The following is a 42,197-nucleotide window of genomic DNA, read 5'->3' on the forward strand; positions in this document are numbered from 1 at the left end:
GTCAGCCACAATAGTTGTGGCGTTGTTAGCCCGTCTGTCACAAGCCTTGTTATTAGCATGCTTTGCTCGGTAACCTCGTAGGCTTTTATTGCGTCTAAGCTCTCTTGATATGGTACTGGGACTTCTGTTTAACGCCCTCGCTATAAAATTAATACTATGTTTTGCCCCTTTAAGGGCATAAATCTGGTATCGTTCACCTAGGCTTAGATGTGTATAGCTCATGGTTGCAATCTCACTTTGGTCGGTGGATAAAAACTTTGATGCTAGCGCATCTAGGTCTTTTTTTCACCTTGCATTTGGTATTGCACTTCATGTGTTAATCTAAGAAAACATACAATGAAATTGAGTGATAAAAACCGTCTAACGCTTATAAATTAGCGTTTAATCTTAAGGCACAGCCGCGTAAACGACCAATTCGACCAGCATTTCTTCTCGTGCCAAGCCTGAGATGACTAAAGCTGCGCGGTTGGGGTAAGGCGCCTTGAAATATTCTGCATAGACTTGGTTAACGGTTTTTAGATAGTCGCGGTCAGTGACATAAATGAGCACTTGTAATACCGCATCCATACTACTGTTAGCACATTCTAAGGTGTGCTTTAAATTATCAAGGGTTTGACGGGTTTGCGCTTCGATACCACCTGCGACTACCTCACCGTTTCCATCAATAGGAATTTGCGCGGTGTATAACGTGCCATTATTGGTGATTGCCCACTCAAGTGGCGATTTTGAGGCATAAAGTGCGGTATGAACCGCTTGTTTGGTTGAGTGAGTGCTCATTTTTTCAATCCTTTTCTTAGATGGCTTTATCAATCCTTTATTTCTAATCCTTATGCTACCCATTTACATACGATAAATCTAACTAATTAAATATTAGATATGATAGATTTAATCTATCACTTAGATTTGTATTAATTTAACGGTTCATGACGTTATGAAAGTGCATAAAATTAAACAGTCAGCAGCGCTTATAAAGGTAGCCAACATTATGAAATTACAACAATTACGTCATTTTTTAATCGTGGTAGAAGAAGGCGGTTTTCGTGCAGCTGCCAGTCGCGCCAATCGCTCGCAAGCGGCTATATCTGCATCGATAAAAGAGCTAGAAAAGACATTGAACCAAAGCTTATTTGAAGTTGGCAATAAAGCGACATTGACGCCGTTTGGCGAAAGCTGTGTGCCCAAAATTCAGCAGTTCCTGAGCATTTATCAAAAGTTGGAAGATGATTTGCAAGCGATTGCAGCTGGAGAAAAAGGTAAGATTAGGATTGCAAGCGTACCATCACTGGTCACAAAGCTGCTGCCAAGCGTTTTGGTTGCTTATTCTAAAAAATATCCTGATATCGAAATTGTCTTGATAGACGATAATGCGGTGGGGGTGGCGAATCGCTTACTGACGGGTGAAGTAGATTTGGCATTGGGCAATTGCACCAGTATCGACCAAACTGACATTGATTTTACGCCGCTTATATCAGACCCTATTGGCGTGGTTTGCTTAAAAAGTAATGAGTTAAACCATATAAACAAAAACGGCGAGTCAAACCAAACGTCAGGATTACATTGGCAACAACTGATGTCGCAGCCCTTTATTTATAATGGCACTTGTAGATTACTTGAAAACACGCCTGCTGAAGCCCTAAATCGTAAAGCGCGCTATACAGTAGAAAATATTACCTCCTTGTTTTCCTTATTAAGGAATGATTTGGGCATCACTACCCTACCAAAACTGGCTTTCCCAGCTAATGAGCCCGAGCTGGTCTGGATAAAGTTGCTGGAGCCGTCTTTAGACAGACAAATTGGTATTTTTAAACGTGCGGACAAAACCATCTCTGTGGCTGCTCAAGCTTTTTATGAGCTATGCATTGACTATGTGCAAAATCATTATCTGATGTAGTCTATAGAAAATAATCGGTGTTATATTTTATAAATAAGAATGCAAAATTACTGCTACCCGCCATTTAATAACCTTATAATTGCCTAGAGCAAAAGCTAAAAACTGAGCGTTTAAGCCGCTGCTCTAAGCAATTCAACCCTGCCAATTAAACCATCACTATTAAATTATTGTCATGAAACCATCTGATTAACTCACAAAAAGTTTATGACTAACGCAACTCATCAACGACCGCTAGCATAGCGACCAATGAAGCTTCTCCTAATTTAATAGAGCGCTCAGGTGACCAACCTGTATCTTCAAAAGGTAAATTGGCATTCTCTTTAAATGGCATCTCTAAGGTATTGGCAAGGCAATCAAAACGCTCGGCTACCCAGTGGGTGGCAATCGTCATGTTTGCTGTGCCCGGCGCATCAATGTCATAACCAAATTCAGACTGAAAATCGGCACTGGCCAATGTTAAGACTTCTGAGAATTTATCACGTAGATGGGCAAGGCGGTCGTTATAGCTTGGCGTGCCCTGCGAGCCGGCAAGGAACACATAAGGCAGCGCTTCATCGCCATGCACGTCATAAAACAAGTCCACACCCGTTTCTTGCATTTTATTGATGACATGAAATACTTCAGGGCTTTTTTCTAAGCTTGGGTTTGCCCATTCACGGTTTAGATTCGTCCCTACCGCATTGGTACGCAGGTGCCCGCGTACACTACCATCAGGATTCATATTCGGTACAATATAAAAATTGGCTTTTTCCAATAACAACTTAGCCGTGGCATTATCCTCGTCTAACAAACTGTTCAATAGCCCCTCAACCAGCCATTCAGCCATTGTCTCGCCCGGATGCTGGCGCGCCGTAATCCAGATACTGCGCTTCTTGCTATCACCATCACCTACTTTTACTAAGGTTAAGTCGCGTTTATCAAGCGTTTCGCCCAAATGCTCTAAACATGCGAGCGGATGCACTTGCACCGCCGCTAACAAGTCTTGATGACGCTCATAACTGTACGGGGCGAAATACGCAATTTGAATACTTTCGCACGCAAGCTCTGCCGTTATCGTCAACTTACCATCCTTATAAGAGGTTGGCAGACGGAACCAATACTCGCGATCATAGGAAGCCGCCGCTTGATAATCCTCCCAGCCTGCAAGGTAGGACGCCTTCCCTGCATTCGTAATGTTGAGTACGTACTGCTCGCCAACTTCGCCTGATAGACGAAAGTTAAACCACTGAAAAAACTCTCCGCCCACGTCTGGACGAATCGCCAATTGAATGTTGGTTTGATCTTCTGCATTGATAACCTCAATATTACCGGCATCGAAATTTGCGCTGATATGCATAATCTTTTCCTAATGGTTTTTGTAAATTAAAAGACAGATACTAAAAAAACTTATACTAAATACCATATTTTGTCCATCGTAGTAGGATGGACTTTATGGCAAACTTATGAGGAAGCTTAATTACTAAGCTTCGTTAATAATTTTTATTTACTTAACTTTAATGACTTAGCCTTAATTGCTTAACTTCGATTAAAAGATACCCGTTTTAGAGCATCATATAACTGACACGTTAAAATAAGGATAACATGTGACTTCAGGAAGAAGCGTCCCAGCAAATAGCGCCCTTATCAGATGTCCTATATACGTTGCGCCAAATCACTTCGCTGATTATCTCTCTCATCAGCAGCGCTACTGCTTGTTTTTAGATATCGACGGCACGCTTGCTGATTTCACCTTGAACCCGAAAGACAGCTTTATCCCCGCTACCACTTTAACACTTTTACAAAACATACAAGATTATGGCGTCAAAATCGCTGCTGTTACTGGGCGCAGTCTAGCCGAAGCAAAGCAAATGCTGGCGCCGCTAAGCTTACCCATCGCCGCAACGCATGGACTAGAAATAGACTTTGAAGATAACGAATCTAATAATAATATGAGCGTTTCATCCGTCGACAGCGTTAAGCTTGCTGCTATAAAACAAGCGCTTATCCGCTCTTGCTTGCGCTATGACGATTTTATCATAGAAGACAAGCCCTACTCCGTTGCCCTACATTATCGTCAAAATCCCGCCTTAGCCGATATCGCTTATCGCATTATAACCACAATCGTAAAAAACCATGGCGATTGGATAGTAAAACAAGGTAAATATGTCTGGGAAATCGCGCCCAAAAGTGCTGATAAAGGCAGTGCGATTTTGACCTTACTAAAAAAATTTCAGGCTAACAATAGGCTTTGTCCTATCTTTATTGGCGACGACATCACCGATGAAACAGGATTTATGGCAGTACAAGGCGACAAGCACATGACAGAAAGAAGTCGCTTTATACAAAATAACGAACCACGAGAGGATTCTAAACCACCCATAAAAGGTATGGGTATGAAAGTAGGTTATGACGGCACTGAGCCAACGTCTGCGCATTACTATGTCAATAATATTTTTGAGGTCACGGTATTGCTTGAGAGCTTTTTGAAGTTTTGCCAACAGCGCCCAACCTTATCTCCCAAGTTACCTGGTTTAACAGAGCGAGTTTCGCTACTAACAGACACTGACCGACACCCATCAAAAAATACCACGAGACCACTGACATGAGCCGCTTAATTGTCTTATCTAACCGCGTAAAGATGCCCGATAACCACCCTATGGCGGGCGGGCTTGCTGTCGCATTGCAAGACGTCTTAATCGGCAAATCAGTCATCTGGATGGGCTGGAATGGCGAAGTCGTCAATGACAACAACGCCAATAACACCGACGCCGCCAATACATTTAGCAGTATTCAACAACGCTTTATGGCGAGCAGCAAGGCAAAAACCCGTGCCACACAAATCACTTATATGACCACCGCTTTTACCACCCAGCAGTATCAGCATTTTTATTGCGGTTTTGCCAATAATGTATTGTGGCCTCTACTGCATGAGCAAACAGCGCTTATCAGCCAAGCTGCAGATGATTATGCGGGCTATCAGGCGGTCAACCGTTTATTTGCGCGCCAATTAAAAAGTATCATCCAGCCTGACGATGTCATCTGGGTCCATGATTATCACTTTTTAAGTGTGGCGTATCATTGCCGAAAGCTTGGTATAAACAATCGCATTGGGCTTTTTTTACACATTCCCTTTGTGGCGCTGGATTTTTGGCAACAGCTTGAGCAAAGCGCTGAGCTCATTCATCATCTGGCGCATTATGATGTGCTCGGTACCCAAACCCAGCAAGGATGCACCAATTGCGTTGATGTTTTCCAGCATTATTTAAAAGACAGTCTAATAAAAGCAAGCTTAGGCGAAGACAGTTTGGTAAAAGAAAATGTAAGGGAAGATACATTAGCAGAAAACAGCGATGTCGGACTTACCCCCATCAATGTCTTACAAAAAAACCAATCTTTTGCTCATGCTTACCGCTCATCTGGGACAGCATTAACGCTTAATTTAGACTTTAAACCTCATCATTCTTTATTGATTAATGCCTATCCTATCGGTATTAATGTCGCAAGGATCCAGCAGCAGGTCAGTCAGTTAGCCTCGTCTTTACCTGCACATTTGACTCAGCATAATGTATATAAAAAAACTGACAAGACGACGACACAACAAATTATCGCGGTAGATAGAATTGATTATTCAAAAGGCTTATTAAGACGTTTTTCAGCCTATCGTGACTTTTTAGAGCATTATCCAAGCTATCAAAAACAGCTGCAATTATTACAAATCGCTTGTCCTAGTCGCTTAGATTTGCCAACTTATCAACGGCTTTATCAGGAAGTTAAACAAACAGTCAGTGATATAAATCAGCAATTTTCAACTAACAACGGTGCTTGGCAAGCGATTAAATATAGCGAAAACGTCTTAAACCATGAGCCCTTGATGGCCGCATTTTGGCAAAGTGATATCGGCTGGGTCAACTCCTTAAAAGACGGTATGAATCTGGTTGCTAAAGAATATATCGCCGCGCAAAATCCTGATGATCCGGGCGTGCTCATGCTCTCGCGTTACGCAGGAGCCGCTGAGCAAATGCAAGCGGCGGTCATTGTCGATCCGCATCAGCCCACGAGTATGATAGAAGGACTAAGGACGGCTTTGACGATGCCATTAAAAGAGCGGCAGTTGCGTCATCAAGCATTGCTACAAGGGCTACATCAAGATGATTTATACGCTTGGCAGCAACGCTTTTTAGACGATTTATATTTAGAAGGCCGATATGATAATAAAAAACGGTCAGCAGATGATGGCACTTTTGATGCCATTCAAATGTCTGATTCATAATAATTAGGAGACTGTATGCAAGTGCCCGATGCCAAAAACGCTGTATTAATAAATATAAAATCTGCTATAGACGACGCTATACGCGCAGAAAACCAAACGATCGGCAGTTTTGCTATGACCGATAAATTGCGCCGTGAGATATTAACGATTCTAGTCGGCTATAGCGACCAAATCCCCCACCCTGCTAGTGGCGCTGGGGCTATTTCCGGTGCCGGTGCTGAAAATGTTATAAGCGAAGGCGATACGACGAACGCTCAAAACAATAAACAAGCAAGCAAGCCAAATCAGTCTAACACCTTGATTCGATGGCAAGTCTTGGCATACGTGTCGAGCCTAGATTTAACGCTTGCGAAATGGTTTGAATCGCATTTAGATGCGTTAAGTATTTTGCATGAAGTCGGCTACGATAAAGCGCCTCAAGGCTTATGGGCGGTTTGGGCAGCAGAAGGACATCCGAATCCTATACGCTATAAAGAGGACAAAATCAGTGGTAGCAAAGCATGGTGCTCAGGCGCCAACCTCGTGGATTATGGGCTGATGACTTATCGCGATGAGCAGGGACAAGCGCAACTATTGATGGTGGATATGCACCAATCAGGCATTGATATTGATAACAATGCTTGGCAAGCGATTGGCATGCAAGCCACTGATACGGCAACCATACAGTTCCATGAGGTAGACGCCATTAATGTAGGTGCGCCAAATGCGTATTTAGAAAGGGTAGGATTTTGGCATGGCGCGGCAGGCGTTGCCGCTTGCTGGTACGGTGCGGCCGCGTGCATTGCCAATTATTTAATAACTGCTTATCAACATAAACCCAATGACTATAAAGCCATGTATTTGGGTCAAATCAGCACAGCATTGGCCGTTACTCAGCAGTATTTTTATCATGTTGCTAACTTAATAGAGAGTGAGCCACAACAAAACCATGAACTTGCTATCCGTCAATTACGCGCCAATGTTGAGCAAGTAGCGCGCCAAGTGATGGAAACAGTCGGACAAGCATTAGGGGCCGCGCCATTTTGTGGCAATGCCCATTTTGCGAGGTTAACCGCAGATTTGGCGGTATTTATTCGTCAAAGTCATGGTGCCTTTGATTTACAAAAAATCGGCGAGTTATCTAGCGCTTTAGACCGCGCCACAAACAGTGATTTGACAGGCAGGACAATATATGGCAACTGTAAACCCCAAAGTAAGTATGGCAAGAGACTTTATTGACCATCATGTGCATCAGGCAGAAAATAATACGCAAGCCTTAACAGACCATAATGTGATGTCGGCGCACTCAGCACCCTTAGCGCACTTAGTCAAGCCTGAGCATCCGATTGTCGGTGACCGTATCATTGAAGGCGATGGTACTAGCGCCGATGCTTGGCAAAACTGGCAGGGACTGCGCGACTTACCTCGACTAGATATAGCAAAAAGCTTCCCGCCACAGCAGCGCGTTTGCGTATTTGCGCCGCATCCTGACGATGAGATATTGGGCTGCGGCGGACTGCTGCAACGATTGGCAGCCAACGGCAATCCTATCGTCCTTGTGCACGTGACCAACGGCACGCAAAGTCACCCTGACTCGCAGATTTATCCGCCGCGCCTGCTTGATACTATCCGTCCGCAAGAAAGCTTAGCGGCATTAGAAGTGTTAGGCATTGCGCAGCAGGTGACGTGTATGTCTTTAGCGCTAACCGATGGCGACGTCTTTAACCAAAAGTATCAATTTTATAAAAAATTGGCCGCTCTTATTCAGACGGGCGATATTTTAATCACGCCTTTTGTACATGATGGTCATCCCGATCATGAAGCAACAGGACAAGTAGTCGCCGCTTTCGCTAAGCAGCATCAGCTCGCCTGTTATCAAGTGTTGATTTGGGCGTGGCATTGGGCAAAACCTGCCGATAGTCGTATTCCTTGGCACTGCGCGCTCAGAGTGGATTTGACACCGGAGCAATTACAGCGCAAAACTGAGGCTATCGCCTGCTTCAAAAGCCAAATAACCGTTGATGAAAGCACAGGCAACCCGCCTATTTTATCGGCTCAAACCATCGCTAGAATTAGCCAACCTTGGGAAGTTTATTTATATGAGCCACAATCTTAAATTGACACCGCCAATGCATGAGGTCGGTAATTTTCAGGTGTCTAAAACCGACTTACGTACTGTTCATACTGATTTGCCAAATGGTGAAAAAGAGACGACAGCCACTGCTTACTCAGAAAGCTATTTTGACGCGTTATACAACGACAATAGCGACCCGTGGCAGTATCAGACCCGCTGGTATGAAAAGCGCAAACGCGATATGTGTCTAGCGGCGTTGCCACAAGCAAAATATACCAATGCCATCGAGTTAGGCTGCGGTAACGGTGTGTTTAGCGCCCTACTTGCCAGCCGTTGTCAGACCTTGGTAAGCATCGACGGTAATAAACAGGCCGTGCAACTGGCTAAGCAGCGTTTGGCAGATGTCAGGCATGTAAAGGTCATACAGGGTATCATTCCTAAAATATTACCAACTGCGAAATCGCATTTTGATTTAATTGTGATTAGTGAAATTTTATATTATTTATCGGCAAATGATATTGATACCGTCATCGCTTGGATTCAGCAAAATATTGCGGTAGGCGGCACGTTACTATGCTGTCATTGGCGCTATGACATTGATGGCTTTACCATGACGGGTGAAACGGTACACCAACGTCTGCACCGCGCATTTAATACAATAAGTCACGACGTAAACTCTGCGCAAATACAGCAAGTTGATAGTCAAAACCCTACCTTTACCCATCAAAGTAAAGTCGTCGATAGCGATTTTTTATTGGATGTGTGGCAACGTTCGGTAGAAACGGTGGCTATGCAAGAAAACTTGGTTTAACGTTAAATCCGCCGAATAAAATGCATGAATACTACAAATATCGCTATCGTCATTCCTGCTCATAACGAAGCGCTGACCATCTCTAAATGCTTGGCATCGGTGCAGACTGCCATTGAGCAGCTGCCCTCTACCATTACCGCCACTGTGCTCGTGGTGCTCGACAGTTGTAGCGATGACACACTCACATTGGTCAAGCACGCTGGTGTGGATTATTTATGCTGTGATTACCGGTGCGTGGGGCAAGTGCGAGATTTGGGCATTCGTCATGCGATTGCCTCTGGCGCGACTTGGCTTGCCTGTACCGACGCTGATTCGCTTGTCACAGCAGATTGGCTAACGCAGCAAATCGCTCATATTAACCATCAGCCGACTGCTATGATATGCGGCGTTGTGAGCGTTGATGACTGGGCGCATTTAACGCCCCAAACCCGCAAAGACTATATCGCTCACTATCAAGATAAGATGGGACATCGCCATATTCATGGGGCAAATTTGAGCTTTAGTAGTGCAGCGTATCTCGCTGTTGGCGGTTTTGCTGCCCTGCCTTGCCATGAAGATGTCGATTTGGTTAAAAAATTTGAGAAGCAAAATTTTGCTATCACTTGGAGCAATCGCGTTCGGGTCATTACTAGCAGCCGCTTACAAGCGCGAGCGGCAGAAGGGTTTGCCGCATTTTTAGCAAACTTAGAAACCAGCCATTCACAGTAATTTGCTTTAAAAAGTGTGACAAATTTTATGAAAATAGTGCATTTATGACACCGCGTATACCTTGCTAACACAATGAATCTATCGCTAAGATTTGGGTAACACTCTACACATCGGGGCTACAGACAACGCAATTATCCATGTTTATATTAGATTTGTCAGCTAAGGACTTGTGCCTGCTGATAACCCATAAGTGAGAAATATAACAAAGCAAATTAATGGGTTCTAAAAAAATTAATGTAATCTAATAATAGGAAAAGGAATACCACTATGAATGAACATACGCTAAAAGGTGATTGGAACCAACTTAAAGGCTCAGTAAAACAGAAATGGGCCGACTTGACCGATGACGATCTCACGCACATCGAAGGCAGCCGCGATAAATTGGTTGGCCGCGTCCAAGAACGTTATGGCCATAGTAAAGAAGATGCCGAACGTGAAGTTGACGATTGGCGCAGCAGTAATAACTACTAGTCTTAGATTTTAAGATTAATTTTAAGATGTAAATATCATTTAAGACTTATTAGTTATTGATGATAAAGCGTATTAGGCATGGTGGGTTTTTACCTATAAGTGTCTAATGCGCTTTTATCGTTTATAAAGTTCATTATATTTTAAAAAATTCATAACCGATTATGATTTAACACTACCCTCTTCGTCACATTTCCCTTACTTCTCTTTTCCTTTTCTTAAACCCTTGTCATTTTTTCCTAAAAATTTTTTGAGGTTATTAAGTCACTATATTTCGGAAATTTTGCTACTCGTCCAGTAACACAAACCTCTTCTAAATCGTGTTTTACGTACTGACAGCCATAAAATCGGCTGTATAAATTACGTAGTATTACACTATTAAATATTTACCAACACTTAACAGTCTTAAGGTTACTGAGTTTTATATTACTATTTAACGGGTAATCAAAAAGACAATAATAACTACTACATTATAACTATTAATACATTCGTTTTTCGCATGTGTCTTTCATTCATGCTTTTTCACTATTCTCGTCCGTCGTATGTGCCTAAGGATAAGCCATGACAATTCATAAAAAAAATCTTTTAGCTTCTGCGTCTCTTAGCTTTCAGTTAATGACACGGTCTGAGCCACCAGAACTGGTGATTGCGACTATCCAGTCTTTGCTGGCTGTTAAAGAGGCGACTGATGAGATACTTATTATTGATAACAACAACACAGACACCTCGCTATATCAGCCTTTGGCCGCTTTTTGCGCCAGTCTAGATCCAGCACTCAATGTGCGTTTTTATCATATCGACGCGGTAGCAGGTTTTAAGGCAGGCGCGTTAAATTTGGCGTTGGGTCTTATGAACCCAGACTGCTCACACATTGTGGTGGTCGATAGTGATTATCAAGCACTTCCGCATGCAAGAATATCTATTGCCAATGCTATTAAGCAATATCCAAACCATACGCTTTTGCAGTTTCCACAGTTTTACCGCAGTGCTGGGCAATTGGACACGCACAGCGAGCTTAACCATTATTTTAATCATCATTTATACCGTCCCTTTAATCGTAAGCGTGCACTATCAACAGGCACTTATGCGGTGATACGTCGCTCCGATCTTTTGAGCTTAGGCGGTTGGTCAGGTGCCTCGATTACCGAAGATGCACAAATGGGTGTATTGATGCATAAAAGAGGGTTTCGCAGTCAGTTCATACCAGAAGTCATTGCGACTGGCCTATTACCTACCTCGTTAAATGATCTGATGTGTCAACGTCGGCGCTGGATCTATGGCAATATGCAGGTGTTAAGCAACTATTTTTCGATAGCATGGCCAACCAACCCCCAAGAGACCGTAAACACTCAATCATTAAGTACGCGACAAACGGTTGAACAAATAAGCCACCCAATTATTTCTTTTAACTCATCCGCTATCAGTAGCCAATACATAAAAAATAAGGGTGAACGTTTAGGATATGCGCGTGCGCATTTATCTCAGCTAAGCGCTTGGATAAACTTCACCGGTTTATTTATTTTTTTGCAGATAGCGACCTTATTTATCCTTGGCTATGCACTTCTAAAAGCTAAACTTTCGGACGCCACGCCTGATATATCCCTACTCACGCCCTTGTACTTAGTCTATGCCAGCTATGGCGTTTTTATCATAAGGCGATTATGGGCATATTTACAGGATAAAGCGCCACTGAATAAACAGCTCAGTCAAAACCATGAGTCTAGTATCAAAATGCGTGTCAGGGCATGGTTCATGCATCTGAACTTTTGGGAGCTTGGAGCACTATCGTGGTTGCCCGTGTTATGGGGTAGCGAAAAGCCCTTTGTCTGCACGCCAAAGCAAGAATACATTCGTACTCAAAGCTCATTACGTCGTGCAAATGTAGTGGCGTTACCCAAGCTTATTTTGCTACTCAACATCATCACTGCCGTTATAGTGGCACCGTTTTCGCCGCTTTATTCTCCGCTATTATTTATCTGTGCTTTGATCATTTGTACATTAAAAATCGGCGCAGCGAAAGTGGCATTTGATAACTTTAGGGTTCTTGAGAAAAATCCGTCCACCATTAGCATTAAGTCTAAACCTACGGTTGCCTTGGCTACTAGTCAGCCTCGCAAACCCACCAAAAAGCTAAAACCACTGCAACCTGAAATGCATACGACATTTGAAGAAAAAAAAGATTATCAATTCTTAATGGTTAGCTTTAGGCATTGATTTTATTAAAACTGCTTTTTTTACTTATTTACCATAATCGCTCGTTTTACTTTGAGGTACTTATGCCCGTTGCTGACCCTGTTAATTTTATAGATGCTATTGATAATACTGCTGAACGCCCTGCCCTGTTAGTGGAGAAACCTTTACGCATTGCGATGATTGCTCATTGTTTATATCCTATTGCGCAGCCCTTTGCTGGCGGGCTTGAGATGATTACCCAGCTTGTATGTGATGAGCTTGTCGCCCAAGGTCACGAGGTTTTGCTTTATGCGCATCAAGACAGTCAAACGCAGGCCCGCCTCGTCCCGATGCTAACCCGAGAAGCATTTGATAAGATGGTCTATCGGAATGAGCATGAGACTTTAGGTATGAGCCGCGAGGAGATGTATCAGTATTTGGTCTATCAGGATGTGCTACGCGATATTATCGAGCGCGATGAACATGGTGAGATTGACATCGTGCATAATCACAGCCTGCATCATATCCCGATGATGACCGGTCAAGCGTTTGGCTCGCGGTTCTTTACTACCTTTCATACGCCTATTTTCCCGCAGTTGCGTTTGGCGCTATTGACCTTGCGTCACGGTACAACCACCCAGTTTACCGCTATTAGTAAACACCAACAGCAGCTATTTTCTGAGTTTGTGCCATCAGAAGTGGTTTATAACGGCATTGATGTAAAATCCTTTGACGCCAATATTAAATCTGCAAATGATTTTACCCGTGAAAATGGTGAAATTTATTTTTGGTTCGGACGTATTTGCCCTGAAAAAGGCACGCATTTGGCCATGCAATACTGTATGGAAGCTGGGAAAAAACTCATCATTGCTGGTCCCAAAAGCAGCGAAGCGTATTTTGATGAGCAAGTCGCACCACTATTGGCTAAAGATGGTGAAAATGGCGCGCAAAGACTGTTTGATTATGTCGGTCATGTCACTAAAGACGAGGTAAATCGCTACCTTTGTCAAGCGACTGCCATGCTATTTACCAGCACATGGGATGAGCCGTATGGTTTGACACTGGCTGAGAGCCTAGCCTGCGGTACGCCAGTGATTGGCTTTGATGTCGGTGCTAGCGCTGAGATTGTTACACCAAACACTGGCGTTATCGTCGCTAAGGAAAATAAAGACGCTTTTATCAAAGGCTTTACTAAGATTAAGAGCATCTCACGCCAAGCCTGCCGAGAACGCGCCTTACAGTTTTGTTCCGTAGCAGCCATGGTAGCAGGCTATTTAGACTTGTATAAAGCAGCAGTAGCAGAAAGCGAGCAGAAAAAGATTCAGCAGAAAAAAGGCGTTGAGGCTCCAACAGATGCACATTTAAAACCGAATTCATTTAACCACAGAAATGGCAAAAACAAAAAAGCAGAGTCAATAATCGGTTCAAGCAGTCGCTTAAATAACATAATGGAGCGAGGTTAATGCGGCTTGGTTATTACGCTCATCATCACGGCTCAGGGCATTGCCGCCAAATCGATAAGCTTGCTGCCTTATTACCCACTGAAGCAAGACAGCAATTAACGGTATTTACTAGCGTAACCTCTGAGGCCTATACGTTTGCGGCTATAGATGAAGCGCAAGTTGTACGACTACCCGCCGAAGATGAACGTGCAGATGATGTACTCGCTGGGCGCGCAGGACAAAATTGGCAACCAGCCAGCCTGCATTATTCGCCCGTGGGTAATAGCGATATTCGGCAGCGCAGCCATAAAATACTCGATACGATTTATCAGCGCCGCATTGATTTGATGATTATTGATGTCAGTGTTGAAGTCGCCATGCTATGCCGCGCCGCCAGCGTTCCTTACCTTTATGTCAGACTGCCAGGTATTCGCGATGATGTGCCGCATCTAAACGCTTTCGCTGGTGCGCTTGCTTTGCTTGCCCCCTATCCTCGCACATTAGAATCTACTAAAACTCCTGAATGGATAAGTCAAAAAACCCTCTATCTTGATTTTATCAACACTCAGCAAAAAAATGCGCAAACTTACCAAGATTTTATAAAAGACTTAATGCAGCTGATCACTGATAAAAAAGCACTCTCTTTGATGTTAAGTGATAAAGATAAAAATACGTCAACTACCGTTACCGTCATTAAAGGCTATGGTGGGCATCAAGCTATTGATGCAAAACTGCCCGAGCTGCGGCAGCTTTTACCACATGCTTTTATTATATCGCTTGGTCCTATCGACGATGATAAACGGCATTATGTTGACATCGCAGCCGACGTAAATGATGTGACGCCATTTATCGAACATAGCAATTATCTACTGATGGCTTGCGGTCTAAATGCCGTCGCCCAAGCCTATGATTATGCGACGCCGCTGGTCGTCCTACCTGACGACCGCCCGCACCAAGAGCAAGAGGTAATGGCAGAGGTGTTGATAGCCCAAGGACGGGCATTAAGTTGGCAGCAATTTAAAGCGTTAATAAATGCAAGCGGCAAACATAAGCTAAGTGGAGAAACGGCTAACCAATCCACTCAAACCCATTCCTTATCAAAGCGTGTTAGTGCAACGCTTAAGCAAAAATCTATACCTACAGCCCAAGCGTTTATGCAGAGTACGGCCAAGTATCGAACGACTAAATCTTGGTTTGAACAATGGTTGCTGCCACAGCTTGCCTTAGAGCCTGAACGTTAAAAGCAATGACTATCAATAACGTCACAGCAAAAATATAAAAGCCAAATTAATACGAGAGGCACTGACAAACAATGACCGTAAAACCCATCACAAATCCCAATGAGGTTTCTGAGCATGTGCCGGTAACGGTGATTACGACTTGTTATGGACGTAATCGCCACCTATATAATATGCTCAGTAGCCTTGCGAATGGTAGCGTTCAGCCCGATGAAGTTATTATTGTCAATGATGATGCCGACCCTAAGCGTCTGGCTGATTTTGCTTTAAACATTGTCAAGATTCCGACGAGCGCAGGTTTAGTGGACAGCGCAGACCATCAAACGTTAGAAAAATCGGACAAAACGGAATTTGATATCGGTCATAATCGCAATATTGGCGCCGCGCGTGCCAGCCATGACACGCTGATATTTTTGGACGTTGACTGCATCGTAGCGCCGAGCTTTATTGAACAACTAAGCGCAAAGTTAAGCCAGTATCCAAATGCTCTACTGATGGGACAACCGCGCTATTTGACGCGACCTTTATCAAACGAGGAAAGCTTGGCGTTGCAAAAGGGCGCGCTGACTAATGATTACTTAAATCATCTGTCGGTTTATAATCCTTATCGCGATAACTTCGATGCGAAACAATCGATGTCTACTGAGGCAGTACCGACAGCTATTAAAAAAACGGATGATTACGGCGCTTTTTGGAGTTTATGCTTTGCGATTAAACGTGAACAGTTTGAGCAAATAGGGGGTTTTGATACGCAGTACACCGGTTATGGCGCAGAAGATACCGACTTTGCCTTTACTGCCCGTCAGTTAGATATTGCTTTTTATCTGACCGCCGACCTTGTTTATCATCAGCAGCACGCTGTCTATCGCCCGCCTCTCAATCATTTGGAAAGCATTATCGTCAATGCCAATCGTTTTTATCAAAAATGGCAATGCTGGCCGATGGACGGCTGGCTTGAGCAGTTCTGCAAAATGGGATTGATTGATTGGACGCACGAGCAATCAAATTCAATTACGCTGTTACGCCAGCCTAGCAGTAAAGAGATAGAGCTGGCTTATTGTGCCGATGCCGCTTATGTTTAAATTACCAATCTTTCCTTGCTTAATACTGGCGTATGATCTCTACCTCTGGCGGCGGAGAACTCATTTCACGGCGCTCAAATTCCCAATTATGCCCTTGCCAAAAAAGCGCGGTTTTATCGTTGTCATTAAAACCTATCATTAATAATTGCAGCGGTAGCGGTGCTTTTTGCAGCAGCTGCACATACTCTCGCGCCGCTAATAACAAACGATACAACAAAAATCCTGACGAAGGGGCTGAAGAGTGAATATCTGTAAAGTAAGGATAGTCCTCAACGACCGGATGGCGCTCCGATAACACGCTATGATGCGCCGTATCCTGCAATAACACTTGCACTACTGGCGGCAACGTCAGTATGCGATCATCATCAATCGGGTCATCATCGGGACTTGGGTCATCACTGGGCAAAGGAAATTGATAAGACTGATTGCTCAGTAAAATACCTAATGGTGCCGCTTTTGCCATGCGCTTCATCACCGCGACATTGTTGCTCCTTGGTGGCAAACCAAAATGCAGTTTACTATCGCCAATTTGGCGAAAAAATAACAATTTAGGCAGGCTACTGGCAAGCGGGTGGTTGGCAAAAAAATCAGCATTAATAAAATGGTTAAATAACACCAAAACATCGTCAGGGCGTAATAACTGCTCAAGTTTATCAGTGCAAATAGAAGGGTTATTGGCGATAAAGACGATGCGTTTATTTTGCTTTAACGCGGTTTGGATGTTGAGTGGCAGGGCTGTAAATGCAGCGGCTTCTTTGCTTATTTTATTCAAATTATCCTCATAATTAGGGGCTGGTTATTGCGATATTAATAATTTGTTATCGAACAAATTTTCAAAAACTCAAGTCTGTATAAATGACTTATCTTTCTACCTTAATATACCTCACTTTTTCATAGATAAAAGCCTATTCAAAAATAATATTCATTGTATTGATTGCATTGACTATTTACCTTAAAACTCATTTTCTAAAACCCTTAACTACCCTTATATAAAAAACACTTATCTTCAATCCATCAAATCAACATTTTTATTTATATATTGATAATAATTATCATTTGTAATATTATTCGCATCCATAGTTACACCCATTTTACGCTATGTTGCTATTTCCTATATTTAAACACCTATTCTTTTATTGATCATTTATTGAGGTTTTTATGCGCTTATCCCGTCTTAGCCAAGTAGTGGCACTTATCAGCGCGACTTTGATGCTAACTGCTTGTGGCAATGATTCTGATGACACCACAATCATTGATGGGACGCCGCCACTTTTGACCACTGATAGCAACTTTACCGATGGCTATAGCGCGGTGGCGGCAATATTTGTTTCTGGGCAAGTGCAAGATAGCAGTGGCATCAAATCACTGACTTATAAGCGCAACGAAGAGCCAGTGGAAACGTTAAACGTCGATACAAATGGAGATTTTAACGCACGTATTTTATTGGCATTAGGTAGCAATAAAATCACCTTAGAAGCTACAGATAATGCTGGCAACATTATGCGCTCAATCAAAACTGTGTATTTGGGCGATACTGTCGCCGCAGGTGGCTCACATACAGCTGCTCTGCGCGATGGACAGCTGTATGGCTGGGGGCGCAATAATTATGGGCAAACCGGTCTGGGAATGACCACAAAAATTGCTGACGTCATGGGTCATCCAGATACTCCCATGCTGATGCACAGTGCACCAAAAGACCTTGTGTCTATTAAATTTAACCAAAATCATTCGCTGGCGCTAGATGCTAAAGGTCAGGTTTATAGTTGGGGCGAAGATATTTCTGGGCAATTAGGACGCGGCAACACCGGTCGCAATGACTGTAGTAAAACAGAAGATTGCCGCCTAGATATCGGTGCCATTGATGGTATTGACAATGCGGTGATGGTAGCGGCAGGATATAAGCATAACTTAGTACTTACCAAAGACGGCAGCGTGTGGGCGTTTGGCGCCAATACCCAAGGTCAGCTTGGTAATGCTACAACGATAAATAGCAGCACACCGGTTAAGGTTGATTTTTCAGCAGCCGCTGACATCGGTCATATTGTGCAAGTGGTGGCCAGTGCCAATAGCTCGTACGCGTTAGATGATAAAGGTCAAGTTTGGGGTTGGGGCAGCGACGCCTATGCCAATCTAGGTCGCGGTCAAGAATGTAATAAAGCCAATAATTGCGTCAATATCAACGCAACGCCGATTCGCATTAATGTCCTCATAGCCGACGCTAACCTTGTTAACTCTATCACCCCTACTCCTCAGCTTGCCTCTGACCCAAACATTGGCCTTGAAAAAGTAACCCAACTTACCGCTGGCCGTGACCATGTATTGGCGCTAACCAATAAGGAAGCGGTCTACGCTTGGGGGCTCAATGCCAGTAGCCAAATAGGTTATAACGGTAAGCATTTCAAAGGCACTCAAAGCGCTTGGAAAAGCACCATTGTTAAGCCAACCAAACTGCCATGGTTTACTGATAAAAATATTCGTCGTATCTATGCCAATGGCAATGCCAGCTATGCGCTGCTGGACGATGTGCCATCGAACAATGGCACAACAGAAAATGGCTCAGCGACAGACGGTATCCTTTATGCGTGGGGTATGTTTGGGGAAACAAATAGCGCAGGCAAAACTGTCTATAAGGATTTAGATGAGCCGACCAATAAATTACCTAACTTAAAAAATATCGACAATATGGCGATGGGCGTCATGCACTTGATCGCCCATGAAAAACCTCTGCAGCAAAATACCAATACTAATACCAATACCTCGCATAGAGACGGTCAACTCTTTACATGGGGTTGGAGCTTTGAGGGCTCACTCGGTAATAAAGACACTACCCACGTTTGGATGTATAACACCCCGATGCCAGTCAATTTACCAAGCCAGCTATAAACGCGACTTATCTTTAACATGAGTATGTAATAGCAAATGTAGTGAACAAGGGCAGCCAAATTCATGTTGCCCTTGTTAAATTACGGTTTTGTTAATTTCCATTTACTCATCTTTGGTGTTTTTTTCATAATTTAATAAATGATATTTTTAGCCATTTTAGGTCTTACCATGCCTCTACTACCTCACTCACCAAACTGCTACTCACTAAACCATTCAAATGCTCCCTCTCCTCTTTTATTCCCCGTCATACGCCGTGCGCTATTTTGTTTAACGGCAACTTTATTACTAAGTGCATGTGGCGGCTCAGACGCTTCAGATAACTCAAACAATGACAGCTCTAACACCCCGAATTTACCTAGCCAGCCTACGCCGCCAACTTCACCTGACAACCCAGACAGCCCGAACAATCCTGCAACTGATAGCAACTGGCTACCAGCCGGTGGCAACGCGACCATCGCTGCCGATATCTCAAGGCCATTTTTACAGATTATGCCCAATCTGCCAAGCAGTGCCTTGGGCGGCGTATCGCCAGGTCGTGAGCTCTTTATCACCGAATGGACGCCAGCCAACCAGGGTCGCGTGCTCTTTGATGGCGTTGGCCCCTTATTTAACGCCAATGCCTGCACCCAGTGCCATAGTGCTGAAGGACGCAAACCCATTTATGCGGCAGATGGCGAGCTAAGTGACGCTATATTATTTAGGCTCGGCAATAAACAAGGGCTTGCGCACACTTATTACGGCGAGCAAATGCAACATCAAAGTATCGATGCCAGCATCGCAGCCGAAGGTAAAATGCGCTACACCATCACAGCGAGTAATGGCAACCAACCTACCGGTATCCAGTTTAACTTTAGCGCAACCGACCCCAATCAGCCGCTGGGAGATACCGCTATCAGTGGGCGTATCTCACCGCAATTGGTCGGCATGGGTTTGCTCGACTTGATTCCTGAGGCGGATATCATTGCGGCAGCTGACCCTGACGATAACAATAACGACGGCATCAGTGGGCGCGTACATTGGGTACAGGATGGCAAACAGCGGCGCATTGGCCGCTTTGGTTGGAAGGCGATTAACTCAAGCCTGCGTACCCAAAACGCCAATGCCATGTCACAAGATATGGGTTTGACCACTTCCGTATTTATGGATCCCAATTGCACAGCCAATCAGCCGATTTGTTGGACAGCGCCCAATGGCGGCACGCCTGAGGTTTCAGACAGCAGCTTGGATGCGGTGACCGATTTTATGACTGCCTTGGCAGTGCCTGAGCGCCGAGTGGCTGATTTATCGACCTTTAATAAAGGCGCGCAGCTGTTCACCCAATTGGGCTGTGCGAGCTGTCATACGCCAAAACAAAAAACGGGCACGAGTGTGCGCTTTTCGCTGCTCGCCCAGCAAACCATTTACCCTTATACCGATTTATTGCTGCACGATATGGGCAAAGGCTTAGATGACGGCGTCAAAGAAAAGAATGCCGAAAGTCATGAGTGGCGTACACCGCCATTGTGGGGCATTGGTATTGTCGCACGTGACCCAGAAGCACGGTTTTTGCATGATGGTCGCGCCAGCAGTTTGACAGAAGCAATACTTTGGCATGGCGGTGAAGCAGAAAGCGCCAAGACACGCTTTAGACAATTACCTGCCACGCAACAACAAACGCTGCTAAGCTTTTTAAACAGCATTTAATAGTAATGATGACAAGGTAAAATGAAAAAGACCGCTCAATCGAGTGGTCTTTTTTATGACGTAAATGTTAATAGCATAAATTTTGTTGCCATACTCATTTTATGATAAAAAGATTATTGCAAATAGCCGTTTTTAGCCATGATGTTTGGCGGCAACTCGGTTTCACCCAAGGCTTCTAGCAAATTAATCTCGATATTCCTGGATAAAGCGGTCAGCGGTAATTGGTTGGCAGCCAGCCCAAAAGGCTCTTCCAACTCTTCACTGAGCGCATCCAAACCAAAAAAGGTATAAGCAATAACGCCGCAAATCAAAGGCGTCACCCAGCCTAAAGAAGAAACCAGACCAAAAGGCAGCATAAAGCAGTACAAATACGTCGTGCGATGCACCAGTAACGTATAAGCAAACGGCAATGGCGTGCTATGAATACGCTCACAGGCGGATAATACCACCGTCATCGAATTGATGCGCTCGTCCATATTTTGCAGCATAAGATCTGACGTCAAGCGCTGCTGCCGACAATAGCCAAGCTCCTTACCAAGCAGACGCAGCAGATAATCCGGTAAATTTTGCGCCTGCTGCATGCTGGTATGATAAACGGGCTCAACAAAACGCTCAACATCTTGCCAAGGCGCACTGTCACGCAATCGATGACGCAGCGCATGAGTAAAAGCGATGCTCAGATACACCAGTCGGCGCTGGCTATCGCGCCCTTTCTCACCCTCATCATCTATATAAGACAGCACTTGACGAGTAAAGCTGCGCGTATCATAGACCAACTGACCCCATAGCCCACGAGCTTCCCACCAGCGCTGATAACTGGCGTTATTGCGAAAACCTAGAAACAGCGATAAAGCAATACCAAGCAAGGTAAACGGCGCGACGCTATAAGAAGAAAAAGAGCTGGGAAATCCGTGCTGAATATTGGTAATAAAGGCACTAATTAAGCTAATGAGCAAAATCTGCGGATAGACCTTGGGCAGAATGGAGCCACGCAAGGTAAAAAGCAGTTTGATGGCGCTTGGCTTTTGCTTGACGATCATTTTAACGTCCTAACGAATGATGCTTATAATTGGTACTTATAGAGTAAAACTAGCGTTTTTACAGGACGAAATGATAACAGACTAAAGAGGTATGAGCAGAAAAAACAGCGATTTATCCTATTTTAATTGGCTAAAAATTTTTACTACGTACTTATTCAATAAATTTCTACAAAATCATCGGTTGTTATAATGATGTAAGGATAGCAGGTACAAGGATACACGGCAGCTGTCAGCGCTTGAAAATTCGATTATAGTAGGCAGGTAATAATTATTTAAATAAAAAAACTCAAATAAATCGAGGGAATACACCATGAAAAAATTAGGATTACTTGTCGCGGTATCGGTGGGCTTAAGCGCTTGTGCAGGTGGTATGAGCGGTGGCAGTACGCCGGGCAATTCAAATAATATTGTCACTCAATATCCCGTCGAAGCAGCCATGCTCAATATTTACACCAAAGCCCGCAGTCAAAGCCTAGTGGCGAACGTCGGCAATCAAAAAGCCTCTGCTGACATCAAAGTCACGCCCAAAGGCAGCATGGTATTTAACAATAAACAAGTCCAAGGCGCTGAAGTAAATACCATTAATAAAGTCAACAATCAAGTCACTGATCAATCAGTCGCCATTAATTACTTTACCCTTAATCCATTGGTATTCCATGGTTTCACTGACAGCTCAGGTAAATACTCGATCTCTAATCAGACCACAACCATTCCCAAAATGGCAACGGTTGGTTCATCAAGCAAATTGATTACTGAAGATGTCTATGCCGATAGAAGCATGCGACAAAAAATAGGCACTTATAATCAAGATTGGTCTTTGAGCCGAGACAGCAATAATACCGCGTGGTTTTGTATAGAAACCTCGGCTAACTTACTACTCAGTAACGATCCTAACGGCAGCTCGTCAGAATGCTATAAAATCAATGCGCGCGGTGATATTCTGGATAGCAAAGTAACGATTAGCCAGCCGTCTACAAACGGCACTAAAACCATTACCTTTACCAGTCGATAGTTTTTATCAGCTGATGGCTGTTATAAACTGACAGCCATCAATTTGTCAATTATTTAGGAATTCTATGGACCAAATGAGTGAATGGGTACTCGGCATCATGGCAAAGTTTGGCTACTTTGGCATTATATTTGCCATGTTTGCTGAAAACGTTTTCCCGCCTATTCCATCTGAGGTTATCATGCCCGCTGCTGGCTTCGCCGCTTCTAAAGGCGATATGAGCATTGTCTTGGTCATTTTAACTGGGACGCTTGGCGCGGTACTGGGTGCGCTACCCTTATACTATTTGGGTCATAAATTCGATGAGCCGCGCTTGGTCGAGTTCACTGAAAAGTACGGCAAATACGTGTTTATAAAACCTACTGACATCACCGATGCCAATGCATGGTTTGACAAACATGGCAAAATGGCAGTGTTTTTTGGGCGTATGGTGCCGGGCGTGCGTTCGCTAATTTCCATCCCTGCCGGTATGAATAAAATGGCGTTATTACCGTTTTTGGTGCTAACCGCTTTAGGCGCCAGCATTTGGACCGCGATATTGGCACTAGCTGGGTATTACTTGGGTCAAAACTATGACGCTGTCGCAGGCGTGTTAGCCCCCTATTCTAAGGTCATCGGTGTATCAATCGTGGTTGTTATTATCGGTTTACTCATCAAGCGTCGTCTGTCTTATCGAAAAAATAGCAATAATGACAAAAATTCCGATCAGCGTTGAATATAGACTGCCTATAACTCTTACAATACTAACCCAACTTAATATAATAGCTAAGTTTAATAACTACTTAGCTTCACTAATTTGGAGCAGAATTTTCAACTCCTAAAATGCTTATCTCAGCGTTTAAATCTTAATTCTTAAAGTCTTTACTCCTCTCTTTTCTAGTGCATCAAATCTTAAGAACACCTAATTAAATTTATAACTCATCAGTATAAAAAGCATGAACAAATATTGCTCAAATAATTCGCTTATTTATAAACATTCATTTAAAATACATCTTATGGAAGCCAATTTAGAAGCTCACCGCTTTTATAATTTTATTGTCAAATCTTATCATTCTATAGTGATTTTTGCTTTTTCCAACTATTACCGCTAGGATGATAATAACCGATATAAATCGAGCTTTGTTAAATGAGCCACTTATTTTCAATTTTTGGAGAGCCTTATGCGTCTTTTTAACTCTACAACCTCTCAGCCTCAAGCCCTCAGCTATTCTAAACTTGCCTTAGCTTGTCTTCTTGCTCTTGGTACGGTAGGAATGGTCGGTTGTGATAAATCAACCCCTGATAAGGCCACAGCAACCAGCGCGGAAACCACTCAAACCACAAAAGACAGCAAAGCGTCAAACACCAAAAATGGCGAGCTACCAGTGATTGATGCGGTTATCACCCATGCGCCTGAAGTACCACCACCTATCGATCGTGACTATGCGGCAAAAGTCATCGTAAAAATGGAAACCGTAGAAAAAACCATGCGTCTAGCAGATGGCGTTGAGTACAACTTCTGGACATTTGGCGGTCAGGTACCAGGACAATTTATTCGCGTACGTCAAGGCGATGAAATTGAGTTCCATTTATCAAACCACCCTGATTCAAAAATGCCGCACAATATTGACTTACATGCGGTGACAGGTCCAGGGGGCGGCGCTGCTTCTTCGTTTACCTCTCCTGGTTATACCTCAGAGTTTAACTTTAAAGCCTTAAAACCAGGCTTGTATGTCTATCACTGTGCGGTAGCGCCCGTCGGTATGCACATCGCAAACGGTATGTATGGCCTAATTTTGGTTGAGCCAGAAGGCGGTTTACCAAAGGTTGATCGTGAATTTTATGTCATGCAGGGCGATTTTTATACCAAAGGCAACTATGGCGATAAAGGACTGCAGCCTTTTGATATGGAAAAAGCGGTAAAAGAGCAGCCAGATTACGTGTTATTTAACGGTTCAGTTGGGGCGCTCACCGGTGAAAACTCATTGAAAGCCAACGTCGGTGAAACGGTTCGTCTATTCGTTGGTAACGGTGGTCCTAACTTGGTGTCCTCATTCCACGTGATTGGTGAGATATTTGACAAGGTCAATATGGAAGGCGGTAGCGCTGAAAACCATAATGTTCAAACCACCCTTATTCCTGCAGGGGGCGCTGCGATTACCCAGTTCAAAGTAGATGTCCCAGGCGAGCTTGTGATGGTTGACCACTCTATTTTCCGGGCATTTAACAAAGGTGCGCTTGGTATCATCGATGTCAAAGGTGCAGAGGACAAGAAAATATATTCAGGAAAAGTGCGTGAAGAGGTCTACTTACCTGAAGGCTCAGCAGCACAAAGTCTTGGTAAAACCAATGCGCCTGCGCCAGTCGTGACCGCCGCCAACAAGCAAGAAAGAATTAAAATGGGTGAGTCTATTTACGCTAGTAACTGCGCGGCTTGTCACCAATTAAATGGTGCTGGTATACCAAAAGCCTTCCCACCATTGGCCAAGTCTGACTACCTCAACCAAGACCCAAAACGCGCCGTCGATGCTATCTTGCATGGCTTAACGGGTAAAATTACCGTCAACGGCGAGGAGTACGACAGTGTCATGCCAGCTGTTGCCCTAGATGATGAAAAAATCGCCAACGTCGTTACTTATATTATTAACAGTTGGGGCAATAAAGGTGGTGAAGTGACGCCAGAAGAGGTCAAAGCTGCTCGTAAATAACCTAGAAAGCTACGCTAGTTAATAGGGTTGCAATTAGACTGTTCGATGAAAAAACTCTCATTGAACAGTCATTTTCAATACAGTATCTGATTGAACAAGCGTTTGGCACCGTCCTCTTTTTGGTTTACTAGGAGATTAGTTATGTTATGGACTTACATCACTAACACTCGCAAAAGCAACACTCACAGCATTGAGATTCACAAAAATAACACTCTAAAAATGAACGCTCGGAAGATTGTGCATACAACCGCTCGCCCGCTCGTCCTGTTATTGGTCGTTAGTGCTCTGAGCGTCACAACCGACTTTGCGTTAATGAGCACGCAAGCGCAAGCAAAAGAGCTAACCATTGAGCCCGGTACTTATCGTCCGTTATATTTGAGCAAAAACTCACCGTTAGTGGCAGTCGATACATTCAAAATTGATGAGCTACCCGTCACCAATATACAGTTTTATCAATTTATAAAAGAAAATCCAAGGTTTCGCCAACGTGCCATTGCACCCATTTTTGCCGATTCTGGTTATCTAAAACACTGGATTAATACCAAAGATATCTCTGTGCCTAGAAAGGCGGATTTTCGTAAGCCTGTGGTCAATGTCTCATGGTATGCCGCCAATCAATATTGCCGCGCGCAAAACAAGCGCTTGCCAACGGTTGAACAATGGGAATATGTCGCACAGGCGTCTACTACCAATAAAAATGGCAGCGTGGAGGCCGGTTACAACCAGCGCATTCTTGATTGGTATGGTAAATCTGCTGGCAACAAAGACCAGCTTGCCGATGTCGGACAAAGCCCTGCCAACTATTGGGGCGTCAAAGACATGCACGGCTTGATTTGGGAATGGACAGAGAATTTTAATAATAGCTTGGTCACTGGCGAATCACGTTCAGACAGCAATCTAAACCAAGAAATGTTTTGCGGCTCGGGCGCAGCCGGTGCGGTCGACCCAAGTGATTATGCAGCCTTTATGCGCTATGGTTTTCGCTCAAGCTTAGAAGCCAAATACACGGTCAGCAGCCTAGGTTTTCGCTGTGCTAGTAATTAACTTGCCCTAACATAGCGCTCTACTTTAACTTAGCACCCTTTTAACACAGCGCCCTACTTTTTATGCTCAATTGAATTTAATGGTATAGTCAATTCCACCTAAAAGTGTTATAAACTAATTATCAAACCCAATTGTTATTATAAAGACCATGACTTACTCACTAGATTTTCGCAAACAGGTACTAAAAAGCTTAGACGAGGGTATGACCTTTGCCGAGGCAGCTGAATTCTATAATCTCAGCCCAACCACTATACAAAACTGGAAGCGGCGTGTTCATAGCAAAACAACCAGGCAAACCAAACCCTATAAAATACCAGATGACGTGCTACTTAATGATGTTAAAGAACATCCCGATGATTACCAGTATGAGCGAGCTCGTCGTCTAAACTGTAGTAAAACAGGCATTTATCATGCTCTAAAGCGACTTGGCATCAGTCAAAAAAAAGACCTTAGAACACCCAAAAGCCTGTCCGATCAAAAGAGCGATATACCACAGTAAGCTTAATAGCTTTAAACAACAAGGCTATCCCATCGTTTATATATACGCGCGCGGCTTTGAGCACGAGACCATTCGCTCTCATGGTTATGCACCGATTGGTAAACCCTGTATCGATAGTTACAACTGGCAAGGTAAAAAGCGAACCAACGTTATCGGTGCTCTATATGAAAAGATGCTGTTTGCACTAGATTACTTTAAGCACAACATTAACAGCAGCATATTCTACGAATGGTGCAAACAAACCCTAATCCCAAGTCTTAAAACCAAATGCGTGATTGTGATGGATAATGCCAAATTTCATAAGAATAAACGCATTCAAAAGCTACTGAACAGGCATGGTCATCGTATTCTTTGGCTACCGCCGTATAGCCCTGATCTGAACCCTATCGAGAAAAAATGGGCTCAGGTAAAGTTTCTACGCCAAGGCTGGTTGGAAAATGACTTATCCAAGTTGTTTTATGATGTTTGCCCTGGGCATAACAATTTTATTTTGAACTGACTATATTTAAGGATTGTCTTATGAAAACAATAAAAATTATGCAAAATACAAGATTGCAAAATACAAGTCCAAAAAATACAGTAACTCAGCCATTGTCTCATCTGGTTTATGCTATCAAACTGGCTTTGACTACTGGACTCTGTATTGGCTTACTCGCCTGTAGCAATCCTGACGCGCCTAACTCGGCGGCGACGCAAGACAGTCAACCTGATACTACTTCTGAATCTAAAGTCGCGACAGACAATCATCACGACATAAAGAACATGGATCATCAACAGATGAATCATGCCGATATGAATGCCCAAGAACCAGCAGAAGCGCTCGGGCAAGAGTATTCTATCTATCAGGCAGGCGGCGACTGGACAGACCATCGTGGCAATACCTTTGAGCTTGATAAGCTTGAGGGCAAAAATCAAGTGGTGGTGATGGCTTATACCAGCTGTCAGCATACCTGCCCTATCTTGGTGCAATCGATGAAACAGATGTATAAAGAGATGACGCCTGAAGCGCGTGCACAAACAGAGTTTTTACTGGCGACATTGGACACTGAGCGCGATACGGTCGAAGTGATGAAAAACTTTGCTGAGCATAATGAGCTTGGTGATAACTGGCGCTTGATTCGTAGCGATGAAGCCAGCACCCGTATGCTTGCCAATACCTTAAATATCAAATATCAATTTGCCGATAATGGTGATATTAACCACTCTAATCTGATATCTGTATTAGATAAAGACGGCCGTTTGGTCGCCCAAGGCGTTGGGGTTGCCGACTCTGGCATTAAGCCATTGATTGAATATTTAAACAGCCATAGTTAAACCTTTAAAAAACATACCTATAAAGCCACATTTTTAACCTTTACCTTAGTTTTAAATTATCTGTATTTTAAAGAAAAAAACACCGCTCATCTAAATAGACAAGCGGTGTTTTTAATGGCGTCATCAGCTACGGCGCTGATTTTGGCGTTAAGCCTTTCAGTAAGCATTTAGTTAAGCACTGAAACCTAAACCGCCAAAGCCAAACCTTTTTTGACGCGCATATCGCCAGTTTCAACATAACGCTGATGCCAAGATAAAGATTCATCGAGCAAATGCGGCGTTTGCATGCCAGCCGTCTGTGCAGCACGGTCATAATAATCTTGTAGCATTGGGCGATAGTCTGGATGCGCACAGTTATCAATGATTTTTTGCGCGCGTTGACGTGGTGACAAACCACGCAAGTCCGCCAAACCTTGCTCAGTGACAATAATCATCACATCATGCTCAGTATGGTCAACGTGTGACACCATCGGCGTGATGCATGAAATAGCGCCGCCTTTAGCAACTGACGGGCTGACAAACATTGAAGTAAAGGCATTACGCGCAAAGTCGCCAGAGCCGCCCAAACCATTCATCATATTGGTACCCATGACGTGGGTTGAGTTGACATTACCATAAAGGTCACACTCAATCATCGCATTGATAGCGAGCACGCCAAGACGACGCGATACTTCAGGGTGGTTGGTGATTTCTTGTGGGCGCAAAATAATACGTTTGCGCAATTCTTCGATATTGGCATTAAAACGCGCCAACGCCTCTGGGCTTAACGACATCGCCGTTGCCGACGCTTGGGTCATTTTGCCTGACATAATCAAATCTAACATACCGTCTTGCAATACTTCGGTATAGCCAGTTAAGTTTTCAAACGGACTGGCTTGTAAGCCCGCCAATACCGCATTGGCAACGTTACCAACCCCAGACTGAATCGGCAATAAGTTGGCTGGCATGCGGCCTTTTTTCACTTCTTCATGGAAAAAGTCGATAATGTAGCCGGCAATTTTGGTTGAGCACTCATCAGGATCGGCAAACTTACTATTGCGGTCAGGTGAATCGGTTAAGACCACGGCGACGACTTTATCCAAATCACAAGTTAGGTACGGCTCGCCAATACGCTCACCCGGTGTGGTAATCGGAATCGGTTTACGATGCGGTGGCAAACCAATGTCATCAAAAACATCGTGCATACCTTCTAACAATAAGCTTTGGCGGCTATTTACTTCTAAAATAATTTGATCAGCATTGTGCAACCATGCGTTATTGGTACCGATAGAGGTAGATGGAATCAGGCGACCATCTGGCAAAATACCGGCCACTTCAACCACCGCCATGTGCATGTCGCCATAAAAACCAAAGGTGCTTTGCTGAGCGACGTGTGATAAGTGCATGTCAAAATAATGCGTTTCACCAGCGTTGATTTGCTTACGTAGCGCAGGCTCTGACTGATAAGGCGTGCGCATCTTGATACCATTGGCTTCAGCCAAGACGCCGTCGCATTCTGCAGCGGTCGATGCGCCGGTTAATAAGCCGATTTTGAATTCTTCGCCGCGAGCTTGCGCCGCTTTTATACGCTCTGCCAACGCAGCTGGGATGGCTTTTGGATAACCTGCCCCTGTGAAACCACTCATTCCAACATTCATATCATGCAAGATAAATGTTGCTGCTTGCTCTGCTGACATGATTTTTTCACGCAAACCTTCGTGACGAACGCGCTCTTCGTGGCTAATTGCACTCATACCTTTTTTCCTAGTAACTTCCCTATTAACACCAAACCCTCAAAATAATGAGACGTTTGATACCGAAACAGCAATAAAATACAATGGAGTATATTAACAACTTTGGTATAAAAGACAAGTTGCTTGTCTTAAATTTTAATTTACGTCCTCAAAAACTACTTTAATTAATCAATAATAGTTCATAAAATTACAAGAGATAAGATTTGTTTTTTGATTATTTTTAAAGCAATAACTTGAAGCTTTTTATCTATGTAAAGTTAAAAAAACTCAAATAACTATACAGTAATTAAAAATACTATTAACTAAATTTTAAAAATACTCTAAGATTAATTTTAGTCTTGATGGAAGTCTAATAGGGATAGAGGGTGCTTAACTGCCAAATTTATGGAGAAACCTAGATAAGCGCTTGGTGTTAAAGAGAATTATATCTTTGACTTTTAATGAGTTAGCAAATACAAACATCTAAAAGATAGCACTTATTTTAAATAAAATGATAATAATAAACATAAATATTATTTTTCTTACTTTAATAATCGTATAACTATTAACTATCAATCTTTAGGGATTAAGAGTTGGTTTTTAATTTGTGTGCTTATTTAACACTCTCTAAAAAGTGACCGTGTTTTTAAATAAAGGCCTATTTTATATCAGTCATATAACCTGATATTTAATTATATTTATAGTAGAACCAATATTTTTTTAGTGAAATATTGTTCTATAATTAAAGAAAATTATATTTATAAAAAGGCATTTAAAACCTAGCGCTTTAATCTTGCCATGACTATATTTGAGGTAAGATGATGACCCCTACTAGGTCATTTTTAATGTGATGAAAAAGTCGGTTTATCAAAAGATAAATGCAAAACTAAGGACAGATTATGATAACGGAAGAGCACGTTTTGGCTTGTATTGATGGTTCAGCGGTGACTGGCTCAGTCTGTGATTATGCCGCGTGGTACGCAAGTAAACTGGACATCTCAGTAGCTTTATTGCACGTGAGCGACGTAGCAGCTTCGGTCAGACGCGATCTGTCTGGCGCCATTGGCATTAATAGTCGCCAGTTTTTGCTCGATGAGTTATCGGAACTCGATGAGCAAAGGGCGCAGGTGGTCAACAATTACAGCAATTCCTTGGTACAAGATGCAAAAAGCCATATTCAAAATGGCTTTCAAGACATGAAGGTTTGCATTTATCAACGCCGCGGTAAACTGCTGCCAGCGATTGAGCATTTTCAAGAAAAGAATCGCGCTATCGTCATGGGACGGCGCGGTGAGGACCATAAAAACAGCCGTATCAATATCGGCAGCCAAATCGAAACGGTTGCCCGCGCCTCGAACATACCGGTGTTGATTTGTTCAGAGAAATTTAAAGAGCCGCAGTCATATATGGTGGCATTTGATGGCAGTAAAACGGCGATAAATGCCATACACATGCTTGCAAAGAGCAACCTGTTAAAAGGCTTACAAGGTCATATCGTTATGGTCGGTCATCATAACGAAGCCTCTAAAAAAAGCCTTGATAACGCGGCTGCACACTTACAGGCAGCTGGTTTTAGTGTCGATACCCATCAGCTCTTAGAACTTGATGCGGTTGAGGGCTTACTCAGCTTTCAATTTGAAAATAACATCGATATCATCGTCATTGGCGCTTATGGGCGCTCTAAGCTTCAGCATTTATTTCTGGGCAGTACCACGACAGAAATCATTGCCAGCACCTTATCGCCTGTTATCTTGGTACGCTAAATTTTCTTAATTCAATGATTTTTAAACGGATAGCAAATATTGGTTATTTTTATTGAATAGGCAGTACGATTTGTACTATTAAGCCTTGAATATCATCTTTACGGTTACAAATATTAATTTGGCCTTTATGAGCGACGATAACCGCGTGGACGATTGCTAATCCCAATCCGTAGCCGCCCGTTTCGCGATGGCGCGCACTATCAAGCCGTACAAAGGGTTGAAAAATACGCTCTAAGTCTTTTTCTGCTACCCCGCCACCCTCATCTGTGATGCTAATTTGAATAGCATCTCTTTTATTATCTAACGGTGTTTTTGTGACTTCAGCCGTGACAGTTGAGCCTGCAGGAGTGTGCATAAAAGCATTACGAATGATGTTTTCAAGGGCGCTATGCAACTGTTCTTGATTGCCAAGCACAGTCAAAGACGCGTCAGATGATGACGATAATAAAACATCGGGCGGCGTCCATTGCCAGAGTACGTTTTTATGCTGAAACTCAAAACAGACGTCTTTACCAATCTCGGTGATGATTTCAACTATATCTACGGCATCATTTTCTAGATTATCGATGGTATATTGCTGCATTTGCAGGGATTGAATATGAATGATTTGCTCAATCAGCTCATTCATACGTGCCGATTCCTTATCGATACGGTCAAGGTAACGGCTGGCATCGGGCGCAAAGTCACGCGTCAGCTCAGTAGCCACATCAAGGCGCGCCAGTGGCGAACGCAGCTCATGCGAGATATCACTTAACATCTGCTTGCGCGCAAGCTCACTCTCCGCCAATCGGGTTGATAATTGGGCCACATCTTTTGCCAATAGTCCTAGCTCATCAGAGCCTAATGTTGATAACTGCGGATTGGCTTGATAATCGCCCTCAATCATACGGTGCACAGTATGTTGCACCTGACCGATGCGCCGAGTCAGCGTCCGACTGAGCCAAAAGCAGACCAAAGTACTAAAGAGGATAATCAGCAGTAAACGCACGGTAAAATTACCGCGTTGCAGCGCCAAGACATCAGTAAAACGCAAATGTGGGCGCAATTGTATGATGGCCGTTTGCCCGTCTGGCAAATCTACGGTTAAATCTGCCAGTTCTGGGCGATTATTAGGGTCAAAAATTACTTCTCTATTCGGCATCGCTGGATGCAGAATTTCATTAATAAAAGAAGGCTTTTCGTAGGCGCTGTCATTTTTATCATTATGCGCTCTACGATTGTCAGACATGGCATGCGATGGTAAGTCACGCTCCACTTCCTGACCGTTTGTTCGACGCTCTTCTCTATAACGATAACGCGGAAAAATAATAGCGCCCTGCTCATCATAAATCCTGATTTGACTCATCAGCCGGCGGTCTTTCCGGTACAGCTGCCTGACGGTCAATAAATCACCAGCTTGTAGCGCCGCAACCACTTCTTGCCGCTTGAGTAAAAGACTGTCAATTTGCACATCCATCCGAGCGCTTAACTCTTTACCATTGAGCCAACGTTCTACCATAACAGAGATGATAGAGGTGATAAGCACAGTCAATAACAGGCTGAGAAATAGCCGCCAAAATAGCGTAATTCGCGGCTTAAATGTAGAAGTAGGCATCGATGCGTCCGTCATTACAGTACTAACTGATAGCCTTTACCACGAATCGCCTTGATAGACTCATCGTGAAAAGGCTGAAGTTTTTTACGCAGGCGCGACACATGCACATCAAGGCTGCGATCAAACGGCTGCAGTTCACGCTGTAAGACATGTTGTGACAGCCACGCTTTACTGACCACCTCGCCTTTTTGTTTAAGTAGCGCCAACAATATATCAAACTCTGTACCAGTGACTTGTAGCTCAACGCCTTCTATTTGACAGATACGCTGATTTTGGTCCAAATGCAGGCGACTCTCTGGCAAAGGGGTATGTTCTGAGGTGGCTGCACCCGATGCGGTAATACGGCTACGTTTAATCACCGCATTAATACGTGCCAGCAGCTCACGTGGGTTACAAGGCTTAGTAATATAGTCATCTGCGCCAAGCTCCAGCCCAATAATGCGATCAATCTCCTCACCTTTTGCCGTCAACATAATAACGGGAATATCGCTAATCGCTGGTAGCTGACGCAGGACACTGAGCCCATCTATCTTTGGCATCATAATATCGAGGACCAATAAATCATAAGGCGCACTATCATGCATGGCTGATTTTAAGCGTTCGATGACCGCCTCGCCATCATGAACACAGTCACTTTGGATGCCATGATTATGCAAATACTCTTGCAGCAGTTGGGTCAACTCTTCATCATCGTCACCCAATAAAATGTTTGCCATCGTTATCCTCCACTCTTATCTACCTTCTCGCCGCTCAGTCAAATGATTCTAAGCATGCCATAGTATGGCTGATATTATCAGGCAAGCACCCATCAATGTGCCACAAACGTTACCTTTCTTAATATTTCATAAATGTTCGCAACTTCTAGCTGTCGTATGATAGCGGCTATCAGCAACAAATACTGATGGCAATTAATGATTCATAGTGGCTATCCGAGACACTTGATAATCATTACTTCTCAGATAAAAAACCTCTTTTCGTAATAATTAACGTTTGCTCCATAATTTAAGGTAATGATAATGAAAAAATTATTGATAGGCTCAGTACTCGCGATATCTAGCGTCTTAACGGTTACGGGCTGTACCAGTGTCAACGCCACCACCGATACGACGCCAGCAACAACGACTAACATGCAAAAGCAGCATAAAGCTGGCATGAAAGACGGCATGCGTAAAGGTGGTATACATAAGGGTGGCATGAAAGGCACTATGGCGCAGCTAGATTTGACAGCGACGCAGCAGGCGCAAATCAAAGCCATTATGCAAGAAAAATACAGTGGTAACAAAAAAGATCGTAGCAAATATCAAGCAGAACGCGCGCAAATGCAGCAACAAATGCAAACGTTGACCAATGCCAAAACCCTAGATACCGCAGCGGTGAACCGCCTAGCCGATCAACAAGCGGCAAAAACCAAGCAGCGCTTTATTGAACGCGTGCAAACTGAGCATGCTATCGCACAAGTGCTAACGCCTGAACAGCGTCAAAAACTGGCACAATTAAAATTAGAAAGAAAAGCAAAAGGTCATCATGGTTCAAAAAACCGTCAGATGCACAGCAAACACCAGCAGTAAGGTCAGTACTGGCAGTAAGATGTGTCATTGACGGCCACTCTTAATGAAAAATATTATATTTAAAAGATATATTCTAAAAAACGCATCGGTTAACCGGTGCGTTTTTTTATTGTTTCTTTTTTTATTGTTTCTATAAGTACTTCACTCATTTAAATGGACTATAAACCTAAAATTTAGCGCCCGACACTTATTCTACCGAACCAAAACGCTGTTGATACATTGGTAGCATGTTAAAGAGCATTTTGCCCATTGCGGTACCATTACCTTGACGATAATACTCGCCAAGCTCAGCGCTATATTCTTTTAAATGAATGCTGTTATTGGAGGTTGGTATCTGACTGTTACTCGGTAAGTTGGGAAACGCCTTATCTTGAGCACGGATAGGCATATATTGCGTAAGGGCATCGACAATGAGACTGCTCTTTTTTGTGGTTTCCATACTCAACTCACCATTTGACTCACCACTTGTTTCATCACTGGCATCGGTTGATAGGTAATGGCGACTGTGCTGCCACTGCAATTGACCGCCTTTACTAAAACCGTATAATTTTTGCACAGGCAGATTTGCAGCTGCAGATAAAGTTGGTGAGTGTGTTTCGAGTAAACCTGTTTCTTGTGTTCTCAGCATTTTATCATCAGCAAAATCTTTCATTTTTACTAAAACTTGTTTGACCATCGATTTACTGGTGATTTTACTGTCCGTAGGATAAAGGTCATCTTGCGTATCAGAAACATTTTGGGTTATCAGCTCAGGATATTGCTGAGTGATGAGTTTATAGAAGGTGCCCATATAGTCTTTATATGCCTGTTCATCGCTCGCCCTACTTTGGACACGGCGAATGATTTTGGCACTATTGAGCATGAGTGCTAGCTGCTTTTCAGGTAATTTGGGTGATAGCGACGTCAAAATATTTGGGGCAATAAAATCAAACTGGCTCACATCAGCTTTGGCATAGATGCTGTCTTCTGCTTGAATGTGGCTTTTTATTACGGCACGACCAAAATCTTTCGGTAACGTACCATCATCAAGGGCTATTTTTAGCCATTTATTTTGCCATTTGGTGCCCAACTTATCATCGGCCAGCTTTGATGTCAGCAAAGCAAAATTGTCCGCCCACAGATAGAGGCTACCAGTTTTAAAATCGATATAAATAGGTTGATTGATACTACTATGATGGTTACGCGCCGAATACTGCGCACTACCCAGCATGGTAAACTTGCCTGCCAGCGGCTGATAAACACCCTGCGCATTCATAGATAATGGCTTTAGCAGATAAGCATCCAGTAATTGCGATTTTTTGATATCTAGTGTAGATTTTTTGCTGTCATATTCATTAAATAGCTTTTGGTAATAAGGTGAGATGGTAGCGGCGCTAGCAGAATCTATAGTAGATGATGCTGACACCGCGACCTCGGCCGCCGCGTCTACCACGTCCTCCGCTGCTTCCTCAACGCTATAAGCCGTACTATCATAGTGGACCTCAGCCCATGCTTCATAGGCTGCTGAGCAGGCTAGGTACGATTGCTTAAGTGCCTCACGCTGGGGCGCGTAATCAATCGACGCAACCTCTTTTTTCTGTGCTTCTGCCTTTGTTAATAAGGCTGCATAAGCTTGATCGTGATTATCTTCGCAATAGCTATCAACATCGTCTGATGCCACCAGTTTTGTGCTATCGATAGCTGTAAATTGATGCTCATTACTAATCTCAATATTACTATGATAAGCAAAAGACTGGCGGCGCTGCTGTTGTAATGCGCTGGCCAATGCGTTTTTTGCAACGCTTGGCGCATTATCTGCCTGTAAATTTTTTGATTGACCAAGATTGTTAGATACATTGGTAGACTGGCAAGCCGTTATCAATAATGTACTGGCAACTAATGTACTAGAAACCAATGCACTAGAAAATAAAGAGCTTATCGTCATCATTGATTTAGAGCACAAGGGATTTATCTGCTTTGCTGTATTAATGGATAAGGCCACATTTAATTTTTTCATTTTCTCTATCCTTGAAAGGCGTTATATTTTGCTAACCGTTATATGTTGCTAAGCGTTGGACGACGATGATGGATACTGAAAATATATCAGCGTATCAGCGCCTATCATCAAACGAGGGGCTTAAAACAAGGTGTCTTCTGCTGTGTCTGTGGCATCATCATCAGCATAATCCACACTTTCCTCAGTTACTCCTGCCTCAGTTGCTTCCACATAATCATAACGCGCATAACGTGCTTTCTCTAACCTCTCTTTTTGCTGACGCTGTGCTGCAAGCCAAGCATTGCCATCGATAGCGACCGGTGCCTCTGCGCCAAAAGACTGTGCCAACAATGTCGCTAATGGGTGTTTATTAAAGCTGGCATTATCATAGCGCGTCTGATTCAAGACCGTGTTTTGTGAACCAAAAAAGTCACTGCCGATATTGGTTCGTTGCTGTTTTGCCAATAAATGGTCTGAGCCATCTAAATAATAGTAATTAATATGATTAAAAGAAATAGGACTCACCGCTTCTATCAGCTGTAGCAATCCGCCAACATCTGCACTTTGATAGCCTTTGTTATACAATTCCATCTTAGCAATCGCAGCTTTCAACACATGATCATCAGGATAGTTTTGTGGGTTTTGGTCAATATGCTTTTGCAGCGAGCGTGAGATGTTTTTAAATATTTTGCCTATAATCTCGCCGCTTTGACGACTGCCAAAATAGACTTTAACCGCCCTATCAGCGCCTACCTCTTTAGCAAACTCATCATCCCGTATATCTACAGCACTGAAATATTCTGGCTCTAATTCCGCCATACTGTTTTGTACGGCGTTAATGACCGCATCATAAATAACGCTTGGCGGTATTTGAGCAATAGAAGTAACCGCTTCAGGTAAACCAAAATTCACCGTATGGGTAGTCATTTGCTCGGGTAACGGCGTATGCTCAGGATTGGCTAGCGCCAAGATAGGCATCAATGCCGATGGATCGATCGTCGCTGCCCCTTTGTTAAAATCAAGAGCAAGCGGTAGTTGAATCGATGAATGGATGGTCGGCGCAACATAGTCGTAGCTGTAGACACTCTGTAGCTGCTTTTGTTTGGGCTTATAATGACTGACGCTATTGAGAGTCAGATATTGATAATGGTAGGCATTCATTGCCTGAACTTGTTCAGGGGTACGGATAAACATATTGATAAGATTGGTCATTAACCCCGGATAAGCACGAACAGCGTTTTCATCTTGAATACCCTTTGCCGTTTTACTGGCTTGCATGTCTTCATAGTTACGTAACCAATCTTTTGATTTGACGCGACTTAAATTAGATAACAAACCACCAGCGTCGCTTTCGTATGGACTATCATCTCTCTGATTGCCGTATTCATTGTAGCCATTCTCGTCATAGCCCTCTGTATCGTAACCATACTTATCGTGACCATATTCATCATAACCTTCACTATCATAGCCATATTCGTCGTAGCCGTTTTGATCATAACCTTCCTCATCATAGCCATTTTGATCATAGCCATACTCATCGTAATGACGCTCTTCTTCGGCAGTGCGCGCAGCGACGGCGGCAGCCACCGCTTCAAAGGCAGAATCGCCACTATAAACCTGATCGTTATCCTCAATATCATTATAGCCGTCAATGTCTTCTTCGACCGCCGCCTCATCTGCTTCTGCTAGATTTTCATACTCATTAATATCTTCATCAGTAGCACTGTTATAAAGATACAGCTCGAGCAATGTTCTAAAAAAACTGCTTGAGCCAGCGTCAATACTATCGGCTTTAATATAGGGAGTTGAATGATAATTAGCCTGCGATACTGACACGTGCTCCGTCGCTAAATGCTGACGAATAGCGCTCAGTAGACGTGCCTTAGCTTGCACTTCTGGGTTTGGGCTTTTAGTTTGGTCAAATAAACGCTGATAACGTTCAGCACTCTTATCCAATTTGCTATTAAACATTTTGCCCTGAGTTTGGTTTTGCTGAGTATCAGCAATACTAAAATCTATGCCTGTCATGGATAAATTGGACTGTGATGATAAGCCTGTCGTCGTTTGACAACCCATTAACGTCACGGTGGCACTTGCAGCAGTAAGCGTATAAAGCACACAGACAGCAAACTTAGTAGAAGACCTTTTATAATTTGTGAATGATTGAGCTACCAAGCTTTGAAAATGAGGCGGCAAGGTGCGTTTAGAAGAGCTAAGCGGTGACATAAAAATCCCTTTATCCAAGCTGATAAACAATTGTGAAGGCAGTATTAAGGCTGCTATTTATAACACAATATATTACAGATTAGTAACGCAAAGGAATTATTTTCAGCAAAAATGATAAGCTGCTTAGATAAATATTGAAGCGCTCTCAATTCTCTAAAAGCTAATGCATTGTTGTTATTGCAAAAATTAAAAAATCGCCATCAAATATGCTCTTTCTGTATACAAGGGTCTTTACCACAAGCAAATATGCGCTTTATAGTTTTCATTAATAATGTCTAAGCCTTTGGTACAATCTAAAATTTGACGATTGGTTTATTCATAATAACCTCTAGAGATTTTGCTAAAGTAAAGCTCATAACAAATTTTCGTTGTCATACAATGATGAATATTTGCATTATTTTTAGTTGAAGCTATTTGTGTATTTCATGAATAGCAAGCACAATAAGACCTTATCTTCTTATCTACGTAAAAAGGAATTTACGATGCGCCAATCACTCTCAAAAATCCATCAAAACGTTCACGGTGATACTTCTCGTTATAAAACAAAAATCAAAACTGCTATCTTATTGATAAGCAGCACTCTATTAATTGCTGTCTCTGCTTATGCCGCAGAAACCAAACCTACGACCGCAAAAACCACTATTAATCCAACCTCGATTAACACCAGTGCGATTAATTTAGCGATTATGGCTGATAATCCGACTGTATTGTCCGAAACTCAGCGCGTTACAAAATCGAAATCCTCAGCCCTAGCGCCCACTACCGCCACAGGCACAGCCGTCGTTAGTGGCAAGACAGCCAAAACCGATCAAGCTATCTACTCAGCTGACGCCATTCATCACCCTGTTTGGGCAAAAAACGGCATGGTCGCCACTCAAGAAGCCCTCGCCTCTGATATCGGCTTAAAGATTTTAAAAGATGGCGGTAATGCTGTTGATGCCGCTGTCGCCGTTGGCTTTGCCTTAGCCGTGACCTTACCGCGTGCGGGCAATATCGGGGGTGGCGGTTTTATGATGGTCTATGATGCCAAGCAAGGCAAAACGGTTGCACTCGACTATCGCGAAAAAGCGCCGAGTAGCGCCTCGCGTGATATGTATCTCGATAAAGACGGCAATGCGGTCAGTGATTTATCCCGCTATCATGGTTTAGCGGTTGGCGTGCCGGGCACCGTAGCAGGCTTGCTTAAAGCGCTAGACAATCACGGCACCATGAGCCGTGGGCAAGTTATGGCACCAGCGATTGCACTGGCAGAAAACGGTATTGAAGTCACCGCTGGGTTGTCCGAATCGCTAGAAGCGTTAAGTGACCGTCTACAAAAATGGCAAAGTACCAAAAAGATATTTTTTAAACCAGATGGCAGTGCCTATCAACCCGGTGAGCTACTACGTCAACCGGAGCTGGCAAAATCTCTGAAACTGATTGCGGCAAAAGGTGCTGATGGATTTTATAAAGGCGAAACCGCGCGTAAATTGGTCAAAGCCGTCAATGAAGCTGGTGGCAATATGAGCTTGCAAGACTTAGCCAATTACAAGGCGATTGCTCGCGTACCCGTTAAAGGTGATTATCGGGGTTATGAGATTGTCTCCATGCCGCCGCCGTCTTCTGGTGGCATTCATATCGTGCAGATTTTAAATATCTTAGAAGGCTATCCACTAAAAGACTACGGTCAAAACAGCGCACAAACCATTCACTTAATGAGCGAGGCGATGCAATTGGCTTATGCCGATCGCGCAGAATATTTAGGAGATGCTGACTTTATTGACGTGCCTGCCAACGGTTTAACCTCACAAGCTTATGCCGATAAACTGCGCAGTTTAATCAATCCCAATAAAGCCACGCCAGCGGCAACCATTAAAGCCAATAACCCACTACCATACGAGAGCGACCAAACCACGCACTTCTCTATCGTTGATAAAGACGGCAATGCCGTAGCCAATACTTATACGCTGAATTTCTCTTATGGCACAGGGCTTATCGCTGAAGGTACAGGGATTTTGTTAAATAACGAGATGGATGATTTTTCTGCGAAACCCGGCGTGCCCAATGGTTATGGCTTAATCGGTGGCGATGCCAACGCAGTTGAGGCCAATAAACGCCCATTATCTTCAATGAGCCCGACTCTGGTATTCAAAGATAGCAAACCTTATATCGTTACTGGCAGCCCGGGTGGTAGCCGCATTATTACTACCGTCACGCAAGTCATCTCCAACGTCATTGACCATGATATGAATATTGCCGAAGCGACCCACGCACCGCGTATCCACGACCAATGGCTGCCCGATGAGATTCGTATCGAAAAAGCCTTAAATGTTGATACGATTAAAAAGCTAGAATCAATGGGACATAAGGTTAGCCCGCAAGCAGCGATGGGTTCAACCCAGTCGATTATGATTACCCCAAATGGCGTTTATGGTTCTTCTGACCCACGTATCGTCGATGCCGCGGTAGTGGGTTATTAAAATTTGATAGTTTGTTTTAAAAGTTAATCTTTTAAAAACAATTGCAAATAATGCCCTTCTCTAGCCTTTATCTTGCCCTCTATTCTTTATTCTTAACCCTATAGAGGGCATTTTTGGCTAAACTCATTAAAACTGTTGATGGTGTATCAAAAAGTATGCTGGGGTAATAAAGGAAGGGTGACAGCCGAAGCAAGATGATATATTTGAGGTTATGAAGACACAAATACAGATCAATTGCCCCGACTGTCACAGTCCCAGTTTTTCGATACATGGTATAAAAAGCTATGGCAAGCAGAACTACCAGTGCAAGGACTGCAAACGCCAGTTTATTGGCGATCATGCGGTAACCTATAACGGCTGTCACTCTAGAATAGAAGATCTCATACGACTGATGACTGTCCGAGGTTGTGGTGTTAGAGACATAGCCGTTATAGCCAAGGTTAGTATTGGAAAAGTGCTTAGCACCATAGACTCATCCATTTACAAGATTGTACCTAAGAAGCGCTACTATGAACGCTTAGAGGTTGATGAGTTCTGGACTTACGTATATCGCAAGAAGCGTAAAGTTTGGCTTATTTATGCTTATGACCGTGCTACTAATGAGATTGTCGCTTATGTCTGGGGATC

The 42,197-nt window shown here is 43.4% G+C and carries 34 protein-coding genes and 1 pseudogene; 25 read left to right on the forward strand and 10 right to left on the reverse strand.

Annotation, left to right across the window (positions count from 1 at the left end):
• Window positions 1–210 (reverse strand): annotated as a pseudogene (locus tag A7325_RS13675) (helix-turn-helix domain-containing protein); the annotation flags it as partial.
• A 177-nt stretch (window positions 211–387) separates the two neighbouring features.
• Window positions 388–777 carry a RidA family protein gene (locus A7325_RS04050; RefSeq protein ID WP_068404883.1) on the reverse strand — a complete coding sequence of 130 codons (390 nt, stop codon included), beginning with the start codon at window positions 775–777 and terminating at the stop codon, window positions 388–390.
• 208 nt (window positions 778–985) lie between these two features.
• On the opposite strand from A7325_RS04050, the gene A7325_RS04055 reads away from it, so the two are divergent.
• On the forward strand, window positions 986–1,891 hold the full coding sequence (locus A7325_RS04055) for a LysR family transcriptional regulator (RefSeq protein ID WP_068404936.1): 906 nt from the start codon (window positions 986–988) through the stop codon (window positions 1,889–1,891).
• Window positions 1,892–2,099: 208 nt separating this feature from the next.
• Here A7325_RS04055 and A7325_RS04060 read toward each other — a convergent pair whose 3' ends face one another.
• A complete protein-coding gene (locus A7325_RS04060) occupies window positions 2,100–3,227 on the reverse strand; it encodes a M14-type cytosolic carboxypeptidase (protein ID WP_068404885.1) in 1,128 nt (375 codons plus the stop codon).
• A 247-nt stretch (window positions 3,228–3,474) separates the two neighbouring features.
• Between A7325_RS04060 and otsB the strand changes: the two genes are divergently transcribed.
• From otsB to A7325_RS04115, 11 genes are all read left to right on the forward strand, one after another.
• Window positions 3,475–4,476: a trehalose-phosphatase gene (gene otsB, locus A7325_RS04065; RefSeq protein ID WP_068404887.1), complete on the forward strand. Its 1,002-nt coding sequence runs from the start codon at window positions 3,475–3,477 to the stop codon at window positions 4,474–4,476.
• Window positions 4,473–6,140: an alpha,alpha-trehalose-phosphate synthase (UDP-forming) gene (locus A7325_RS04070; RefSeq protein ID WP_068404889.1), complete on the forward strand. Its 1,668-nt coding sequence runs from the start codon at window positions 4,473–4,475 to the stop codon at window positions 6,138–6,140. Before otsB ends, A7325_RS04070 begins: the two co-directional genes overlap by 4 nt.
• A 48-nt stretch (window positions 6,141–6,188) precedes the next feature.
• A complete protein-coding gene (locus tag A7325_RS04075; protein WP_376784485.1) occupies window positions 6,189–7,358 on the forward strand; it encodes an acyl-CoA dehydrogenase in 1,170 nt (389 codons plus the stop codon).
• Window positions 7,359–7,413: 55 nt separating this feature from the next.
• On the forward strand, window positions 7,414–8,235 hold the full coding sequence (locus tag A7325_RS04080) for a PIG-L deacetylase family protein (protein WP_068404938.1): 822 nt from the start codon (window positions 7,414–7,416) through the stop codon (window positions 8,233–8,235).
• Window positions 8,219–9,004 (forward strand): class I SAM-dependent DNA methyltransferase, encoded by a 786-nt coding sequence (locus tag A7325_RS04085; RefSeq protein ID WP_082894277.1) that lies wholly within the window; start codon window positions 8,219–8,221, stop codon window positions 9,002–9,004. Before A7325_RS04080 ends, A7325_RS04085 begins: the two co-directional genes overlap by 17 nt.
• A 24-nt stretch (window positions 9,005–9,028) precedes the next feature.
• On the forward strand, window positions 9,029–9,712 hold the full coding sequence (locus A7325_RS04090) for a glycosyltransferase (RefSeq protein ID WP_068404891.1): 684 nt from the start codon (window positions 9,029–9,031) through the stop codon (window positions 9,710–9,712).
• Window positions 9,713–9,979: 267 nt separating this feature from the next.
• Window positions 9,980–10,183: a CsbD family protein gene (locus tag A7325_RS04095; protein ID WP_068404893.1), complete on the forward strand. Its 204-nt coding sequence runs from the start codon at window positions 9,980–9,982 to the stop codon at window positions 10,181–10,183.
• 558 nt (window positions 10,184–10,741) lie between these two features.
• Window positions 10,742–12,394 (forward strand): glycosyltransferase family 2 protein, encoded by a 1,653-nt coding sequence (locus A7325_RS04100; RefSeq protein ID WP_068404895.1) that lies wholly within the window; start codon window positions 10,742–10,744, stop codon window positions 12,392–12,394.
• A gap of 62 nt (window positions 12,395–12,456) precedes the next feature.
• Entirely contained in the window at window positions 12,457–13,815 is a 1,359-nt protein-coding gene (locus A7325_RS04105) for a glycosyltransferase (protein ID WP_156508495.1), read from the forward strand.
• On the forward strand, window positions 13,815–15,035 hold the full coding sequence (locus A7325_RS04110) for a hypothetical protein (protein ID WP_068404899.1): 1,221 nt from the start codon (window positions 13,815–13,817) through the stop codon (window positions 15,033–15,035). Before A7325_RS04105 ends, A7325_RS04110 begins: the two co-directional genes overlap by 1 nt.
• 71 nt (window positions 15,036–15,106) lie before the next feature.
• Window positions 15,107–16,114, forward strand: a complete 1,008-nt coding sequence (locus A7325_RS04115; RefSeq protein WP_068404901.1) for a glycosyltransferase family 2 protein — start codon at window positions 15,107–15,109, stop codon at window positions 16,112–16,114.
• 19 nt (window positions 16,115–16,133) lie between these two features.
• Here A7325_RS04115 and A7325_RS04120 read toward each other — a convergent pair whose 3' ends face one another.
• Window positions 16,134–16,886, reverse strand: a complete 753-nt coding sequence (locus A7325_RS04120; RefSeq protein WP_068404903.1) for a hypothetical protein — start codon at window positions 16,884–16,886, stop codon at window positions 16,134–16,136.
• Between the two features lie 386 nt (window positions 16,887–17,272).
• On the opposite strand from A7325_RS04120, the gene A7325_RS04125 reads away from it, so the two are divergent.
• Window positions 17,273–18,997 (forward strand): chromosome condensation regulator RCC1, encoded by a 1,725-nt coding sequence (locus A7325_RS04125; RefSeq protein WP_068404904.1) that lies wholly within the window; start codon window positions 17,273–17,275, stop codon window positions 18,995–18,997.
• A 168-nt stretch (window positions 18,998–19,165) separates the two neighbouring features.
• On the forward strand, window positions 19,166–20,680 hold the full coding sequence (locus tag A7325_RS04135; RefSeq protein ID WP_197488869.1) for a di-heme oxidoredictase family protein: 1,515 nt from the start codon (window positions 19,166–19,168) through the stop codon (window positions 20,678–20,680).
• A 113-nt stretch (window positions 20,681–20,793) separates the two neighbouring features.
• Here A7325_RS04135 and A7325_RS04140 read toward each other — a convergent pair whose 3' ends face one another.
• Complete coding sequence (locus tag A7325_RS04140; RefSeq protein WP_068404910.1) at window positions 20,794–21,720, reverse strand: bestrophin family protein; 927 nt, start codon at window positions 21,718–21,720, stop codon at window positions 20,794–20,796.
• A 310-nt stretch (window positions 21,721–22,030) separates the two neighbouring features.
• Here A7325_RS04140 and A7325_RS04145 point away from each other — a divergent pair, with 310 nt between their 5' ends.
• The 7 genes from A7325_RS04145 to A7325_RS04170 all read left to right on the forward strand — a co-directional run bounded on the left by A7325_RS04145 (window position 22,031) and on the right by A7325_RS04170 (window position 28,273).
• A complete protein-coding gene (locus A7325_RS04145) occupies window positions 22,031–22,732 on the forward strand; it encodes a hypothetical protein (RefSeq protein WP_068404911.1) in 702 nt (233 codons plus the stop codon).
• A gap of 64 nt (window positions 22,733–22,796) precedes the next feature.
• Entirely contained in the window at window positions 22,797–23,444 is a 648-nt protein-coding gene (locus tag A7325_RS04150) for a DedA family protein (protein ID WP_068404913.1), read from the forward strand.
• 445 nt (window positions 23,445–23,889) lie between these two features.
• Window positions 23,890–25,416: a copper-containing nitrite reductase gene (gene nirK / locus A7325_RS04155; RefSeq protein ID WP_068404915.1), complete on the forward strand. Its 1,527-nt coding sequence runs from the start codon at window positions 23,890–23,892 to the stop codon at window positions 25,414–25,416.
• A 141-nt stretch (window positions 25,417–25,557) separates the two neighbouring features.
• Complete coding sequence (locus A7325_RS04160) at window positions 25,558–26,460, forward strand: formylglycine-generating enzyme family protein (protein ID WP_226928777.1); 903 nt, start codon at window positions 25,558–25,560, stop codon at window positions 26,458–26,460.
• Between the two features lie 202 nt (window positions 26,461–26,662).
• Window positions 26,663–26,959 (forward strand): IS630 transposase-related protein, encoded by a 297-nt coding sequence (locus A7325_RS13390; protein ID WP_319822954.1) that lies wholly within the window; start codon window positions 26,663–26,665, stop codon window positions 26,957–26,959.
• A complete protein-coding gene (locus tag A7325_RS04165) occupies window positions 26,886–27,458 on the forward strand; it encodes an IS630 family transposase (RefSeq protein WP_156508496.1) in 573 nt (190 codons plus the stop codon). The genes A7325_RS13390 and A7325_RS04165 overlap by 74 nt, the downstream gene beginning before the upstream one ends.
• A 20-nt stretch (window positions 27,459–27,478) precedes the next feature.
• Complete coding sequence (locus A7325_RS04170) at window positions 27,479–28,273, forward strand: SCO family protein (protein ID WP_068404917.1); 795 nt, start codon at window positions 27,479–27,481, stop codon at window positions 28,271–28,273.
• Between the two features lie 185 nt (window positions 28,274–28,458).
• Here A7325_RS04170 and A7325_RS04175 read toward each other — a convergent pair whose 3' ends face one another.
• The gene (locus A7325_RS04175; RefSeq protein ID WP_068404920.1) at window positions 28,459–30,006 is read right to left on the reverse strand and encodes an acetyl-CoA hydrolase/transferase family protein; all 1,548 of its coding nucleotides are present in this window, start codon (window positions 30,004–30,006) and stop codon (window positions 28,459–28,461) included.
• A gap of 878 nt (window positions 30,007–30,884) precedes the next feature.
• On the opposite strand from A7325_RS04175, the gene A7325_RS04180 reads away from it, so the two are divergent.
• On the forward strand, window positions 30,885–31,748 hold the full coding sequence (locus A7325_RS04180; protein ID WP_068404922.1) for a universal stress protein: 864 nt from the start codon (window positions 30,885–30,887) through the stop codon (window positions 31,746–31,748).
• A gap of 49 nt (window positions 31,749–31,797) precedes the next feature.
• Here A7325_RS04180 and A7325_RS04185 read toward each other — a convergent pair whose 3' ends face one another.
• Both A7325_RS04185 and A7325_RS04190 read right to left on the reverse strand, forming a co-directional pair.
• Window positions 31,798–33,342 (reverse strand): sensor histidine kinase, encoded by a 1,545-nt coding sequence (locus A7325_RS04185; protein WP_227514937.1) that lies wholly within the window; start codon window positions 33,340–33,342, stop codon window positions 31,798–31,800.
• 14 nt (window positions 33,343–33,356) lie between these two features.
• Window positions 33,357–34,058: a response regulator transcription factor gene (locus tag A7325_RS04190; RefSeq protein ID WP_068404928.1), complete on the reverse strand. Its 702-nt coding sequence runs from the start codon at window positions 34,056–34,058 to the stop codon at window positions 33,357–33,359.
• A 300-nt stretch (window positions 34,059–34,358) separates the two neighbouring features.
• Here A7325_RS04190 and A7325_RS04195 point away from each other — a divergent pair, with 300 nt between their 5' ends.
• Window positions 34,359–34,910, forward strand: a complete 552-nt coding sequence (locus tag A7325_RS04195; protein WP_068404930.1) for a Spy/CpxP family protein refolding chaperone — start codon at window positions 34,359–34,361, stop codon at window positions 34,908–34,910.
• A 187-nt stretch (window positions 34,911–35,097) separates the two neighbouring features.
• Here the strand turns inward: A7325_RS04195 and A7325_RS04200 are convergent, their stop codons facing one another.
• Both A7325_RS04200 and A7325_RS04205 read right to left on the reverse strand, forming a co-directional pair.
• Entirely contained in the window at window positions 35,098–36,906 is a 1,809-nt protein-coding gene (locus tag A7325_RS04200) for a hypothetical protein (RefSeq protein ID WP_068404931.1), read from the reverse strand.
• Between the two features lie 120 nt (window positions 36,907–37,026).
• On the reverse strand, window positions 37,027–39,111 hold the full coding sequence (locus tag A7325_RS04205) for a hypothetical protein (protein WP_068404932.1): 2,085 nt from the start codon (window positions 39,109–39,111) through the stop codon (window positions 37,027–37,029).
• Window positions 39,112–39,593: 482 nt separating this feature from the next.
• Here A7325_RS04205 and ggt point away from each other — a divergent pair, with 482 nt between their 5' ends.
• Together ggt and A7325_RS13395 are read left to right on the forward strand one after the other, a co-directional pair.
• On the forward strand, window positions 39,594–41,570 hold the full coding sequence (ggt, locus tag A7325_RS04210; protein ID WP_068404933.1) for a gamma-glutamyltransferase: 1,977 nt from the start codon (window positions 39,594–39,596) through the stop codon (window positions 41,568–41,570).
• Window positions 41,571–41,781: 211 nt separating this feature from the next.
• On the forward strand, window positions 41,782–42,197 hold a 416-nt coding region (locus A7325_RS13395), incomplete at its 3' end, for an IS1 family transposase (protein ID WP_156508497.1).

It is taken from the genome of Psychrobacter sp. SHUES1 (assembly GCF_001652315.1).
GTDB lineage: Bacteria > Pseudomonadota > Gammaproteobacteria > Pseudomonadales > Moraxellaceae > Psychrobacter > Psychrobacter faecalis.

Excerpts from the sequence above, each read along its gene's own strand:
- A7325_RS04050 (WP_068404883.1), bottom strand. The coding sequence starts at position 777 with ATGAGCACTCACTCAACCAAACAAGCGGTTCATACCGCACTTTATGCC.
- A7325_RS04055 (WP_068404936.1), top strand. The coding sequence starts at position 986 with ATGAAATTACAACAATTACGTCATTTTTTAATCGTGGTAGAAGAAGGC.
- A7325_RS04060 (WP_068404885.1), bottom strand. The coding sequence starts at position 3,227 with ATGCATATCAGCGCAAATTTCGATGCCGGTAATATTGAGGTTATCAAT.
- A7325_RS04070 (WP_068404889.1), top strand. The coding sequence starts at position 4,473 with ATGAGCCGCTTAATTGTCTTATCTAACCGCGTAAAGATGCCCGATAAC.
- A7325_RS04080 (WP_068404938.1), top strand. The coding sequence starts at position 7,414 with ATGTCGGCGCACTCAGCACCCTTAGCGCACTTAGTCAAGCCTGAGCAT.
- A7325_RS04085 (WP_082894277.1), top strand. The coding sequence starts at position 8,219 with ATGAGCCACAATCTTAAATTGACACCGCCAATGCATGAGGTCGGTAAT.
- A7325_RS04090 (WP_068404891.1), top strand. The coding sequence starts at position 9,029 with ATGAATACTACAAATATCGCTATCGTCATTCCTGCTCATAACGAAGCG.
- A7325_RS04095 (WP_068404893.1), top strand. The coding sequence starts at position 9,980 with ATGAATGAACATACGCTAAAAGGTGATTGGAACCAACTTAAAGGCTCA.
- A7325_RS04100 (WP_068404895.1), top strand. The coding sequence starts at position 10,742 with ATGACAATTCATAAAAAAAATCTTTTAGCTTCTGCGTCTCTTAGCTTT.
- A7325_RS04105 (WP_156508495.1), top strand. The coding sequence starts at position 12,457 with ATGCCCGTTGCTGACCCTGTTAATTTTATAGATGCTATTGATAATACT.
- A7325_RS04110 (WP_068404899.1), top strand. The coding sequence starts at position 13,815 with ATGCGGCTTGGTTATTACGCTCATCATCACGGCTCAGGGCATTGCCGC.
- A7325_RS04115 (WP_068404901.1), top strand. The coding sequence starts at position 15,107 with ATGACCGTAAAACCCATCACAAATCCCAATGAGGTTTCTGAGCATGTG.
- A7325_RS04125 (WP_068404904.1), top strand. The coding sequence starts at position 17,273 with ATGCGCTTATCCCGTCTTAGCCAAGTAGTGGCACTTATCAGCGCGACT.
- A7325_RS04135 (WP_197488869.1), top strand. The coding sequence starts at position 19,166 with ATGCCTCTACTACCTCACTCACCAAACTGCTACTCACTAAACCATTCA.
- A7325_RS04140 (WP_068404910.1), bottom strand. The coding sequence starts at position 21,720 with ATGATCGTCAAGCAAAAGCCAAGCGCCATCAAACTGCTTTTTACCTTG.
- A7325_RS04145 (WP_068404911.1), top strand. The coding sequence starts at position 22,031 with ATGAAAAAATTAGGATTACTTGTCGCGGTATCGGTGGGCTTAAGCGCT.
- A7325_RS04150 (WP_068404913.1), top strand. The coding sequence starts at position 22,797 with ATGGACCAAATGAGTGAATGGGTACTCGGCATCATGGCAAAGTTTGGC.
- nirK (WP_068404915.1), top strand. The coding sequence starts at position 23,890 with ATGCGTCTTTTTAACTCTACAACCTCTCAGCCTCAAGCCCTCAGCTAT.
- A7325_RS04160 (WP_226928777.1), top strand. The coding sequence starts at position 25,558 with ATGTTATGGACTTACATCACTAACACTCGCAAAAGCAACACTCACAGC.
- A7325_RS13390 (WP_319822954.1), top strand. The coding sequence starts at position 26,663 with ATGACCTTTGCCGAGGCAGCTGAATTCTATAATCTCAGCCCAACCACT.
- A7325_RS04170 (WP_068404917.1), top strand. The coding sequence starts at position 27,479 with ATGAAAACAATAAAAATTATGCAAAATACAAGATTGCAAAATACAAGT.
- A7325_RS04175 (WP_068404920.1), bottom strand. The coding sequence starts at position 30,006 with ATGAGTGCAATTAGCCACGAAGAGCGCGTTCGTCACGAAGGTTTGCGT.
- A7325_RS04180 (WP_068404922.1), top strand. The coding sequence starts at position 30,885 with ATGATAACGGAAGAGCACGTTTTGGCTTGTATTGATGGTTCAGCGGTG.
- A7325_RS04185 (WP_227514937.1), bottom strand. The coding sequence starts at position 33,342 with ATGCCTACTTCTACATTTAAGCCGCGAATTACGCTATTTTGGCGGCTA.
- A7325_RS04190 (WP_068404928.1), bottom strand. The coding sequence starts at position 34,058 with ATGGCAAACATTTTATTGGGTGACGATGATGAAGAGTTGACCCAACTG.
- A7325_RS04195 (WP_068404930.1), top strand. The coding sequence starts at position 34,359 with ATGAAAAAATTATTGATAGGCTCAGTACTCGCGATATCTAGCGTCTTA.
- A7325_RS04200 (WP_068404931.1), bottom strand. The coding sequence starts at position 36,906 with ATGAAAAAATTAAATGTGGCCTTATCCATTAATACAGCAAAGCAGATA.
- A7325_RS04205 (WP_068404932.1), bottom strand. The coding sequence starts at position 39,111 with ATGTCACCGCTTAGCTCTTCTAAACGCACCTTGCCGCCTCATTTTCAA.
- ggt (WP_068404933.1), top strand. The coding sequence starts at position 39,594 with ATGCGCCAATCACTCTCAAAAATCCATCAAAACGTTCACGGTGATACT.